Genomic DNA, 57,671 nt, shown 5'->3' with positions numbered 1-57,671 from the left:
ATTTATAATTATTTATTTTGTCTACTTGACTGGGAGCGGTTCAAGAATGGTTACACCCACAATGAGAATGATCGTGAACCATAGCTAAAAGCGGGTTGGGGGTTCCTTGTGTTTTTTTATTAATAAAATCGCTGTAAGCAACACTAAGTGATTCATAATTATCAAAAATATTTGTATCGCCGATGTTTTTATTGAGCTGTAGCAGTAAATCTCCCGCGAAGGAATGGGTGATGTATCCCGGCAGACTGAGGGGTGCATTGATATAGCATCTGATGGCAAGATACTGACCGTAGAATTGAGCAAGGTCATACATGTTTTCAGAGAGATCACCGGTTAGTATTTTTTCGTAGGCGGGTACTAACTTACTGATATAGGCAAAAACTAAAGCGTCTTTATCAGCATTTGTCAGGTGATAGAATAGTGTCGGACCCCTAAAACTGGCTCTAACTTCCGAAACAAATTGAAAACAATCATGATCAGGAAATGAATCCTTTCTCAGGTTGACGATATTATATTTGTTTTTGCACTCGAAATAATCGATTGCATGAGTATATTCGTAGGCGATTGTCTGAGAATAAACACCGCTTTCATTAAAATGATCCTGCCGGATCAACAACAAAAACATTGAATTTTGTTCATCCGGCAGCACTAACAGTTCATTGCTATTTTGAAGCTCCGGTTCAGATCCTTCCACATCCATTTGTTCACTCATTGTATTGCATAATTCGAACCTGTCTGAATAAATATTGTCAGTTACAATAACTTCAAACGGGCAATCTTTTTTACTTTTGAAAATATGATCATATCCTTGTATGATATCTTGGACGATAGACATTGTGAGACCTCCTCTTATTCACATGAATTTGTGAATGCTCGCTAATATTTAGTATATACTTTATGGTTTATGGTGTAAATAGTCGGGAAAAAATTAAATGTAAAGGTAAAAAAGCAACGGTCAATTAGGCCGTTGCTTTTTGTATGAATTATAGGTGTTTAAATTCATAATCAATGACACATATGGCCCTTACCAGCTGCCGCCGCCACCACCGCCGCCACCGCCGCCGGAGAAACCACCGCCGCCAGAGAAGCCGCCACCGCCGAAGCCGCCGGAGCCAGAGTTAGGCGGAACAATGATATTGGATGAAATTGAATTCATGCTGTGCATCAGCGCACTGGCAAATATTATCGACGTAAAGGGATCCCCATAGGTCTGTCCGTAATACCAACTAGGCTGTTCAATGGCAATTGATTCGAAATTTTTCGCCCATTTATCCGTGACCCCTAAAACATAAGCATAGGGCAGAATATTGTAAAAATACTGAGGGTTCTCATTGACTAAAGCTAAAATACGATCTTTTTCAGCTTTTTCAATGAAATTCTTAAAACCAAGAACTTCGCCTAACCACTGACGGCCAGTTTCCGTTCGTTTAGTTGAGATGATTTGGAATACTGAAATGCCATAGGTGGCAAGTAATGCTACCAGTGCCGGGATGATACTTTCATAACCCAATAGCATGCTGGCAACAAACACAATCAGAGCAAAGACGACAGTGAGTACAATGCCTAAAATCAACCGACCAGTTGTTTTTTTTGTTGACGTGCCCTGTCGGTTTCGAATTGCTGTGGTGATGATGTTAACGCTGAAGATTGTCGGCAACACAGTAAAGAGTGCGGAAAAACCGATAGCAAGCAGACCATCCCCAAAAGATGTCAGCATGCTTGAGCGATAAGCACCGTTGATCACCAGTGTCAGCAGCGGAAAGCACATGATCGCTGTGATGAATCCAAAGCCAGCCTTTGATGCCGCGGTAAACAGTCTATTTTCCGGAATATTAAAATAACTTTTGATCTGGAGCTTCGTCGCAACAAACGTATCGTAAAAGCTGGCCGGTACGCTTTCGGTTGAAAAACTATCTTTTTGATCAAAAAGATTAACGAAAAAAGTCTGTTCAAAATCTTCCGCTGTATCTGGCAGATTCTTAATCTTATGGAATATAAATTTCTTTTTATCCACCTGTTCGATGGTCATATAACCCTTATCTGCCCAATACATGAGCAGAGAAATGACTTCCGGTTTGTCTAGATCACCATCCACAATAAAACCAATCTGGGATGGGGTGAAATCATGTGGTGGGTAAAATTCGACTGGTTCCACCGGCTTTTCGTCTCGTCCTGTAAAAAACCAGATCAGAGCCGCACCCAGTAAGGACAAAGCGAACAGGATATACATCAAGGGATCAAATTCGTTACCGGTAAAGGCTCCCACAAAATAACCTTCAGGTAAATTTATTTTTAAGGTAACGCCTTCATTGTTGGATAATGGCCGATTCAGAGTTCCATTAATGGTATTTCCGTTAATGGTAAAATCAACGGCGGTGGTATCGGTACTGCCATAGCCACCTGTAATAAATTCTACCTTAGAAGAATCAAAAGCTTTTGGCATAACAATCGTGAAACTGGCGTTCTGAATGCTTGTATCCCAATTTTGTGGAATGATATTGTAATAAACATCATCCATAGAATTAATTTTATCATCACCTGGGTTCCAAACGTAAGAAATGGGGTAGGTTTGAGTTCCAGATACTGTTTGATTTTTATCGCCAATAGTGATGACAACATTATTATTTTCATTGGATGTTTCATATTTGAAATTAGAAACCGAAACATTAGAGACTCGGGCGGTATAAGGTGTATCGACGGGCTTTCCATCAATCTCGCGATAAAAATCTCCTTTATAAGGAATGTATCGAAAAATACCATGGCGTGCTGCGGAAAAAGCGACTGTTATGTTTTCTTGTATATCATAAGCATGATTTTCCTGAACGTCCATGGTCACATTATATTGTGTTATATCAAAAGCTTCTTGAGCAAACGTGCTTCCAGGAAAAACAGATCCAAAAAGAAGAAGGCCAAGAAGAAGAAGTGCGCATCGATTTTTCACTTCGTTTACCTCCAAAATGATATTTTTAATTAAATTTAACTTGGACGTTTTCTCGTTCTTCTGGAGCTCCCACTTCAAAGAATGGTTGTTTTTTGAAGCCGAACATATTGGCAACAATATTGCTTGGGAAGGACTCAACCTTCGTGTTCATTGTTCGAACGGTTGCATTGTAGTATTTTCTTGAATTGGCAATATCGTTTTCGATGGATTGCAGCTGTTGCTGCAAATCAAGAAAATTCGTGTTTGCCTGGAGTTGGGGATAAGCTTCTGCAACGGCGAAGAGACTTTTCAAGGTTCCGGACAAGGCATTTTCATTGGCAATCTTTTCGTCAATACTGGTTGCGCTCATGGCTGCTGTTCTGGCCGCGGTTACTTTTGCGAAGGTTTCTGATTCATGGGTCGCATAACCCTTTACCGTTTCCACAAGGTTGGGGATCAGATCATAACGTTTTTTCAAATAGACATCCATAGTTGAAAAAGCTTCTTCAACTTGGTTTTTAATCTTAACGAAGCTATTTCGAGAAACGATGAGCCAAAGCCCAATTATAACAACAAGACCGATAATAATTAGAAGTGCAATCATTTTTAAATCCTCCTTTTTAATTTTGTTTGTTATATTATAACACTTATTAATGAAGGCCACAACGAATCTTTGCGGATACGATGTCTGGATTGACAATAAAAAAATAGTACAAAAGAAAAGCTTTACATTGTTCAAGTGTGATATTTTGACTTGTTGAATGGGTATTTGTATATTACAATGAGGTTAAATTAGAAAGAATCCGAATTCCAATGATGAAATGGCAATGAATAATGAAACAGGATAGGATCTTTTTACTACAATACCGGAGGAAAGGAGATATTAATATATATGAAATATTCACACATTATATTTGATTTAGATGGAACGCTAATTGATTCCAGCGAAACCTTTCGTTTCTGCCTTGAATACGCTCTGGAAAAAATGAAGTATCCGAACCCAAAAGTTGTTGATGTTAATCCGCTGATTGGACCGCCGATTCTCAAAACCTTTCAGGACGTTTTTGGGTTTTCTCCAAGCGAGGCCCAACAAGGATATAAATTTTATCTTGAAGAGTATGTAGACAATGGCAGAATGTATAAAACCCCGATTTATGACGGAGTGAAAGCAACGATTCATACCCTATATAAAAACAAGTGTTTTCTGGGGGTAGCGACAACCAAAAATGAAACTAACGCCAGAAAAATCATCCAGAGCATGGCATTTGACATTGAGATTGATCGGGTTTATGGAACATATAACGACGGTACCCGCAGCAATAAAAAAGAAATCATTGCCGATCTTCTGAATGATCATCAGATCGTTGATCTATCGGATGTTTTAATGGTTGGAGATCGCTATTACGATATTATTGGGGCAAAAGAAGTTGGCATCGCTTCCGTGGGGGTGACCTATGGCTGCGGCAGCGAGGAAGAGCTCAGAGAAGCTGGGGCAATACAACTCATTGCAAGTTTTTCCGAGCTTCTGAATATTGTTTGTTAGGAGGACAGTATGCAAGAAGAAAATATTAATTTAGAACGTACAGCAATCATTAAAGGTGACTTGAAATACACAAATATTGGACAGATTATAAAATCTTCGTTTTTTAAAAAATTAATTAAAACCTTTATTAAAGAGCTGGAGGTTAAAAAATCTTATCTAATCAAAACACTGGAACCGTTTCAAAATGAAAACGGAGATTTTAACGAACGTGAATTTATTGATTTTATATATTTGCTCAATATCAATTCACTGGAAGAAATTATCCGTTCCGGCTATTTTGATATTCAAATGACTTATGAAGAATATTCCCAATTGTTTTTGGGCTTTCTTGAAGGCTTTTACAATTACTGGCGAGGAATCCAGCGTTTTATGATTAAAATGGATGGTTATAGCCCGGATGAAGGCACAAAACGATCGAAAGCTTTTTCTTTGATATCAAATAATGATGCGTTTAAGAAAATGGTTCTGGATCTTTATCGTAATATTCATTTTAATGTAACCGGAAAAGGTGTGCGTATTTATCGACAGCTTCCCAGTGGTGCCCAGGTGGCCTTTTTAGCTGATTATTTTGAATTCGACCGGGAAGCGAAGAGCAAAAACGATTCGCTATATCAGATTCCTTATATTTGGGAAGCAATTTTTGAGCCCCCTGTTATTTTTTACACCCAGTCGAACAAACGCGAAGGGGTATTTCCAGTTAAGGATAAACGTATTTTACAAAAATTTTATCTGGCGAGTGATGAATGGTTTGCAATTCCTTTGAAGGTCGGCCGCTTATTATCCATTGTTTATGTACAAAAAGAGTATATGGCATTAGGCGCTGGCTTGTTCAATTTATTTGAAATGGCTACGCCAGAAGAATTTACAAAACAAAAGCCGGATTCAGTGGTTTTCTTCGGTTTGGATGAAAGTATTTTTGACGAAGATGAGAAACTCGGCTTTGTGACAAAAGAAGATGATGTTTATTATGGGCTGATTCCAGATCTTGCGCAAATCGACTATTTTGGGTATATGAAGAAGATTTTGCTGACGCTTCACAATGTCATCCAGATTGAAATGAAAGCACTGCCGATTCATGGGGCCTTTGCAAAGATAAGAGTTGGCGGCAGAAAATCGGCGAACATCATGCTGATTGGCGACAGTGGAGCTGGAAAATCCGAGACACTGGAAGCCATTAACAAGCTTCCCAGAGAAATGGCGTGTGATTTTGACATCCTTATCGATGATATGGGATCACTTCATTTTAACAAGGAAGGTGAGCTCATGGCAGTCGGCACCGAAGTTGGCGCCTTTGTCCGGCTGGATGATCTTCAGCCGGGTTATGCCTACAGCACAATGGATCGCAGTATTTTTATGAACCCCAACATTGCGAATGCCCGAGTCATTGTGCCTCAAATGACCTATGAAGAAATTTCGAAATCGACCCGGGTGGATTTCATCTTTTACATCAACAACTACGAGAAAATCGACGATGAAGTCCCGGCCATCGAAATATTTGAAGATTTAAACGCGGCCTATGATGTTTTCTCTGAGGGAAAACGGATGGCCAAAGGAACCACTGGAGAAGTGGGTTTAACCAATACCTATTTTGCCAACCCGTTCGGTGCGGTTCAGATGAAAGAAGAGCATGAAAAAATTGCCAGGAAAACATTCAAAAAAATGAAAGAAATCGGAGTGCAGGTTGGCATGATTAGAACACAGCTGGGGATTCCTGGTTGCGAACAGGATGGACCCTACATCGCAGCTCAAGAGTTGATTCGATTTATTGATAAAACAAACTCAGAAAAGCTGTAAAATAGGTTTGATCTTTTGGAAATAGGGTATATAATATACTTATAGAAGATTATAATCATTATAAAGGAGAAAGATATGGGTAAACTGAACGGTACACAAACACTACAAAATTTAATGCAGTCTTTTGTCGGAGAATCCCAGGCTAGAATGCGTTATACATTTTTTGCATCGGTTGCCAAAAAGGAAGGATATGTTCAAATCAGCAATATCTTTACTGAAACAGCCGGAAATGAAAAAGAACATGGTGAATTGTTTTATAAATATATTGTAAGCAACGAATATGTTACTGGAGAAGCAGTTAATGTCAACGTCAATGCCGACTTTCCAGTGGCGCTAAGCGATACCAAAAACAACTTACTGCATGCAGCATCTGGGGAGAATGAAGAATGGAAAGAACTTTATCCTAAATTTGCTGAAATAGCAAAAAAAGAAGGTTTCCCGGAAATTGCAGAAACCTGGCTGGAAGTTGTTGTTGCTGAAAAAGCGCATGAAACACGTTATTTGAAGCTGGCTGCCAATATTGAATTGGGAAGAACCTTCAAACGTTTCAGTGATGTTAAATGGAAATGCTCAAATTGCGGTTACATTTATGAGGGCGCAGAAGTACCTGATACTTGCCCAGCCTGCAAGCATGCAAAAGATTATTTTGAACTGTTTGAGGAAACCTACTAAAATTTATTAAATTAAATAATATAATCAAAACAATCAGTATCATGTCTCAACGGCATGATGCTGATTGTTTTCTTTGTGAAGATGATACATGAATAGATAAACGTCTTTATCAGGTTGTCGAAGTCAATGAATCAGATTTCTATCGTACAAGTTTAAAAATAATGGTTGACAAAATAATACTTCGCGAGTAGAATTAAAAATAATTCACAAGTCGAAGCAATATTGCGAAATGAAAAAGGAAAGAAGACAATGATTAAAGAGTTTAATGGCAATTTTGAATCGATAATATTTGAGTATATTGACAAGATAAAATTTCTTTTATCACCAGAGACGTGGGGCAATGATCTTTTTAACTGCTCTAAGAATGAGCTGTTTATGATGCTCCTGCTGTACCGAAGAAGTGATGTGAATATGACTCAGATTGCTGATTATATCGGGGTTCCCCTTAATACTGCCACAGGAATTGTGGCGAGAATGGAAAAGCGGGGGCTTGTCAGTCGTGAAAGAAGCGTTGAGGACAAACGGGTTGTCACCATCCATATGACGGATGATGGTTTGGGTACGATTAAACGCATCATCAGCGAGATGAGTCGCTATGGGCAATTGGCCATGGACAGCTTTACGCAAGAAGAGATTCAGCTGGTCTTTAAATTAATCGACAAGGTGATGGACACCCTGAGTCGGGATCCTGAGAAAAAGAGCAATCATGATAAGACTGAAACAAAGGTAAGAAAAATTACCATTGAGTGACCCCGGAAGGTGGCACTCAACAAGATGTAATAAGTATTGGTATTACCATTTCTAGTCAACTTGCTGCCGGAAGGCAGCATCTTTTTAAACAATACTTCGGAAACCGAACAATTCGAAAAGAGAATAATATAAAAATATGGAGGAAATTATGAAACGGATACTTATATTTACCGGCAAAGGCGGCGTGGGAAAAACCAGTGTGGCAGCTGCACATGCTTTGAAATCATCAAAAGAGGGGAAGAAAACCTTGATCATCAGCACGGATATGGCCCACAACCTGGGAGATTTGTTTAATATGCCGATTGGCGGGAATGAAGTTCGAGTGGCTGATGATTTATATGCATTGGAAGTGGATGCGAATGAGATGATGGAAAATGATTATAAAAATATCATGAAGGCATTCTCCAATCTCATTGGTTCCTTTAATCAGGATAATTTAGAAATGGATGAATTTACCATGATGCCGGGAATGGATGAGTTGTTCTCGCTCCTTAAAATCCAGGATATTTATAATAACAGCGATTACGAACGGATTATTGTCGATTGCGCCCCAACCGGAGAAACATTGTCACTGCTTAAATTTCCAGAGCTTTTATGCTGGTATATGGATAAGTTTTTCCCGATGGGGAAAGTGGCCATGCGGATATTATCGCCGGTCTCAAAGTCGCTGTTCAAGATTCAATTGCCGGACAAGCATGCCATGAGCGATATCGAAAAGCTCTATGTAAAGCTGATTGAATTGCAGGAGCTGCTCAAAAATAAGGAAGTCACCTCAGTCAGACTGGTTACGATTCCTGAGAAAATGGTGGTGGAAGAGACAAAGCGGAATTATATGTACATGAAACTGTACAACTATCATGTGGACGGCGTTTTTATCAACCGGATTCTCCCGAAGGAAATAGACAACTCGTTTTTTGATGAATGGGTCACCATTCAGAAAACCTATATTGAAGAGATCAATAATTGTTTTGAGACGGTTCCTCAGTATAATATCCCCTGGTATGACACGGATCTCCTCGGGCTGGATTCCATCAACCGCATCTGCGAAGATGCTTTCAGCGGGAAAGATAGCTTGTTTGATATCATGGATGATATTGAAGGGGAAAGCTATGAAGCGAATGAAAATGGTTATGCCATGAAATTGTATTTGCCAAATATTACAAAGAATGAGGTGTCGGTCAATCTTTCCGGGTCGGACGTGATCATAAAAATTGGCAACTACAAACGGAATATCCCCATGCCGAATACGCTCCGGGGAATGGAAGTTGTTAGTGCCAAGTATGACGCGGATACCCTCGTCATTCAGTTTGGAAATCAATTGGAGGTCAGAAATGCGTAGTGAATTTATCGAGAAAATGATCCAGGCGAAAAAGATTGAAAAAGAAGCATTTTCATCACTGCTGCCAACATCCGTGGTTGGACATATGGATGTTATCGAAAAAGAAATGAAAATGATGATCTGGGAACTGGTAAAGGAATGTGTCGTTGACGCAGCCCACCCAGGAGGTGAGCCGAAAGAAGAAAAAAAAGTTAAGAAAGTTACAATCAGTTGAAAGATGAGAGGGCAAAAATGAGAATCATTTTATATACAGGAAAAGGCGGAGTTGGCAAAACCAGTGTGGCGGCGGCTACCGCAGTGAAGGCGGCTAAGGACGGAAAAAAAGTGTTGATCATGAGCACCGACCAGGCTCACAGTCTGACCGATTCTTTCGAAGTACAACTGGGAAACGAACCGGTGGCCATCACCGATAATCTCTGTGGACTTGAAATAGACGCCATCGTGGAAGGCGAACTGGCCTGGGGAAACATGAAAAACTACCTTAAGGAATTACTGACAGCAAAAGTAGCCGGCGGCATCGAAACTGAAGAGCTGCTTGTCTTCCCCGGGCTGGAGGAATTATTTTCGTTGTTTAAAATCATCGATATTTATGAAGAAAACCAATACGATCTTTTAATCGTGGATTGTGCGCCAACCGGAGAAACCATGGCGTTGCTGAAGTTCCCGGAAATGTTTGGCAATATGATTACGACTATGCTTCCCATGAAGAGAAAAGCGACAAAAGTGGCGGGCCCGATGGTTGAAAAGGTAATGAAAATACCGATGCCGAAAGACAATGTTTTCGATGATATCGAAAGGTTGAATCAGAAGCTTTATCAGCTCCAGACCATTATGACTGATCCGGAAATTTTGAGCATCCGCATTGTTACCACCCCGGAACGGATTGTCATCAAGGAAGCAAAAAGAAATTTCACCTATCTTCATTTGTATAACTATAATATTGATGCGGTGATTGTCAATAAGGTTTATCCCAGACAGGCATTGGACGGGTATTTCAGCAAGTGGATCAACCTTCAGGAAGAAGGGCTTAACGAAATCAGAGAGAGCTTTTGCAATGTGCCGATTTTTACTTTGATGCTTTTGAATAAGGAACTGAAATCGGAAGAGGTGCTTCTGGAAGCAGCGGAAACGATTTTTGGTGATACAGATCCCGCGGAGGTCCTGTTTGCCGATAAGATATTTGAAGTAAAAAAAGAAAGTGATGGGTATTACTATATTTTAAACCTTCCGTTTACAGAAAAAAGTGAAATGAATATGAGGCAGAAGGGAAATGAACTGATGCTTCAGATCAAAAATCAGAAACGATGCTTTACTCTGCCGGATATATTGAAGAACAAAAGCGTGGAAAGTGCCCAGTATAAAGAAGATCAACTTTATGTGAAATTTGTGTAGATAAAGTTAATGAAAATAGTAAAAAGCATGCACCTCACAATTAAGGAGGGCATGCTTTTAGTGATTGAAAATTCATGAAAAAAAGTGTGTTTCGTTATTGTGGTTTCATACCGCCGCCCTGACCGCCGCCTTTGCCACCGCCCATTCCAGTTGCCTGGCCGTTGCTGGTTACGACCGAGGTAAGCGCAATAGCTGCTGTCTGACTGCCACTGGTCAAGGTATAAGTTGCTCCATTTTGAAGCGCTGGGCTACTGATTACTACCGACTGATAAGATTTAACTGGCGTATAGGAAACGATTGTATTTCCAGATGCATCCGTTAAGGTTATCTCGGTTCCGGCAGCACAGGCGGTTGTGAAGTTATTTAGTAAGGAGTATTGAGTTGAAGTATCAGAAAAGCCTTGTGCCATTCCTGAACTTCCGGCGGCAACGGTTGTTCCGCCAGTGATTTCAGCTGTGCCATTATAATCAAGAGCACCATTGTCATTAGCTGTCGGTCCGCTGACATAAATAGTCCCTCCTGAGATATAGAGATTACCGTTGCTGTCAATCCCATCGCCGGTCGCATTGATGTTAATTGTTCCGCCCGAGATGGTGAGATAGCAGTTTGCATCAGCTTCCATTGCGCCACCGCCCGGACCATTTGAATTAGTTGTTGTTGTGATTCCATCGGCGGCGTTAAAACCATCATCCTGTGAAGTGATATCAATTGTTCCGCCTTCGACAATGATTGCGGTGCCTTCGATTCCTTCAACACTGTTTGCTATTTTAATCGTTCCACCGCAGATGTAAACATATCCTTTGGTGTTATCCTCGTCATTTTTCGAGGTAATTCCCTTTCCGGTTGCTGAGGTGATGTTAATCACACCGTCTTTGATTTTTATACAATTTTTACTGCTGAGGGCATCTTTTACAGAGGTAATATTATAGGTGCCGCCAGTGATAACCAAATCATCTTTTGATACAATGGCATGTTTATAATTTGCGGTAATATTTAAAGTACCTTCGCCATTGATGGTCAAATCAGCTTTACTGAAGATAACGCTGTCGACGGTATTTTCATCCGTCTGAACATAGGCGGAACCGTCGGTTAAGGTATTCACAGTATCTTTACCAAGGGTAATAAAGACCTTGTTGGCGCTTTTTATATAGATTGGGGCATTATCGGCACAATTGATGGTCACACCATTTAGGACAATCTGAACCTTGTCTGTATCAGCTGCCGCCACCATAATCTGTCCGTCTGACAGGCTCCCGGTGACGACATAAACACCTTCTTTGCTGATGGTGAGTACCCCGCCGCTTGCCGTGGCTCCGTCGCCTGAAACCTGAATAGTTGTGCCAGCCATCGTCACATGCACTGCCGTGCTGTCATCATAGGTTGTTTTCAAATCGCGGTCCGAAAATTCCGGGTCCACCGCAATTGTAGAAGTGGATGGAACAACGGCTGTTAAACCGGCTGCTGCTACTGCCACAGCAGTAGTATTTGTTGGGGCAGTATTGGCGGATGATTGACATCCGGTTAATAATAGCATAATTATTAAAAATGGTATAAGAATCTTTAATCTTTTCATAGTAAGTTTGTTTTCTCTCTTTCTTTTATAGTTCAGCATCATTGCTGTGATTAAATATACAATAGTTACGTGATAGAAATGTGAACAAACAATGTTTTTTCTGAAAAATCGAAATGGTGCAATATCATTCAAGAAATATTCTCGTTATGATGTTAGAATGATTAAGAAAACGAGAGAAAGAGAGAAAAGTCATGGCACAAGTGCAAGAACAGCGGCATGTTTATTATGACCGCGATTTAGAGATAGAAGCCTATAATTTGAGCGGAATCATTCAAAAATTCCCTAATCACTTTCATGAGTATTACGTCATTGGATTTGTGGAGGGGGGCAGTCGGCACTTGTGGTGCAAAAACCGCGAATACGATGTCGTCACTGGAGATTTGCTTCTGTTTAATCCCCGGGACAATCATTTCTGTGCGCCCATCAATGGAGAAATATTAGATTATCGGGCGATCAATATCAAGCCGGAAATTATGTCAAAAGCGGTCAAAGAAATCGCCGGTAAAGACTATACACCTTATTTTACCCAGAATGTAGTCTGCCAAAGCGACATCACACTATTTCTTCGGGATTTTTACAATGCGATTATCCGTCGTGCGCCAAAGCTGGAAAAGGAAGAGGCCTTGTTTTTCCTGCTGGAGCAAGTTCTGCAGGAATATGCAGCGCCCTTTGAAGGAATCGATATATCAAAACCAAATCAGCAAATCAAAACGCTTTGTACCTACATGGAAAATCATTTTGCGGAAAATATCACCTTGGACGATTTACTGGAAATGACCAATTTTGGCAAATCCTACCTGCTGAGATCATTCACAAAGCAAGTGGGGGTTTCGCCGTACCGCTATCTGCAGACGGTACGGCTGGACAGAGTGAAAAATCTTTTGGCACAAGGCATAGCACCGATTGATGCGGCGTACATGGCTGGCTTTTCCGACCAAAGCCATTTTACAAATTTCTTCAAGGAATTCATCGGGTTGACGCCGAAGCAGTATCAAAGAATCTTCATGGATACAGAACAACCGCCGGAGCCGGCAAAGGCGTGGCAGGATGACAAATAACAAAAATCCGGCGGGGCATCTGGCGGCATTTATCACCATTCTGATCTGGGGCACAACCTTTATTTCAACGAAGGTACTGCTCCAGACATTTGCTCCGATAGAGATCCTGCTCATCCGGTTTGTAATCGGGTACTTTGCTTTATGGTGTGTTTGTCCCCGCAGATTGTCTGTATTGCTGAAAAAACAGGAATGGACCTTTGCCGCTGCCGGTCTGTGTGGCGTGACGCTGTATTATCTGTTTGAAAATATCGCATTGACCTATACGCTGGCTTCCAATGTGGGGGTTATTATCTCAATCGCGCCATTCTTCACCGCCATTTTCGGATTTCTGTTTTTACATGATGAAGGGCCGAGCGCACGTTTCATGGGCGGTTTCTGCATCGCGATGGCGGGAATCTGCTTGCTTAGTTTCAATACTGAAACGGCCTTGGCACTTAATCCGTTAGGTGATATGCTGGCAATCGCGGCGGCGGTTATCTGGGCGGCCTACGCAACTTTAACAAAGAAAATCAGCACCTTCGGCTACAACACGATTCAAACGACACGGCGCATTTTTTTCTACGGTTTGATTTTCATGATGCCGGTCGTGTTCCTGACGGATTTCAATGTCACGCTTTCCCAGCTGGCCGAACCCCAAAACCTGCTGAATCTTCTGTTCTTAGGCTTGGGGGCATCTGCGTTTTGCTTCGTCACATGGAATTTCGCAGTCAAGCTTCTGGGTTCTGTCAAAACAAGTGTTTACATTTATATGGTGCCGGTAATTACAACGGTTACTTCGGCCTTCGTACTGCACGAACAAATCACAGCAACGGCGGTATGTGGTATTGTTCTGGTTTTGACCGGCTTGCTTTTATCGGAAAGCAAAAAATTGCAGCAAGTGCATAATTAAGTTTAAATTTATTAAACATGAAATTCTGATCAGTTGGAGACAAAGCCCTTCATTTAGTGATATAATTTTACCATCGATTCAAAAACAACAATAGTGAAAGGCGGTATCAAAGACAATCTATGGATATGATTTTAATTATTGAAGATAATAAGGATGTGAACCATATGCTGGCAGAAGCATTAACCGATGCAGGTTATGCGGCAAAATCTATATACACAGGAACAGATGGCATCCGAGAAATCAAAAATCATGCCTACGATTTGATTTTGCTGGATTTAATGCTTCCCTATAAAAGTGGTGATGAGATACTCAAAGAAGTCCGGTTATTTTCGGATGTGCCGGTGATCATTATTTCCGCAAAGGAACTGGTTGGCACAAAAATCGACCTTTTGAAAATCGGCGCTGATGATTATATAACTAAACCCTTTGACTTAGGAGAAGTGGTAGCCCGGGTGGAATCCAATCTAAGACGTTCCCATCGGCAGATCCAGGAAAACAAGGTTTTTCAGCATAAGGATCTAGCCCTGGACGACAGCACCAAACGAGTGAGTGTGGGGGAGAGGGAAGTCGAATTAACCGCCAAAGAATATTTAATACTGGAACTTCTCTTAGAACACCCGAGTAAGGTTTTTACCAAGTCGAATCTCTATGAAACCGTATGGGAGGAAGATTATTTTGGGGATGATAATGCGGTGAAAACCCATGTGAGCAATCTGCGCAGCAAACTGAAAAAGGCCAATCCTCATGAAGACTATATCGAAACCGTCTGGGGATTTGGCTATCGGCTGTACAAAGCTTAAGTGATCTGTCCCACGATACTGCAAAACCAGCCTTTGTGAGGTGTCATTGTACAAAAAAACGGATTTCGAATTTGAGTTATCCTTTACCTGACATATTTTTGTCTTACTTAACCTTTTCTAAACCTTTTGATTCTAAACTAAGGTCATCGGTAATTGCAAACTATATATAAGCCGACATCAAGGGATAGACATTTCGCAATTACCACAAAAGTCAGGAAAGGATTGGTAAATGAAATGAATGATGGTGTGCTGAAAATTAACAATCTCACAAAAACCTATAAAGGCACGGATGTACTGCATAATGTGTCGATCACCCTGGAGGCCGGGAAAATTTACGGACTCATCGGACAGAATGGCGCCGGAAAAACGACGCTCATGCGGTTGATCGCAGGACTGAGTTTCCCCAAAAGTGGGAGCATTGAGCTTTTCGGTCATACCGGTGAAAAAGCATTGGAAACCGAACGAAAACGGTTGGGAGCCATGATTGAATATCCCGGTTTAACCCCTAACATGTCTGCCGGCGATAATCTTAAACTTCACAGAATTATGAGAGGCATTCCTAATAAAGAAGTTGAAGCTGAACTCCTGACCCTGGTAGGACTTGGGGAAACCGGAAAAAAGAAAGCTAAAAACTTTTCTCTGGGCATGAAACAGCGTTTAGGCATTGCCATCGCTCTGCTTGGCAACCCGGAACTTCTGATTCTGGATGAACCCATTAATGGCCTTGATCCCATTGGGGTCGTCGAAATTCGTAATCTGCTAATAAAGTTATGTGAAGAACGACAAATGACTATTTTAATTTCCAGTCATAATTTACCGGAGCTCTATCAAACCGCAACCGATTATATCATCATCCATAAAGGAGAGATCAAACAGACATTGACCCTTGAACAGCTTGAAGAAAACTGCCGACACCATATTCTTATTAGCTGTGATCAGCCGGAAAAGCTCACCAGCATTTTAGAAATGGCTTTGAATACCACCAATTATAAGGTGATGCCTGATCAGTCGGTAAAACTTTATGATTATCTGGATGATAAAGCCCTGGTGGCACGATTGATTTTTGAAAACGGGATTATTGTGACGAATTTTTCAATTGAAGGGGATACTCTGGAAAATTACTTTATTTCTGTGGTAGGGGGTGAAAGTCATGCTTAATTTAATTCAGGCTGATTTATTTAAAATGCACAAATCAATGGCCATTAAAATATTGTTTTCTATTACCACCATCAGTGCCCTGGCCATGACCGTTCTTGCATATCTATTGGAACAGGGACAGATAGATGCCGGAATGATTGGCATTGGTTTTATGTTCTCGGATGTTAATATGGTCAGCATCCTCGGTGCTGTGTTAGCAGGGGTTTTCATCTGCGGTGATTTTGACAATAAGACAATCCATGATGCTATTTCATCCGGCAGCAGCCGAGGAACCGTTATTGTGAGTAAAGCCATTGTATTTTTCTGTGGGATCGGGTTTATTTTACTTCCCTATGCCATTGTTACCGGGATTGCTTTATGGACAGGTTTTGGATTTAATATGGGGGCTGTCTCCGTGGGATTTCTGAATAACCTGACCCAGGCTAGCACAGCTGCTTTTCAAGCATCTAATCTTTTGAAATTTCTGTTGATTGCTTTAATATTGATCATTGTTTATGCATCCCAATTGAGCGTTTGTGTGCCACTTGCTTTTATTCTCAAGAAACCGGTTCTGGTGGTACCTATTTATTATGTAATTTCACTTCTTGGTGGTCAGTTGTCATTATTGGCAGCCAGTTCTCCAGGGTTTAATCGTATTTTTTCATTAACACCCTTTGGAGGCAGTTATTCGTTTTTGGACTTGAATGCACAAGCAGCAGACATTTTCAAAGCAATTTTAGTCAGTGTGATCTTCATTATAATCATGCTTGCCATTACCTATGCCGCCTTTAGAAAAGCAGAAATCAAGTAGACGCGAACCCTGATTTAACAGCCAATGTTTGATGGTGCTGCGTGCTGGAATTTCCTATAAGCCAGAGATATTGGTCTTGAAACACAATTTAGGAGTATCATATTTCTGAAATGAATGTTCAAATTTTATAATTCTCAAACATTATTAACAGAAAGGTTGGTGAAAGGATTGACGATTACATTGAGTATTTTGATTTTTTTAGTGGGCCTCCTGGCCGTTTATATTGGAATTCTTCAGTATCAGCTTCACAGCATGAACAGCCAGCTTGATAAGCGTTTGAGAGAGAAAACCAGGCAGCCATTGTCTCTGGAACTCATTAATCCAGAACTCAACTGTCTTGCCGCCAATATGAATAAAAGTCTCAAAGCCGAAGAAACCCTTCGGCTTAGCGGCATTCGTGAAGAAAAACAGTTTAAGGAAATGATTGCCAATATATCCCATGATCTGCGAACCCCTCTGACTGCCATTAAAGGCTATCAGCAACTCATGGAAAAAGAGGAATTAACCAAGGATCAACAAGCAAAACTTCACATTGCCCAAAAACACGCCGATGAACTGGGCAACCTGATTCAGCACTTTTTTGAATACTCCTATTTGTTAAATGCGGAGTCTGAACCAACAATTGAAAGTTTTAATCTGACAAACCTTGTGGCCGAATGCCTTGCAGAGTCAGTTGCAGTTTTCGAAGAAAACAATCTGTCGGTATGCTTTAAAGAAGGGCCTTCGGTCTTTGCTTTTGGAGATCAAGAAATGACCACCCGAATTGTTCGAAATCTCATTCGGAACTGTATTGCTCATTCGGCAGGGGATGTTAGGGTAGCGATTTTGGCGGAAGAATATGCGCAGATCTCCTTTAAAAATCCGGTAGCAAATCCACAGGAAATTGATGTGAAGCGGCTCTTTGACCGATTTTATACTGCAGATAAAGCCCGGGGCAAAACCACCGGCCTGGGACTTTCCATTGTTAAATCTCTTGCCGAGAAAATGGATGGCCATACAAAAGCGGATTTAGATGAATGTGAGCTTGAAATTCGGGTTGAACTGCCACTATGGGAGATGCCCTGATAAAACCCCATGGCTTGTTCAATATATTTTTGTTTTTTTAATGCCATATGAATGATCCCTGAAAGATTGAACCAGAAAATAAAGACCACCAGTGTTTTTGAAAATGAGATTAGTATAAAACACAAGCAGCAATGAGACTGAATTATGTTATCGGTTTATTCACACTTTTATTGCCAAACTTAACCGTTTCTAAACCTTTTGAAATTAAACTAAAAGTATAAAACAATTGATGATCAAAACTAATGAGAAATCGAAAATATTTTATGTTTGGGAGGCCGTTATGGAAAACAAGAGAGAAATACTGTCGGTTAAGGATTTAAATAAAAGCTATGATGCATTTAAACTGAAAAATGTGTCGCTCACCCTTCAGGCTGGTTCTATTATGGGGTTTATTGGACGAAACGGAGCAGGGAAGACCACAACCCTGAAATCCATGGTGAACCTGGTTCACTCGGATACCGGATCGGTTGAATTCTTCGGGATGGATATAAAGACTCATGAATCTGAAATCAAGCAGCGGATCTCCTTTGCTTTTGGTGGGGTGGATTATTATCTGCAAAAAAAGCTGGGGACAATTACCAACGTATATAAACGATTTTATGATCAGTGGGATGAAAAGGCCTATGAGGATTACCTCAAACAGTTTGAACTGAATTCGGACAAGAACGTTAAAGAGCTGTCCCAGGGAATGCGTGTGAAATACGGCCTTGCTCTGGCGTTATCCCACCATGCGGAAATCCTGATTCTGGATGAGCCTACAAGTGGCCTGGATCCGGTGTCTCGGGATGAAATCCTAAATATCTTTACTGATGTTGTGGATTCGAAACAGGCAAGTATTTTATTTTCTACACATATCACATCCGATCTTGACAAATGCGCTGATGAAATCACCTATATTAAAAACGGAGAGATTCTTGTCAGTGAGGAAAAGGACTCTTTTGTTGATTCCTACCGACTGGTGGAAGGATCGATGGATCAGCTAACTGAGGCTTTGAAGTCCATCATTATCGGTTGTCATGAACGCAGGGGCGAATTCTCGGGATTGATCAAAAGCAAGGATTGTGAAAATGCACAAGACATCAAGTGCTCCCCAGCCGATTTGGAATCCATCATGATTCATATTGAAAGGAGAGCATAAAGTGAAAAATTTACTTTACAAAGAATTTAAACTTGCTTTGCATCCCACCTGTTATATATTCCTTTTGATGGCGTTCATGCTTCTGATCCCCAACTACCCATACTATGTTGCCTTCTTCTATCAGACACTGGGTATCTTTTTCATTTTTGTCGGAGGACAGGCGAACAACGATGTGTATTTTACAACCCTTCTGCCCGTTCCCAAAAGAGCTACAGTTAAGGCCAGATTTGGCGTGATCATCATCATGGAACTTGCTCAAATTGCCGTTTCGATACCTTTTGCCATTCTGAGAAACAGCCTCAATCCTTTAGAAAATCAGGCGGGAATGGAAGCCAATATTGCGTTGTTCGGTCTTGTCTTGATGATGTATGCCATTTTCAACATGGTCTTTCTACCCATGGTTTATAAGACGGCCTTCAAAATAGGGCTGCCCTATGTTTTCGCCTGCAGTGCCATGGCCATCTTTGTTGGTGTTGCCGAGCTTTCAATTCAGCTTATACCAGCTCTGAAAACCACACTTGATACTTTGGATCTCCGCTATTTGCCTCAGCAGCTGGCTGTTCTTATCTTTGGAATTTTGGTATTTTTACTGGTGACTACTCTTGCTTACCTGAAATCCGCAACGCGTTTTGAAAAAATAGATCTGTGAGCGATTCAATAAAACTTATTTGAGATCAAAGAGGAGAAATTCAGATGATTGACTATTTATCATATAGTTTAGAAGTAATGGGAATTATTCTAATCGTGTGGTCATTAATTTGCCTGATTCGGGTAAAAAAACAGGATTCCTATGGTGTTGAACTTGAGGCAATCGTGGTTGAGATTCACCAAAATAAAGTTCGAACCGGGAAAGAGGTCTTCGATGAGTTTACACCAATTTTAGAATATACAATTGCAGATGGTATCTATCATGCTGAAGGACCAACGGTACAGGTGGGTACACATTATAAGCTGGGTCAGACTGTGTTAATTAGGTGTAAACCAGAAAAACCGGAAACAATCGTGACTGTTGGGGATAGAAGTGGTTTATTTAACTCGGTGCTAATTGGAATCTGTGGTTTGATGATGGAAATTTTGAGTTTCCTTTTATGATGGCCTGGGGAGATTGAAAATCCCCAGGATCCCAAATAATTTATATTATTATGGGGAATGGATAATTTTGAACTGCGTAATTTCATCAATTTTATGGCAATAAGCAATATAATAATAAGGAACGGAAATGCTTATTATGGTACCTAGGTGAATCATGAATTCAAGGTTAGCAGATTTACAAATGACTTTCTTGAATTCAGAAAGATTCAGAATTATCAAAGAAAATAAATTTAAAAAAATAGAAGCCGTGTAACCTGATTTTCCAACACTAACGGTATGAAAGATACAAATTAGCAGTTGAACCAGGGTAACTAATCCGACAAATGGCAGATCGAATGGGAATGTTACCTGATAAATAGCGAGGGCTGAAAAAAAGAGGACATAGATGGCAAAGGTAATATAAGCATTAATAGTTGCAACTATATTTGTTTCGATATATTGATTTGATGATTGCATTTGCGTATTTGATAGTATCATAAACATTAGTCCTTGTCTGAAGCATATTTTGTTATAAGTTAGTTTACAACAAAAATTTGGATGTCATATGTTAGCTTTATGTTTTATTTGTGAAGATTAAAGTATATTAATCTTCACATTGAACGATCATATATATTTTATGCATTAGACGTAAAAACGATGAGAGATCATGTTTCAAAATTATTGGCTTAATTTATAAAATGAAGTATTGATTTAGATAAATGTGAATAATACAGTAAATCAGGGGTATAATTATCATGACAACAAAAGCAAATAAATGAAGGGAGAATAGAAATGATCGATTTGGATTTAAGAAAACTGACATTTAGCGATGATCTCTATTTGTCGAAAACAACTGGGGAAGTATTGAAGGGGGATTACCAGAATGGAATTCTCGAAGTGATGGGTGACCGAGGCGAAATCTCGACGTTCGGCTCGGTTTATGAGGTGGTGCAGCCAAAATTGGATCGGTTGACCTGGCATGCAAAATATCGACCCATCAAATCGGAAATGGACGAAGTCCTCGGGTATGAGGAAATCGGAAAAGATAGCTAAAAAGAATCGAATTGGTATCAATGCGTTGAAATCCCCTTCAGGGGATTTTTTTGGTGCACCCGGTTTGATGTAATCAATTTAGGAATCATTGATGTTGTAGCAGAGCTTTTTGTAAAAAAGCAAAAGTATACAAACCTATGATTATTGGTTTGAGCGGATCGAGTTATTACCAATGCAACTGAAGTAGTGAAAATTTGTCAAAAAGGGATATAATACGAAAAATTGCATAAAATTTGAAAAAGATTATAGAGTCTTTAAATATGAGTTTTTTAAAAATACAATTTAAAAGATAAAAGGGCGAGAAGAACATCTTTTCCTTTTATCTTTTTTTTATTTATTATCTTAGAAAAAATCAGTTTTCTTCATTATAAATTAAAAAAATTCTCAAACCTCTGGTATATCTGCATTTACAGCAATCATGATTGAAAAAATCATTTAGGGCTGTAAAGAATCTGATTTTATGATAAAAGAGCTAAATTGTGAAAGAAGGAGATAGTCGCAATAAAACCAATGTTCGTAAATTGAACAAAATAACTAAAAAAAGCGCCGCTTATATGCAATAAAACGAGCATAATTTTATATAAATCAAAGAAATGTATAAAATAAGGTATACAATCGGATATTTACATGGTATGATCCGTCAAACGATTACAAAAGAATCGTTAATCCAATTGTAAGGTGGTGTAGCAAAAAGATGACATGAATTTTCAGGTGAAAACTTGTCAGTCATGTTACGTGAAAAAAACAAAAATTATAGGAGGAATATTTTATTATGGCTATAGCAGATCAAGTGTTTGGATATTTCATGCCAGTAGTGAATTTAATGGGGCCAGGTTCTGTAAAAGAAGTTGGTGAACAGGCAAAGGGTTTAGGACTAAAAAAAGCATTGATTGTAACAGATGCTGGCTTGAAAAAAATGGGTGTTGCTGATCAGGTGAAAGAAATCATTGAAGCTTCAGGGCTAAAGGTAGTTATCTTTTCAGGAGCACAGCCAAATCCAACAGATATAAATGTTCATGATGGCTTTAAGGTATTCCAAAAAGAAAAATGTGATTTAATCGTGTCATTAGGTGGCGGATCTTCCCATGACTGTGCAAAGGGGATTGGTCTTGTTGCTGGAAATGGTGGACATATAAGAGATTTTGAAGGGGTTAATAAAAGTACAAAAGCAATGACACCTCTCATTGCAATTAATACGACAGCTGGTACAGCCAGTGAAATGACACGTTTTTGTATCATCACAAACTCTGATACCCATGTTAAAATGGCAATTGTTGATTGGCGATGTACGCCAACCGTATCCATCAACGATCCAGTTTTAATGATGGGAATGCCCTCCGGGTTAACTGCTGCAACAGGGATGGATGCTTTAACACACTCAGTGGAAGCGTATATGTCAACTATTGCTACTCCGGTAACGGATTCCGCGGCACTCATGTCTATGAAGCTTATTGGCGAAAACTTGCGTCAGGCAGTTGCTAACGGTGAAAATTTTGAGGCGCGAAATAATATGGCTTATGCTCAATTTTTAGGTGGGATGGCATTTAACAACGCAAGTCTGGGTTACGTTCATGGAATGGCTCATCAACTGGGTGGTTTTTATGATCTGCCTCATGGGGTCTGTAATGCTATATTACTTCCACATGTGCAACGCTTTAATCTAAACAGTAATCCAAAACGGTTAAGTGAAATTGCCGTTGCATTAGGTGAGAATATTGATGGCCTTTCAGTGCGAATGGCGGCTGAAAAAGGATTGGATGCGATTACCCAACTTTCGCAGGACGTAGGAATTCCTTCCGGATTAACTGAGCTTGGGGTAAAGGAAAAAGATTTTGAACTCATGGCAGAAAATGCAATGAAAGATGCCTGTAGTGGTACGAATCCAAGAAAAGCAAAATTAGAAGAAGTGATTCAAATCTTCAAAAATGCAATGTAACAATTTTGAGAAAATTACTTTATCAGGTTATAAGAATCATAGCGAAAAGTTATGACTATTGAAGAAGCACAGTATCGGATAATCTAAAATTTACCGATTGGTTTGGAAGATAAAAGGAAGATAAAACATCTTTTCCTTTTATCTTCCTTTTATCTATTCCACTAAATCAATCTTACTAAAAACCGTATCCAACGACCGTCTGAAGTGGGAAGGATATCCCAACTTTTATAATTGTTATCTGTTAGTAAACAGTGTAAACTTTGGAACCGCCGTATACCGAACGCGTACGTACAGTAGTGGTGTAGGGAGGACGACTGATCATAGCTCCTACCGATTGCAAATGAAAATATAATCTATTTAGGCTAAATATTGCACTCGATTTCTCCCACCAGTTTTTGCATGATACAGTGCTTTGTCTGCAGTTTTGACTAAATTTTCATGGGTAGAACCAACATTTGGAATCATACATGAAACTCCGATGCTCACAGTAACACAATTCTTCACTAAAGAGCCTTCATGGGGAATGGCAAGGTTATCGATTCTTTTTAGCAGCCAATGCGCGATATTTATGGCTTCTTCTTTCTGGGTCTCAGATAAAAGCACAATAAATTCCTCGCCGCCGTAACGAACCACCATATCGGTTGGACGGGACAGAGAAGTTCTAAGTGTTTCCCCGATTTTCATCAAACATTCATCACCGGCTATGTGACCATACTGATCATTATAATTTTTAAAATAATCGACATCAATAAATAACAACGCTATTGGATTTTGCTGTTTCAAGCACCGAAGCCATTCCAATTGGATTGCTTCATCATATTTACGTCGGTTCCATAGCTCGGTCAGCGGATCTCGCAGCGAAAGTTTTTGAAGTTCGTGATTGATTAGTTCCAATTCAAAATTCTGCTGTTCGACTTTTTCGTTTGAGGCGGTCAGCTCTCTTGTCCGTTGAGAAACTAGGTCATCCAGATGATCATTCATTGCGGTCAATTTTTCACCCATTTCGGTTTTGTATTCTAAAGAGTCAGAGAAGCTCTTTGCCAGCAGCAAAGAATTGGCAATTGCGAAGATCAATTGACCGGATGAACTGTAATCATCATCTTGAAAGATCATTTTAAATAAGGGCGGCCAACTATCGTTGATCCATCCGCTAAGGGTGACAATATCGATGAGACTGGTTGATGCCAGAATCAGACCACCCAAGAGAAAAAGCCAACTGTCTTTTTCTTTATGTAGGACTACTTTTATGAGCCTGGTTAATAGATAAATAATTATGAAAATACTCCATATCTGATAAAAGGGATTGATGATGGTAAAAACGTTTGTCGGGGTAAGAAGAACTACCACGGCATAAACCATTGCTAGGAATTGAACCATCTTGACGATTAAGGAATGTAAATAGTGAGGAAAAACTGACCTGAAAAACAGAATAATCACTGGTAACGCCAAATAGTAGGCCAGGGTCTGGATCTTACGGGCGATTTCAAAGCTCAAGTCTGGGAAAAGAAAGAATAGATAGGATTCACCAACCATTAAAGTTCGAATTGCCACCAGAATACAAAACAATCCAAAATACAGCGGGGCAGGGTCTTTTTTACTAAAGAAAAATAATGCCAGATGATAAATACCAATTATTATTAAAGCGCCAAAAATGAAAAGTTCATAAGCAATACCATTATAGCGTAATCCAAGGATCTGGGTTTCTCCGCCAAGTTGGATGCTGTTGAGCAGCCCCCCGCTGGGCATAAAAAAATTAGAAATCTGAATGACAATTTCATTTTCTCCCGGCTGGGCTTCAAAGGAAGCAATCTGCGGCAAATATTGAGGAGTCATTGTATCTCTGGTTTTCCCTATTTCCCCAGCATTTGCGATCAAATTTCCATTGACCCAAAGTTTATAGGCCGTGCGGACTTTAGGAATCTTTAGTGCCAGAATTTCTTTTTCAGAGGATATAAACTTCAATCGATAGGTTGCATAGCCGCCGCCGGAAATTTGCTCATTATTTAGTTCATATTTATTCCAAGAGGAAGGGAAATTTACATAACCACTCATGGCGCTCTGTTCCAATTCGCCAGGTTCCAGAAGCTGATTCCAGTAAAATTCCCATTCGCCGTCTAAAGGAATTACTTTATTTTCCAAACTAACTTGACTGAAATCAAGAAGACCTTTTTCAGCTTCTTGATGGGGTGCTGAAATTTGATTGGAACATCCTCCCAAAAAGGGAATCATTAGGATGATGATCAGCAGTAATATTTTATGTTGGCGCATGGGATGCCTTCTTTCTGGTAAAATTATAAAATCAATGCGAAGTAGAAAATCACACTGGTTCAAACAAAAAAAAGTCGTAATGCTTTGCAACTCTATTATATTGCTTTATTATACAGCTAGAAGCTCAGTATAGTCAATCGGGATAGCGCTTTTGATTCACAGTTTTAAATAAATCTTCGGCAAATCAGCCGATTTTTTCAGACGCGCCAATTATAAATAATTAATGGCGTTTTATCAGCTTTCGATTATAGGCAGAATTATGGTATAATATAAAGGTAAAAGGTATCGGATTGAATCGCGTATTACTCCTTAGTAAATGCTTTTAACAGCCGATCTTATCGGATCTGTTGTACAGAAATCAGGTTGATCGTTTACAAAAGAGAAATCAATTAATAATTGTGAATTAAGAAATGGAGAATGAATGAGTATTTTAAATGTCGAAAATCTTTCTCATGGTTTTGGCGATCGAGCGATTTATAATCAAGTCTCGTTTCGATTGTTAAAAGGAGAACATATCGGTTTAATCGGTCCAAATGGCGAGGGTAAGTCCACGTTTATGAATATTGTAACCGGAAAGCTGATGCCGGATGAGGGCAAGGTGGAATGGGCCAAGAATGTGCGGGTTGGTTATCTGGATCAGCATGCCATTTTACAAAAGGGAATGACAGTCCGGGATGTACTGACTTCAGCCTTTGAATTTTTGCTGGATATTGAAAGTCGGATTGGTTTTCTCTATGAAAAAATGGGTGAAGACAGTCCCGAAGAGCTGGAAAAGAGTTTGGAAGAAGTGGGAGACCTCCAGGAACTGCTGGAGTTTCATGACTTCTATCTGATCGATTCAAAAGTGGAAGAAGTCGCGAAGTCTCTGGGTCTGAATGAAATTGGCTTGGAAAAAGATATTACCGAGTTAAGCGGCGGCCAGCGGACAAAAGTGCTGCTTGGAAAACTACTGCTTGAAAAACCGGATATCCTGCTATTGGATGAACCGACAAACTATCTGGATGAACAGCATATTGAGTGGTTAAAGCGCTATCTGAATGACTATGAGAATGCATTTATTCTGATTTCCCATGATCTGCCTTTTGTCAATCAGGTAATTAATATCATTTATCATATGGATAACCAGAAACTGACGCGTTATGTCGGGGACTATGGTAAATTTCAAGAAGTGCTGGCAGCAAAAAAAGACCAGGAACAGGCGGCTTACAACCGACAGCAAAATGAAATTTCGGAGTTAAAAGACTTTGTTGCCAGAAACAAGGCCAGGGTGTCGACCCGGAATATGGCCATGTCCCGACAGAAAAAGCTGGATAAAATGGAAATCATTGAGCTTTCAGCTGAAAAGCCGAAACCCAGATTTCATTTTAAAGAAGCCGGTTCAACAGGACGGCGCGTTTTTGAGACCCATGATTTAGTCATCGGTTATGATGAACCACTGTCGAAACCGCTTAATTTAACTATGGAGCGAAAACAGAAAATTGTATTAACTGGAACAAATGGAATTGGTAAAACAACCCTTTTAAAAAGCATTCTGGGATTGCTTTCGCCGATCGGGGGCACCGTAGAGCAGGGCGAAAAACTGGCAACCGGCTATTATGAACAGGAAATGGATCAGAATATCAGCACCAGCTGCATTGAAGAAGTATGGAATGAATTTCCCGGATTGAATCAGAATGAAGTGCGTTCTGCGCTGGCGCAATGCGGACTGACAAGAAAGCACATTGAAAGTATGGTCAGGGTGCTGAGCGGTGGTGAGCAGGCGAAGGTACGGCTGTGCAAACTGATCAACCGGCTGACAAATGTACTGGTTCTTGATGAGCCGACCAATCATCTCGATGCCGATGCAAAAGCCGAACTGAAGCGTGCGTTGACAGAATATAACGGCGCTATTCTCATGGTTTGCCATGAACCCGAATTTTATGAGGACTTTGTCAGTCAGGTATGGGATTGTTCGCAGTGGACCACCAAAGTTTTTTAAATTAAAAGAAAGACCTTATTTGACAGACTGCCAAATAAGGTTTTTCATATTAATTATATTAAAAAAGTCGAGAAGATAGCTAATGAATGCGCTAGTTAGATGAGCTGTTCTTTACTCCAACACAGGGAATCTTTGATTTCATAAACAAATTCCATGAAACTAGGGATATAAGAGAGAAAATGGTGATCAGCAAGCCCAGACCGAAGACAATATTTCCTGATGGAATTGATGCCAGGGCCATGCCGATGCTTCCTAAAACGGTGAATAGCGTGCCCATGACGGAGGAGACGGAGCCAATATCACTTTCTTGTTGATCCAGCAGCAGGTTAGAACTGAAGGGACGCATTACGGCACCCGATAAAGACATGAAAAGGAATGAAATCCAGAATAATATCGGCGTTAAGGTGCCCAGGGTCATGACTAAAACGCCGCTTAATGTTGCGAGGGCTAAAATCATTGAAGCAAAGAGCTTTTTATTCATATTGCTGAGAAATTTGACATAGATAAAAGGTCCGGCGATGGACAGTAATGCATTAGCAGCAAAGAAATAGCTGTAAAACTGAGCACTGAGGCCAAAGTAATCTACGTAGACATAGGATGAAACAGCAATATAACCCATAAATGGAAGCGTACTTAAAGCAAATATGAGGGCCGGGATAATAAAGCTCTTGTTTTTGCTGACAACGACCAGGCGCCCGAGGGAACCAAACAATGTTCCCGTATATCGTTCTTCATCTTTTAAGGTTTCCTGGAATAAAATGGAAAAGCCCAGGTTAACGAGACTGATGATTGCAAGGGCCCAGAAGGAGCCTCTCCAATCAGAAAAGCTTAGAATTAAGCCACCAGCAATGGGTGCAACCATGGGTGCAAGCCCGGAAATGGACTGACAAATGGCTAAAATCGATTCTCGTCTTTTTCCGGAGTACGAGTCCTTTACAACCGCCATGGAAACCGATGTAATTGCTCCAGAACCGATCCCCTGAAGGATTCTGGCGGCAATCAGAAAGTAAATGTTTATCGACATCGCACAGGCGATGCTGCTTGCCGCATACAGGAGGCTTCCCACTAAAAGAATGGGTTTGCGGCCGTATTTGTCACTGAGCGGACCCCAAAATAAAATGCCAACGGCATAAAATAAGAAAAATGCGCTTAAGGTTAGATTTGTAATGGCGGAACTGCTTCCGAAATATGAATTCATACTCGGCAGTGCCGGCAGATACATATCTGTTGAAAGAGGAATAAACATGTTCATGAGCGCCATAAAAACGATGAGTCCTTTATGTCCCAGATATTTCTGTTTATTTCCAACTTCCAGGTTGAGCTGGTTTGGTGATTGAGTCATTAATATTTCTCCTTTAAATTTCCTGAATATTTTTATAGACGGTTTTTAATGATGTGTGCAACTCTCTGATTTGATCGTTTGTCAAGTCCTGTATCATTTTTTGTTCAATTGTTTTTCGGAAATGTTCCATCGAACAAAAGAGATTGATACCTTTATCGGTTAGAAAAATATTCTTCACCCGTTTATCCTTTGAATTTGTTTCACTTCTAATAAAGCATTTTCCCTCTAATCGGTTTAAGATACCAATAATTGTAGGATGGGTTACTTCAAAAAAGTCTTCAAGATCTTTCTGAGAGGTTGTTGCCTCATTATGATCATGTAGATAAAAAAGAATACGAGCCTGAGATAAAGTCAAATCGAACTGTTTAAGGGTTTGATTGGCTTTTTTTTCAATACATTCATTAATAAGTTTTATAATAAATCCGATATCATCATGTTGTTGCATCGTTGTCCTCACTAAATATGTAGCATGCTACAATTATATAAAGAAACAGTAAAAAGGTCAATAATTAATAATGACTTTTTTAAACCTGAAAACCATATCATAAACTAGAAGCTCGCTCCTCTGGCAAAGGCTGGTGGTTTTGCGCTGAGGTAGACGGATGAAAATTAAAGGTCATGCTTTTACAGCCCATCGCAGTTTAGCAGAACGTGCGCGACCATTGGTACTGCATTCTTCTGCCGAGGGCCGAATAGGACCGGGAGCTATTTCACGATAGACGCCTTCACGAAAAAAGCGCTGAAAAGATTTTTTAACAAGACGATCTTCTCCTGAATGAAATGAAAGGATTGCGATGCGTCCGCCCTCAGCAAGGGCAGCAGGAAGCTTTTCCAAAAATTCGTACAACACTTCAAATTCATCATTGACATCAATTCGTAACGCCTGAAAGCATCGTTGACAGGATTTTTTTATCGCATCTTTACTATTGCATCCTGGAATTGATTGAAGTGTATCGTTGATAATTTTCTGAAGCTGCGTTGTTGTGGATATACTGATTCCTTTATTACGTTGGGAAATAATTGCGTCAGCGATTGCGGCGGCGTTAGGCTCATCCGCGTTTTCGACCAACATCCCTTCTAATTCATCCTGGGAAATAGTTTTTAAACGATCCGCGGCAGATATCCCTTTTTCAGGATTCAGGCGTAAGTCTAATGGCCCTTCACTTTTAAATGAAAATCCTCTTTCGGGATTGTCGATCTGCATTGAAGAGACTCCCAAATCTGCCAATACAAAATTCAATGGCCCTGATTCTAAAGCAATTTGATCAATAGCGGAAAAGTTCATCTGCTTGATGGTTAAAATATCAGAGCCATAGCCTAAGCTCGCTAAGCGCTTTTGGGTGCGGGGCAACTCAATCGAATCGACATCTGTTGCGTACAAGTGTCCCTTTGAATCTAAACATTTAAGCATCTCCAAAGTATGGCCGCCAAAACCAAGGGTGGCATCCAATCCTGTCTGCCCAGGTGTGATTTGCAGGAATTCCAATATTTCTTTAACACAAATTGAACGATGCATACCGGCAGGGGTACTGCCCTTTTGAATAACTTTTTCCACCGTCTCAGCATATTTTTCTGGTTGTAGTTCCTTATACTTATCTTTATAAGCTTTTGGGTGAGTGCCTTTATATCGCGGACGTCGCTGATGTTTTTGCTCTTGATTATCCATTGCGTGACACTAGAAATTTAGCGTGTGCAAATTCGAAATTTGAAATGAATTTCATATAATATGTTGTGCGCATTCTTTTTTCCACCTTTTTAATAGTTTTTTAATGTTGTTGAAATATTATAATACCAAATACAACTCATAAAATCAAATTCACAGCAAAAAAGACATGCTTTTTTAGCCGTCGATTATTTCTTTAAGGACAATGTGGCGATTATAATGTTACAATATTTGCTGAATAATAATGGAGTGGGGGAGTATTGAATCAGCGATTGAATCAGTAATGAGCAGTGAAAAAATAACAATATCGGTGTAATGAAAGCACTGACAATTAATGGAGGCAAATATGAATAAATTATTATCGATGCAGGATATCACCAAAAAATATAACACAAGTGAGGAAAACCTTGAAATGCTTAAACACATCGAATTTTTAGTGAACGAGACGGAGTTTGATTCAATTCTCGGTTCAGCTAAAACAGGAAAACAGCCGATGATGACGATCATCGGCTGTTTAGACGTATCGGCTTTTGAACAGTGCGAGCATCAGCAAGTACCAGTTGCTTCAAGCTTATTGGTGCATTGCGAAGTATCTAGAAAGGTGTCAGCATGAAATATATATCCTTTGTAGTTCCCTGTTATAACTCAGAAGACTATATGAATCGCTGTATTGATTCATTATTATGTGCCGGAAATGATGTGGAAATCATCATCATCAATGATGGTTCAACAGACAAAACACGTGAAATAGCTGAGGATTACAGCATCAAGTATCCAGACATGATCAAGGTTATCAACAAAGAAAATGGCGGTCATGGTTCAGGCGTAAATGTGGGGTTGGAAAATGCAACCGGGATTTATTTCAAGGTTGTGGATTCCGATGATTGGTTGGATCGGCAGGCATTGGACCGATTGATGTTCAGAATTAGAGATTTTTGTCTAAAAAAACAGAGTAATCCCGGAACTATCATTCCAGATTTGTTCATTTGTAATTATGTTTATGACCATCTGTATGAAGAAACGCATCATGATATCTCTTACAAGAATGTTTTGGATGACGAAAAATTATGCAGATGGAAGGATATTGGCAATTTTAGAGCATCTCAGTATTTGCTTATGCATTCGCAAATTTTCAAAACAGCAATTTTAAGAAAAAGTGGGGTAAAACTGCCAGAGCACACGTTCTATGTTGACAATATTTTTGCCTACCAGCCGTTACCCTATGTTGAGCACCTATACTATATGAATGTTGATCTTTATCACTATTTCATAGGCAGAGAGGATCAATCCGTGAATGAAGATGTCATGCTCAGCCGGATTGATCAGCAAATCCGGGTAACGGAACGGATGCTGACCTGTGTCGATTTACATGCCGTGAAAAAGAATGAACCGAGACTTGCGGCGTATATGTATCGCTATCTGTCAATTATTATGTCCATCACCAATATTTTGTTGCTGATGATTAATTCTGAAGAATCGATGCTGCAAAAAAACAAATTGTGGAACGAGATCAAGTCACGCGATAAAAATCTTTATCGTAAACTGAAATATACATCAATGAGTGGCTTAACTAATATGCCCGGTTCCGTCGGCAGAAAACTGTCGATTTCCGGTTATCGCGTTGCTCAAAAAATTTATAAATTCAATTGATGCTACCGGCATCGGAAAGGAGGGGCGGATGGCTGTAAAAGTAAACAAAAAGTTGATTTATTTGCTCTTTTTCCTGTTCGTCATGGGTCTGACGATTTATACAATGCTACAGGGCAATGACATTGGGGAGATCCTGATTGCTATTTCCAGTATGAATGTCGGCTATCTGTTCCTTGCTATTTTGGCGGCTCTGATTTTTGTTGTCCTCGAGGCCGTCATCATTTGGTATTTAATGCATGGTCTTGGTGAAACAAACAGCATGCTTCGATGCATTGCTTATTCTTTTATCGGCTATTTTTATTCATCCATCACGCCTTCCGCCCTAGGTGGACAGCCAATGCAGCTCTATTATATGAGAAAAGATGGAAACTCTTTATCGAATAGTTCGGTGATATTAATGATATTGGCACTGTTTAGCAAGCTGGTACTCGCTCTCATCGGCGTTGTGCTGTTGGTGTTTTGGTATGCTCCGTTGACTTACTATCTCAAGAGCTTCATGGCTTTATATTATCTGGGCTTGGCACTCAATATCATATCCGTTGTCGTTCTGCTTGCCGCCATGTTTGTACCTGGGATTGTGCGTCAAATCACTCAATCTGTTGACGGATTTTTGATTAGAATCCATATCCTTAAATTATCAAAGGAACGCCAGCTGAAAATTGAAAGCTTTATTGAAGGTTACCATGGCGCCGTCAATTTTTTAATGCTGAACAAAACGAAAATTCTGGTTGTCTTCATCTTGACGTTTCTGCAGCGTAACTGTCTGTATATTCTTACTTATTTTGTATATAAGGGATTTTCCCTGAGTGGGACTTCTATGGTCACGGTGGTGCTGCTTCAGGCGGCGATTTATGTGGCCGTGGAAATGATGCCCCTGCCGGGGGCTCAAGGCATTACCGAATTGATGTACTACACCGTATTCCAGGGAGTATTTACCAGTGCCTTGTTAACACCATCACTTTTGGTTACCCGAGGGTTGGACTTCTATTTTCTGGTGATCATCAGTTTGATTGTTGTCGTTGCCAAGTCGTTTCTGTTGAAAAAAGATGTAAAATCAATAAAAATAGAAAAAAAAACGAATAATCTAGAAGAACCGATCATTTAAGTCTAAAAGCAAAGATCAAAGCTAAGAAAAGGACGTCAGATTGCAAGGCTGCCGCTTCATGTTATATATTACTTCCTTGCAAAACTTAATATATGAGGAAATTATATGAAATTCAACTATCTCATCGTCGGAGCGGGTTTGGCGGGACTGACCTTTGCCAATCTGTTGGCTCAAAATGAAAACAACAAAATTCTGATCATCGAAAAAAGGCAACATATCGGCGGAAATGCCTATGATAGCTACAATGCCAACCATATCCTGATTCACAACTATGGCCCCCACATCTTTCATACCAATAATCAGCAAGTTTGGAAATATCTGAGCCAATTCACCGAATGGCAGGATTATCAGCATCGCGTTTTAAGCTTTGTGGACGGACAGTTTATTCCCATGCCGATTACGCTGGAGACCATTAATCAGTTGTATAACACCAACCTTTCCCAGTTTGAAATGGCGGATTTTATCGAAAGCCAAAAGGAAAAGGTGGAGCTGATAAAAAGCAGCGAGGATGTGGCCTTAAGCAATGCCGGCAGAGATATCTATGAAAAATTCTTTATGAACTACACCACTAAACAATGGGGCGTGTCGCCGAGCGAACTGGACCCGTCAGTAATATCCCGGATCCCTTTCCGGTTCAACCGGGATACCCGGTATTTCACAGATCGTTATCAGGGGATTCCCAAAGCGGGTTATACTAAAATGTGTGAGCAGATGATCGATCGCCTGAATATCAAGGTGATGCTCAATACTGATTACAAGGAAGTGACCGACGCGATTGACTATGACAAGATGATCTACACTGGACCAGTTGATTATTTTTATGATAATCAATTTGGTAAACTGAAATATAGGAGCGTCCGTTTTGAAATGGAAGACCATGATTGCGAATCTTTTCAAGATGCAGCGGTAGTTAATTATCCCAACGATTATGATTTCACGCGGATTACGGAATATAAAAAAATAACAGGACAGCAACACCAGAAAACAACAGTCATGAAAGAATTCCCCGGCGACGGAGAAGAACCTTTTTATCCATTTCCAACAAAAGAATGGCAGGAACTCTATTTAAAGTATAAAGCCAAAGCTGATGTTGAAGAAAATGTCGTTTTTGCCGGCCGGCTCGCCGAATATCGCTATTACAATATGGATGTCGTCGTTGCTCGAGCGATGGAGGTTGTTAGTGAATTGAAAATTTTGGAATCAGAAAAATAGTGTTCTGAAAAATAGACTTGATCCTATTGCATCTAATCAATTGGGGCATCCTAAATAAGACTATTTCTCCGATGAAATTATTACAGTATTATGGCAAGACTTTTTTATCGTATCTTTACTATTATTGCCAGGAATTGATTGAAGCGTATCTTTGATATTCTTTGGAGCTACGTTGTTGTTGATATACTGATTCCCTTTTTCCCTTAGTAAATAATAGCCCTCGCAATTTCTGGCGTGTTAGGTTCATCGGCGTTGATGAATCAGATAAGATCGCATTTGGTTATCTGGCAGTCTTTGCCCAATTTATGTGACCGGTGTTTCGGCCGAGATGGTAGCAGTAACGTTGGAAATCGGTTAGATGGTAATCGAGGTGTCATGTTATTTAAAAACAGTTTTTTTTGTGAGTATAATTATTATGGGGATCACAGTGGTGCTCAATGATTTAGGATTGCATGCACTTGAAAAGAAACGTGTATACTGGAAGGGATATCAATATTTCATTCAAAACGATCTAGATACTTATTGACGATAAGTATCTAGATCGTTTTGAATGAGATTTTTGAGCTAATCAATGTTTGAGAATAACTGCAACGATTGATACAATTGAAGAAGTTGGGTTAGAAGACAAGCGATATTCGAAAAAATAATATACTGTTATACTATAAAAAAAGCGGTAAAGAATCTCCCAATATTAGATAAATATATCTGATATTTAAAGGTCAACTTTGCCACTTTATTTTTTTAAAAAGAAGCGCCTATGAGCAGACCAAGAATGGCTCCGTAAATAGCAGTTCGATGTGCCTTTGAAGTGATAGGGCAGCTCCCGTTTGGACAGCCAACCAATTTGTAATAAAGCAACCCCAAAACTCCGCCTAAAATTGTACCAATAATCATGTGTATTGTCATTTTCTTCTCCTAATTCGTAATTAATTCGATGCCTTTATTCAAAGTGTCTTCATCAATGGCACCATGATAACTTTTAACAATATCGCCTGCTGCATTTATAAATAAGGTGGTAGGTATGGATGATACGCTATAAGCTACAGCGCCTTCCTGCTTTGTATCAAAGTAAACAGGAAAATCAAAACCCTGTTCGGTTACATATTGAAGTCCTTTATTTTTTGTCTCCCGTTCTCCATCCACAAGATCCACCATTAAAAATACGACCTCATCTTTTTTATCGGAGTAGACGGCATTAAAGTGAGGCATTTCGCTTTTGCATGGTGGACACCAGGAAGCCCAGAAGTTAAGAACAATAGGGTGTCCTGAAAAATCAGAAAGCTTAGCAGGGTTCCCATCTTTATCAAAAAAGGTAAAGTCTGGCGCTGATTCTTTAGTGGTGTTTTGTGAGGTGTTTTCTTTATTTTGGGAGAGGTCTTCAGAAGCAAATCGTGATGTCAGAAAAGTGTATCCCCAATATGCAATACCCAGGAAAGCAGTGAAAGCGACGATACTGATAATCAGTGTTATTTTTTTATTTTTCATTGGTTTCTCCTTAATAAGATAAAATCGAAAGAAAATATCCCATTGTGCTGGTAGCCATTAAAATACCAACGATCACAAGAAGTCCTCCAGAAATCAGATTGATAATTCGATAATTACGTTTAATAAAATCAAAAGTTGATTTTAGGCGGTCAATTAAGATCGCACTGAGCATAAATGGAATTCCAAGTCCCAAAGAAAATGAAAAGAGCATTAATATACCCTTTAAAGTACTCCCGCTGGAAGTGGCTAACATCAAGGCTGAGCCTAAAAAAGTACTCACACATGGTGTCCATCCAATGGAAAAAACGATTCCGAATAGAACAGAAGATAAAAATCCAACTTTGAAAATTTCAAAGTTGATTTTTCGGTTGCCATTAAGAAATGGGAGGTGCAATACGTCCATAAAATTTAAACCAAAAATAATGATAATGATTCCACCAATCAAATTTACAATGGTACTATACTCAATCAAAAATCTTCCGATACCCCCGGCAAACGCCCCAAGCAAAATAAATACGAAAGTAAACCCAAGTACGAAGCCAAATGCGTTGATGATAACAGTGAACTTACTATCTGCTTGGGTTTGTCCAGTGAAATATGAAATATAGATGGGCAGCATTGGTAAAAGACAAGGTGAAATGAAAGTAATGATACCTTCCAAAAATGATACAAAATAATTCATGCAGGCTCCTTGTAAATTTATTTGCAGATTGAAATATTACAAAATCAGTTTAATTTAAGTACCTTTATTTTAACAAAATTATATTTTATTATCTGTGATTAAATCACATTACGCACATAATGAAGATTATTGTTCATCTGAAATGACGGTAAACTGTTTCTGATATCATGAAAAGCAAAGAAAATAAAAAAAAGCTACTCAATCAAATTCTAATTGAGTAGCTTTTTTGTTGGATAAATAATTAGAATAGCATTTTTTTAACAACCACAGAATCACATGTATGTAATTCTTTTTCTAAAACGGCTATTTCTTCTTCTTTATCAGGAAGAAATTCCAAAATGATCAGGCCAGTGATACTGCATGATGATTCAGATGATTCATGTAAACCAAGACGTGTTTTTATGATACAGCCGTTTTTGGTCAATAATTGCTGAACCTTTGATGCATCACTTTCGCGATTTCCAACTTGAATCCCCATAATTTGTCTCATAAATAAACCCTCCTTAATAAAGATCTTATTTTTATTATTATATGCTATAAAATGAGATTTAAACAAAAAATAAAATTAAAAATGCAAAAAAACAATTGAAATTTTACGATGAAAATACAAAAAGTTTCGGCACCGTTTTTTTTTATATTTCTTTATGCCAAATGTTCATTGACTCAATTGAACCGGATATCTGTGTGTTGTTAAAAAGGGTGCCGCCAAAGCTGTAACCAGCCTTTGCAAAGGTACTGTTCATGCCATAGGATAAGGATCTGGCAATGGTATACAATAGCCGGTAGCCTTGTTGTTTCATCTGTTGTTCAAGTTCCAGTAGTAAATGCAGGGCAAGTTGATAGCCTCGATATTCAGAAAGAACTGCGAAATCGGTCATTTCAGAATTCAGATGGGCGGGATCGGTTTCGCTTGAAGCCACGGCCACCAGACCATCCGAAGTAAAAACACCATAATACTGAATATTGTCGGCCATGGTTTCGAGGAGATATTGTTCATCAAAAATGGGAAAAGGATAGCTTTGGAAAACCGTCTGATAGATCTGTGCCAAAGCTGGTACATCATTTTCTGTCAGGCGTCGGAGGCGCCATAAGCCGGGTAATGCTGAAGGAGGCTCTCCCGCTTTTTTCTGAACACTTTGAATAATTTTTTCTAATTTAGACGCGTTTTGTATTTTTGCTCTGTCTTCTGTTAAGTATTTGCTCATCATGACACAATCCTGATGTCTTTGGTAATAGGATGGCATGACCGCTTCCTGTTCGTAGCCATAGTCTTTAAAGCTGTTCTTATGGCTAAAAGGTAATTTAGCCACTATTTTCGTATAATTTTCTTTATTGGCAAGAGTATCCAAGTATTTCAAAAGCACTTTTTCATCTCGTTTATCAAATTTCATTAAATAAATTCGATTGCCCTCTTTGCCATGCTGTAAAAGGCTATGACCAAAGGTTTCTATTGTATCACTCACTTAAACCACCAATTCCTCGATATCTTTATTTCGTTGGTCCCGTTCAAGATCTTCAGGTACAAGAGTAATATCATCATCGTAGTCACATAATAATCTGGAAATTCCGATGGGTTTAAGATCGGCTTCGTCGTTATCAAGTTTTAATTGCAAATTACATCCTTCACAGTCTAAATTACAAACAGTGTGTTCATAGTTTTCCGGCATTTTATAAGTGGTAATCACACCTTCATAATTTCTTAAAACAACCTTGTCCGTGGACCAGGAAATAAGGTAATTAGGCATAATCGGTATTTTACCGCCACCGCCGGGAGCATCAATGACATAGGTTGGAACTGCAAAACCACTGGTATGACCTCTCAAGCTTTCCATAATTTCAATGCCTTTTCCAACGTTGGTCCTAAAATGTTCAAGACCTTCAGATAAATCACATTGATAAAGGTAGTAAGGACGAACGCGATTAGCTACTAATTTTTGGACGAGCTTTTTCATGATGCGAGGACAGTCATTGATATCTCTCAGCAATACCGATTGATTTCCTAAAGGAATCCCGGCATTGGCTAATTTTTTAAGGGCGTGTATTGAGGTTTTTGTGAGTTCACGCGGGTGATTATAATGGGTGTTGATCCAGAGATTGTCATATTTTTTCAAAATTCTTGCTAAATTGTCGGTGATCCGATAGGGTAAAACAACAGGAGTTCGGGTTCCGATACGAACGACCTCAACATGGGGGATTTGGGTGATTTGTTCTAAAATCCAATCGATCTGTTCGTCAGGAAGTAAAAATGGATCGCCTCCGGAAAGAAGAACGTCCCGAACGGAGGGAGTATTTTTGATATACTCAATACCTTCGAGGATCATGTCCTTGGAGGGAATGGAATCAACATCACCTACTTTTCTTTTTCGGGTACAGAAGCGGCAGTACATGGAACAGATGTTGCTGATATGAAATAAAACTCGGTCAGGATAACGATGGGTAATACCAGGGACAGGACTGTCTTTGTCTTCACTTAGAGGATCGGCCATGTCAAAAGGCGAAATTGTTAATTCTTTGATGCTGGGAAAACATTGCTTGAAAACAGGATCGTTCTCATAATCATCCGAATCAATGAGTGATAGGTAGTAAGGGGTAATGGCCATTGGAAATTTTTCAATGGTCTTGTTAATTTCATTTCTCTTTTCATCTGAAAATTTTATTCCTAGGATTTTTTCAACGGTTTCTACTTTTCGAATGGTGTTCTTAATTTGCCAGTGCCAATCGGACCATTTTTCCATTAAATATTTTGATGCAGTTTCACTGTTAAGATGTTCTTTGGTTATTTTAATTGCTTCTACTGTTGCTTGCATATTGTCTCCTTTCAAGGGACGATTATTTATAAAAAAGGCACTCTAACTCTGTGTTAACAGAGTTAGAGTGCCTAAGTTTCGCTATAAGATAACTCACTTTATACCATCAAAGGTGCTACGTTGATAGTGTAGTATAAGACCATTGGGATCCTATACAAGCCCCAGTTCTATAGGGGTTGATGTTTTTCTATGTAAATTTCATTGGGCCTTTTCAATAAGTTGATTTATTTATTTCCACTTTCAAAAGGAATACATTAACAAACTCATCAACAGAATTACTCAATACATATACTTCACATTAATTTGTAATATATAGCCATTATACTAGAAAAGACAGTTGCTGTCAAAATCAGCTTAAGAAATCGGTATACAAAAGTGTAAAGGCAGTGGTAAAACTGGAAGGCTTCTAGTATTGGTCTTATACGAATCTGGTCAGTGAAAAAGACTCTAGTGTTTTGATCAGTCGATGGCAAATAAAAACAAAATCTTCGCTACTTTTACGTCTGGTGTATGAAAAAGCAGGTGCGTTTTAATGATTTAGTAGATGACAAATGGCCTTCGAGAAACGTTCCGGTCACCGGGTAGATACAAAATTAGTTCGCAGGATTAGTTTATCAATTGATTTTTCGAATCTTTTGTAGTTTAATATAAAAAGAATATTTAATAGACGAGGAGAAAAAAATGGCAAAACAGTGGTATCCAGTTATTGATTATGGAACTTGTATTAGTTGTGGCAGTTGCACAGAGAAATGTACCCATGGTGTATATGATAAGGAGAAGGCCCCTTCAGCCCTTGTCGTTTATCCGGATGGTTGTGTTGATCATTGCCATGGATGCGGAAATTTATGTCCAAGTGGATCAATTACCTATAGCGGTGATGATACGGATTGGGTGCCTCCTAACCGGTAATGATAGAGATTATCAGAGATCGAAGGAACGGTTTGGGACCAACGAAAAAGTTGCAGTTTGAGTTCAGCATTTTTACCTTTAATGCTGGCTCTTTTTTTATATAAGCTAAGAAAATTTTGTTTTTTGAATTGTGTCAGTTTCATCATTGATAAAATGATAGAATGATAGAATGATAGCCTGGAGTTTGCATTTCATTTGTTATATGACAAGTCGATTGGGGGGGATGTAAGTCAAAATGCCTCCGTGTTATTTTTGCGTCATCTCTGATGATGCGTCAAAATCAAAGAAGTGAGTAGGGAGATTAAAATATGATATCAAGAACATGGCATGGGATCGTGCCCATTGAAATGAGTGATTCTTTTAAAAAATATGAATACGAGACAGGTGTAAAGGATACATTGGCAATAAATGGAAATAGAGGTGCATTTTTAAAAATTGTTGATCAAGGGGAGTATGTTCATTTTTTCTTGTGTACGAAATGGAATTCAATGGAAAGTATGATCGCGTATGCAGGTAATAATCCTACGATTGCAGTAACCTACCCTGAAGATGAGAAATATGGTCTTATTTCTGATCCCATCGTGATAATTCAGGAAGTTGGAGATGACAGCGATCCTTTTGTTGCGTTTGAAAATTTTCATATTTCTAGAGTCAATCTCATTTAACATAAGAAATATTTGTTTCCTGATGCCCATTATATTCCAGCGGTATCATTAGTGTGAAATATTTGTTGCTTACTGGCAATAAGAACAGAAAAAGGAGGAAAAATCAATGAATAATATTCTTCTGGTAGAAGATGATTTGAGTCTCATCGACGGACTTGAGTTTTCCCTGAATAAAAACGGATTTCAGGTTGATGTTGCCAGAACCGTACAGGAAGCGCTTTCTCGATTGCAAAAACAAAGTTATGACCTCTTACTGCTGGATCTTACGCTGCCGGATGGAACGGGGTTTGATATATGTAAGAAGGCAAGACAGCATTCAACGGTTCCCATTATCTTTTTGACGGCATCAGATGAGGAGGTCAATATTGTGATGGCCCTGGATATGGGCGGTGATGACTATATCACCAAGCCCTTCAAGCTCAATGAACTCATTTCCAGAATTAATGCGTTATTACGACGAGCTGGAATCTCGCATGATTCACACAATGAACTTAAATCCAATGGCATTATTATTAAGATGGATGAAAATCGGGTGACTAAAGAAAATAGCGTTGTTGAACTCACTGGAGCTGAATATCGGCTTTTATGTTTATTGATGCAGAACCCGAATATGACGTTAACAAGATCCCTTATATTGGACAGACTTTGGGACGAAAATGGTAATTTCGTTGATGATAATACATTGTCAGTCTATGTACGCAGATTACGGAGCAAAATCGAAGATGATCCGCAAAAACCATTGAATATTGTAACGGTCAGAGGCGTGGGTTATAAATGGAACAACCAAAAGTGAGGATAGACAATGTTGATACTAAGTGATAAAAATGTGAGATTTCAAGCGGCAGTAATGGTGTTAATCCTTTTACTGCTTATTATTGTCAGCCAGATTTCTGTGATGCGGATGGCAGATGATTATAAAAGAAATATGATTGCACATGATGCTGAAATAGCGGGGTACCTGCTTGGAAACGGATTGGATGAACAGCTGATAAAGATGGCCTTCACCACTCAAAAAATAGCAGTTGATCAGAAGATGGGAACAGCCGTGTTAAAGGATTCGGGTTATGATGAAAATACAAGTAATTTCTTATTGCCTGAGATCACGGGATTCCAACAAAAATATGCGGCCATCGCATTGGCACTTTCGCTCAGTGTTTCCTTGCTCTTGTTGGCGACATTTTCTTTTTTTCTATGGAAACAGGATAAACAGCTTAATGATGCCGGCAAAAAAATTCAAGGTTTTATGGATGGGGACGTATCCATCCGTTTAGAGGACAGTTATGAAGACCATCTCTCTCGTTTGTTTGCAAAAATCAATACTATGGCAACAGCCCTAACTGCTCATATGGAAAAGGAAAAAAACAATCGGCTTTTTTTGAAAGAAACGATTTCCGATATATCTCATCAGTTGAAAACGCCTCTGGCGGCATTGCAAATGTACAATGAAATTATTCTGGATGAAAAAACAGGCAATGAGGTGGTGGACGATTTTTCGCAAAAAAGTCAGCGGGAGCTGTTACGGATGGAAAATCTGATCCAGAATCTATTGAAGCTTGCCAAGCTTGACGCAGGAACTATTGAGTTGGAAAAGAACCTGCATAGCCTGAGTGAATTTCTTGAAAAATGCCGTTCTACGTTTATGACCCGTGCGGAGCTTGAAAACAAAAAAATCAGTTTGGTCTGTGATCAGGCCATCAGGCTGTGTTTTGATGAAACATGGCTCAGTGAGGCCCTGGAGAATATCATTAAGAATGCCATTGACCACACAAAAGCAACGGATTCAATTGAAATATACGGTGAGGAAAATAGATTAGCAATTGAAATTACGGTCAAAGACAACGGATCTGGCATCCATCCGGATGATATCTATCATATTTTTGAACGCTTTTATCGAAGTCGATACTCGAAAGATCAACAGGGAATTGGTATTGGTCTAGCACTTTCAAAATCTATTATTGAAAAGCATGGCGGTACGATCACAGTTCAAAGTGAATGGGGGGAAGGAACCCTGTTTCATTTGATTTTTCCAAAGCTTACAAATTTGTAAGAAAAGATTCACTTGTCAGTCATGTGAGCATGCTATCATTTCAATAAAGAAAGGTGAGGTGTGAACATTGAATATTTTATCAACGCTTAATTTATACAAAACATATGGAACAGGCGAAACAAAAGTAGAAGCATTGAAACAGGTGTCTATTTCCGTATCAAAAGGTGAGTTTGTATCGGTTATCGGGCCATCAGGCTCAGGGAAAAGTACTCTGCTTAATATGGTTGGTGCTCTGGATCAGCCCACATCAGGAATGGTAACGATCGATGGCAGGGAGGTCCATAAAATGAAAGAAGAGGAACTTTCAGTATTTCGTCGTCGCAATATTGGTTTTATTTTTCAGTCCTTTAATCTGATTCCCGAATTAAATGTTGAAGAAAATATTGTGCTTCCCATATTGCTGGACTATCAAAAGCCCGATCAACATTACATTAAGGAATTACTGGGGCTCTTGGGTCTGACGGAACGAAAACATCATCTGCCCAGCCAGCTTTCAGGAGGACAGCAACAGCGTGTGGCTATTGGCAGAGCATTGGCTACAAAACCAGCCATTATTCTTGCCGATGAGCCAACGGGGAACCTTGACAGCAAAAATAGTCAGGATGTCATGAATTTATTAAAACTGTCGGTAGCTCAGTATCACCAGACTGTTATTATGATTACCCATAATCACAGTTATGCATCCTTTGCGGATCGCGTCTTTCAGGTAAACGATGGCATGGTCAGAGAACTTGGAGCGAGCAGGAGATGAAAACCTATCTTGATTTAGCACCGAAATATTTGTCCGGGCATAAAAATAAAACCAGGCTGACAGTGCTCAGTGTGGTAATGGCGGTGGCCTTGGTAGTGGGAATATTTTCCATGTTGGATGCCCTGGTGACATTCGAGAAAGCCCAGGTACTTAAGAGTGAAGGCAATTATCATATTCTCATTCGAAATCCAACGCAGACTGAAATTGATATCATTGCAAGCCGGATCGACGTTGAGAATTCAGGTATGCTGAAAGATTTGGGTGAGGGTAAAATAAATGACGAGATGTGTGCCATGGGATATATGGATGGAAATTTTGCCGGCAATTTGAATATTGTGCTGGCAGAAGGTGAGGCGCCCAAAAATGATAATGAAATCATGCTTGAAAAATGGTATTTAGACCAACTCGCCTTGCATATTGGCGACACGGTAAATATCGCCTTGTCTAACGGGATCGCCGATGATTATGTGATTAGCGGTGTCATTAACGATTGGGGTGCTACCAAGGCCGCTTCCATCCCCTTTGTATTTGTGTCAAAGGGAACGTCAGAGGGGCTGTCAGCAGTGACCAGTCAGTATTTTGTATTGTTTAAAGTGGGCGTTAATATTCAGAATACGGAAAGAGAAATTGCCGCCGGCTTGAATATTTCAGCGGACCGGGTTGGCTACAATGAAGGCCTTCTGGCCCTGATGCTTCAAACCAAAAATAATCGTGTATTAACGTTTTATCTCATTGGAATGGTACTTTTCGGCCTAGTACTGGTTACCGGGATTGTGATGATCTATAATACTTTCAATATATCGGTGATGGACCGGGTTCGACAATTTGGATTATTACGGTGCATTGGTGCTTCCAAAAAACAAATCAGACGAATTGTAAGAAGAGAAAGCCTGATCATTTCACTGAAGGCCATTCCGATTGGTGTGTTGGGCGGAATGTTCATAACTTTTATCTGTTCCGGGATACTAAAAATTTACAATCCTTATCTGTTTGGCGATATTTCAATTTTTAGTTTCAGTGGAATTGGTATTGGAGCGGGGGTACTGACTGGGCTTTTGACGGTTTTGATTGCTTCTATGCTGCCGGCCAAGAAGGCCGCAAAGGTGTCTCCAGTCAATGCAGTTACCGGAAGTGAGAGCGTAAAAATCTCAGGAAGGCAGAAACAAGGGGTTCTCACCAGGCTGTTTCCAGTTGAAATTGCCATGGGAGTAAATAACGCCATTAATAAAAAGCGGACGCTGATCCTCATGACCAGCTCGATCGCCATCAGTATTATCCTGCTTTTGGGATTCAGCGTTCTGGTCAATCCCGCTTTTATGGGGATGAAAACCGATGAACCATACACCCCTGATCTGACATTGACTTCAGATCAGGGGATAACTTCTGAATTATCGGAAAAATTATCACAGATTGAAGGTGGTGAGGTTCTGGGGAAACCAACTGAACATCAGATTGATCTTCAATTGAGTGGCAAAAATGACGAACAGACAGTCAATGAAGTCGCGGCAGTGATTGATGAGACCATTACGCTGCACGATAAACGGCAATTGAATGCTGAGGCTGATAACGCTTTTATGACCATCGCCGTTTTCATATATGGGTTTGTGGCAGTCATTGCCTTAATCAGTATATTAAATATGATCAATACCATGAATACCAGTATTGTATCCCGATCCAAATATTTGGCAATGCTGCGGGCCGTGGGAATGTCGGACAAACAGCTTAATAAAATGGTTTTAGCTCAGTCGATTACTTATAGTCTGACCGGGTGTATCACTGGGTGCGTTTTAGGAGTGGTGCTTCAAAAGGAACTGCTCGATTTTCTTGCAACGGACTGGTCTTTCCCTTTATATCAGATAGTAGGGATTACAGTAATTTGTATCATGACGGGAACTTTATCAGTAATAAGTCCACTGAAAAAAATCAAAGAAACGGTTATTTCAGAAACGATTACCTCGTTGTAAGAGCAAAAGCTCATTGAAGCCAATGGTACCAAGTTCATTTAAATTATTTTACTTGTCTTGAAGCGAATGAACTTGAAGCATTAAATCAGAAGTTGATGTATTATCGAGAACTATTAAGAAGCTTTCTCTATTATAAAGAAATGAAAGAGGCTTTTCAGCAGGTTCGTTTGGATTGGATGATAATTTTATAGCGAAATACGGTCCGTTGAGTCCCCTTCTGAGGTTTTTTTATGTAATCGAAAGAATTTTCTTGCAAACACAGCTAACATGCAATACAATATAGCAAGTAACATGCATTACATGGTAGTGAAAGGAGGATCAGATGATTCCATCACAAATGCTTAAAGGAACACTGGAAGGCAGTATTTTGGCCATCATCAGTGTACAGGACAGTTATGGATACGAGATTTCTCGTCAATTAGAAAAATTTGGCTTTGGTAATATTTCTGAAGGTACAATTTATCCTTTACTGCTTAGACTTGAAAAGAATGGATTGATTTTAGCGACTTATCGAGAATCAGGCAAGGGTCCGAAACGTAAGTATTATCAACTTTCTGATTCTGGAAAGAACGAACTGAAACAATTTTTCGATAGCTTTGAAGAATTGTATAAGGCCGTACATCAACTATTGAAATATTTGGGGGAGGACAATCAATGAACAGTAAAACGAAAAAATTGTTGCACGAGAATAATGAATTTGAAAAAAATCTAAACGATATGAATAAAAAGAGTCTCACGGATATCGTCGTTTATCTCCGGGGGTGCAACATTTCGGAATATCATCAGGAGGAAGTCCGAAAGGATATTATGCAGATGGTTGCCGATGGCGAAGCGAGAAACGAAAACATGAAGTCAGTAATTGGTGACGATTTCAAACAATTCTGTGATGAAATTGTCAATGCTTTTCCGCCTCGGTCAAAGAAAGAAAAAATATTGGTGGCGTTCAGTGAGGCTTTCTCATTATCAAGTCTGATGTTGGGCATTTGGCTGGCGGGCGGGATACTTGAGGCTGTTCTGAAAAAAACGACGTTTTCGGCATTATTCCTGACGCTGGGTGATGTGATCAATGGATTGTTGATTGTGACCATTGCGATCGGGATTGTAAATTTTGTCTGCAAGACATCATTTAAACCGGTAAAGAAATCCAATCGGATCAAGTCTTTTTTAGTCACCTGGGTGGTACTGTTTCTGATATTTGCATCGATCTTTCTGATTAGCCATTTTTTGACATTCAATCTTGTCAGTATCCCAACCATAGGGGTCGTTCTGTTAATAGTTGGATTGTTAGCTGTCAGCCGTTTTATTGACAATGTAATGATTTGATAAATCAAGAGCATGCCGACGTTCTGATTGATCAAAATGCACCCGATACACCAACATATCGGTGCTTGCTTTTTTTGAATCGTCCGACGTATGATGAATACAGTTGGCTAGGCATCTATGCCAATCTGCATCAGGACACCATACTGTTACTAAAAAAGCAGAAGAAGGTGGAAGGATGTATTGTGCAATTATTGGTGATCTCATAAAGTCCAAAGAGATTATACCGTCTGAGCGGAAAGAACTTCAGGAGAAACTGTAAAAACAGTCTGGAGTTTTACGACAAAGCACTGGCTATCAGATTGATGGAAATGGTTAAATCAAATATTTGTAAAAATCATGTCACATCGCATGCCACACATTGAGCAGGCTACTTTTCTGTGTTAAAATGAAGTGAATTAAACATCGGAACAACAAATCTTATTAACCGTTTAGAAGGGATTTGCATGGATACGAATAGAAGCAACACAGAATTTATTGAACATTATGGTACTAAAAAAATGGATCTTGACGAAAAGAAGTATATGCCTTGGATAAAAATCGGCATATGTCTTCTTTTTTATGGTATAACGATGTTAATACAATTTCAATTTCAATTTTTATTTGGTATAAATATAGGTGGCATAGCTGCACAATTCCAGGTGATGATTTCTACCTATCTGGTTATCTCGGTAAAAAAGCAAGGGTATCTGATCGCCATTTCAATGAATATGGTGGTATCTGTCATGGTGGCATTTGTGGTTTTTGGAAACGGTAACACGAATGCAATACCGGGTGTGATCGTCCCAATCTGTACCATCATTACCATTAGCATTATTTCATTTTATGAGAAAGGTCTCGATGCTAAACTGGAAGAAGTTTCACAACAAAAGAAAGAACTTGCTGACCTGTATGAGGAACTTACAACTTCGGAAAAAGAAATTATTAAACAGAATATCCTGATGACAAAATACGATAATGAAATAAAGAAAAGAGAAATCAGAGAAAATTATTTTGCCTATATCGATATTTTAACAGAACTTCCCAATCGTAAAATGATTATTGAAAAGCTGGATCAATTTGTGGAGATTGCACGCAATGAAAAAATAAATTTTGCGGTTGTTTTTATGGATTTGGATGATTTCAAAAGAATCAATACTTCTGAGGGTTATCGTATTGGCGATTTATTACTCAAAGAGATTGTTGCAAGAATAAAAAGTGAGATCCATGAAGATGATATCATGGGTCGCTTGGTTAGTGATGAATTCGCGTTAATCATCCGTCGTAATTTGGAAGAAGAAGAAATCTACGAATATGTGGAAAGAATAAGATTAGTTTTGTCGGAGTGTTTTATTGTCGAAAAGATGGAATTTAATATTAGTGCAAGTTTTGGAATTTCAATTTTCCCCCGAGATGGTATTAACTCGGAAGAATTGCTAAATTATTCTAATATAGCAATGTATAAAGCAAATGCAGTAAAATAGCACCTAAACTGCAAAACAGGGTATATGCTCTATATGAAGGAGGATTTATTTATAACCGCTGCAAAAGGTAAAATTGAGAAACTCAAAGATTAGACCACAGAAATAGGGCCGGTTTTGAAACATATGATTGACAGGATCATCATGAATGATGATCATATTGAGGCGACCTTTTTGGTCGCCTCTCTTTTTCTTTTGCTGGCAGGGCATGACTCAAATAAACTTATAAAGTTTGAATAATAGGATGATATGGTTTACAATAGATAAGAGAAAATATGATGAACAAGATGCGATTTCGGTGGTGCTGGGGGATACGCTACTCGACAGGGGACTCCGAAATTTATGGAGTCATCCGGATTGACGGCGATTATGTGAAATTGATGGTCTGTTCGATGTTTTATAAGTCAACTTGAATTTTGACACAATTGATCACTGCCTGTGCAAAGACGCTACAGGCTGCATCGCAGTCTGACGAGGTGCCGGTAAAGATTGCTCCACTTCGGTTTGAAGTCGTTGGTGTATCCCAAAATTCAACAATCTTCACCTCGGTGGTTCTAAGCACTTCATCAACTCCAATAATCCCCTCTAATGGAGGTGCTGACACATAGGCAATGGATGTTCCTTTTGGAAGATTAAGCCTTTTCGAAAAATAACTTCCGATACTTGCAATGGTCTGTGCAAAATACGTGATACTGGCCTCATCATTTGCACTGTATAAGCCGGCCTTGCTGTTCACAAAATCAATGATGTAACTAAGTCCAGCTTTCACATCATCAATGGAAGTACCTGAAATAACCCCAAGCATTTGACCGCCGTTTTCACAACCAAGCCCACCATAGCTTGATCTGGCATAAGCCGCACATATATTGGCTTCTTTAGTGGACTCATCAATTGCTACATAGCCGGCCTCATCGGTTTCAGTGGTAAAAATACCGATATTGGAATGGTTTTCTGGAAGCTCGAATTTTTTGATCATGATAGCTTCCACGGCGGTTAACAATTTTGCTGAGATTACCTTGGCTTTAATTAAATCACCTGTCATTTTTTCCCTCCTGGTTTTAATTATTTTGTTCAGTTAGGTAATAATACCCAAATTTAGGAAACCAAATCATTAGGGCGTTGCAAGCATCCTTTAGGTGTAAGTTTTCCCACAATAGTAGCTATTATGTTAATTCCTGAATTAGCCGTTTTACTGACAATGCACAGATCAGAACATCCTACGATCCAATCTGACGATCAAAAAATCTCCAAGCCATTAAAATGAGTTGAAAAGAACCAAGTAAAAGGTTAAAATAAAAAAATATAATGGATATCAAAGAAAGCAAACCCATAAATATTCTATGACACGTAAAAATTACAGTGTCATAAAAAAAATGTCGAACAGATACCGGATTTTACAATGAAAAACCGGATTTTTTAGCGTAAAGGAGCATGAAAATGTATATAATTTTATTGAAGTATATCAAATCGTTAGAAGCCGTTGATGCGGCAATCCCCGCCCATATTGAGTATCTGGATAAATACTACAACCAGGGAAATTTCATCTTATCTGGAAGAAGGAACCCTAGAAACGGCGGTGTCATTTTATGCAATGCCGAAGATCAAAGGGTTGTTGAAGCCATCATAGCTGAAGATCCATTCCATATCGGAAACATTGCTGAATATGAAATCATTGAATTTCAACCCACGAAGGGCACACCGGAACTGGCAGCTTTGATCAGTTGATGAATTAAACGGCAGAAGTATACGATAACATTTGAGTTGTGTATTTGGCGAAAAAGTGTCATAATTGACACTGTCATATAAATAAGTGGAGGTAAAAAATGAGAATAGCAGCTTTAACAAACAATTCCTCAAACATGATCAGTAATACTCAAAAGAGTTTAAATAAGAAAGAGGATAGCATTTCACAAGGAATCAGAAAACAAATAGATAGCATAAAAGAACAAATGGCAAATCTTTCAAAAAATGAAGAAATGTCGACCGAGACTAAAATGAGTAAAAAGAAAGAACTACAGGCAATGGTTGACGATTTAAATAAACAGCTGACGCAACGGCAAATTGAAATCCAAAGTGAAGCCACTAAAAAGGAGGTTGAGGGAGTGGAACTCAAGGCTTCAGATAATCAAACACCAGGCAATGCGCAAACAGTTGCCGGAAATTTAGATGTTGTCTCAATGAAGGGACTTATCAGTGCCGGGATTACCATGTCACAGGTTAACAAATCCGAAGCGGTAAAAACGAATATGGAAGGTCAGGCGGGGGTTTTAACCGAGGAAATAAAAATTGATAGAAGCAGAAGCAAAGATACAAGTTTGAAACAAAATCGACTTTCCGAAATCAAGGGAAATATCTCCAGTGTTTCAACCAATACAGCCGCAAAGCTTTCAGACGTTAATGAGAAAATAAAAGATACGAAGAGTGCAGTGTCAGAAAAAGATCCAGAGAAAACTGGCGAAACTGATTCCATAACCCAGGAAGACAATAAGGAAAATAATCAGATAAAAACTGACGTGGGTGTAAAAATTGCTGAAGATAAAAAGAATATAACTAACGACATTATCAACAATGAATTTATTTCTTACGATCCTGTCGATGTTCGCTTCTGATTTTTTTGCTGCCAAAACAGTAAATGATATCAGCGTGGCAGTTTTTTAAGCGCTCTTTCAGTTTATAGGGACATCAACCTTTCAGTTTATTTTCTGTTTTGGACCGGGTAAAAGGTTAAAATATCATAACATAAAATAAAGCAAGCCCATAAATTTTTCGGGATTAGCGAGGTGATGCAGATGCTTAAAAAAATAGGGAAACCAATGATACTGTTATTTGTTATCCTCCTGATTGTCGGAGTTTTTGGCTTTCTGTTTGGAAAGAATAATGTGACCATTGGCATCAGCACCGTGCTGGCGGTGCTGATGTATCTGTCACGGGATCTGACCGCCAATCCAGTCAAAAACACGATCAAACTGATTTTGTTCAATGTCATCATGGGGCTGGTTGCCTATGTGTCGTCCCTCAATCTTTTTCTGGCTATCCCCATTAATTTCATCAGCCTATTCACGATTGCTGCCGCACTGAGCTATACCATCAGCTCGCCCATCTCAACACCCTTCAGTATGCAGTATATCTTTCTGATTGTGTATCCCGTTAGCCTTGAGGCCTTACCGCTTCGGCTGATGGCTTTGGTCACCGGGGCGGTTTTCATCATGGTCATTCAATTGCGGGTTAACCGGAATCGGGTTGGGGAGCAGAGTAAAAAGATATTTCCGGAAATCTGTCGAAACCTCGCTCTTAAAACAGCCGGCATCAAAAATAGGGAAGACGTGGAACCCCTTGATCAGGCAATCCGGGCAGCGATCAACCAACTCAAGCGGATCCTTTACGACGCCCGGATCGATCATTATTATTTCACCAGAGAAGGCGAAATTAACCTGGATCTTGCCATCATCATTGAGCAGATCAATGATCTTCTGACGCAGCTTTCGGATGTTCGGGAAAGGGATGATCTGCTGGATGACTTGGGCCTGTTAATGGACCGGATCAGGGAAGCTTTTGAAGAAAAAAATCTGGCGGAACCTTCGAAGATCGGATTTGATGCATTTTTTGAGAAATATGTGGACGAGTCAACCGCTGACCTGGCGATTCTGAAAGTGGTCAGCCAGCTGGAATTATTGAAGGACGGACTGGAAGCATTCAGTCATCCCGATGCTAGTGCGAATGACCGTTTCGAAAAGTTCCAGTCCCGTGCCAGTCAATCCCGGACAATGAACCGGTATCGGGTCAAGCTTTCAATCGACGCCTTGAGCCTGTCCTATGCCTTTCGGCTGGCTGTTGCCATCGCAATCTGCGCATTTCTAGTCGGTTGGTTTCACCTGGAACACGGCAGCTGGTTGTTGTTTACCATCTCGTCGGTGACCTATCCGTTTTATGAAATGTCCCGGCAGAAAACCGGATTGAGGATCGTCGGCACCATGATCGGCGGCGCAGTTGTGATCCTGATCTTTTCGATCCTGCATCTCCAGAATGCCGGCATGCTCGTGATGATCGTCTCGCTGTTTCTGACGATCATCTTTATGAACCAGTACGTTTATTCAATGATCTTCGCGACCATCATGGCGATCAGTTCACTGGTGCTGATCCAGAATGCCGCCAGCCTGAGCCTTGATCGCATCGTTTATGTGATCATCGGGGGCATCGTGGTGGTGGTGCTGAGCAAATTTGTTTTGCCCTATACCGAAAACGATGCCAAAAAAGATCTGCTGAACATGTATGATGAGATCATCGTTCATTTCTTTAAAGACATCAAAAGCTCTGCCAATTATACCGCTGACTTCAAACTTAAGATCATGAATCTGATGCTGACCACTACCTTGATCGAAGACAAATTGGCGGCTTCTGTCGAACCTGAAAGCGACGATGGCATGCAAGCTTTTATTGACACACGGCACGGGCTGATCATCGATATTGATCAGGTTTACCGGTGGCTGCTGAGAAACAAAGACTGTCTCGATGAGTTTAAAGCCGTCTCCCTCTTTCTTTATGAAAATGAAGACGCTGTCCTAAAGGAAAAGGACAGCGTCTTGATCGCTGATATCAAAAGGGACCACTCCCGGATCAGTCGGGTGGTGATTGGGGAAGGCATAGCCATTTTCAGAGCCATGCATCAATTGAAACTTTGACTGGTGAGGATGCCCATACTGCGGTTAGCGTTGGAAGAGCCTGTGCTTGCTTATGGTATGCTACTTGTCTTTAATAAGAAATCGTTCCGGTTTGATCGGAATTTAAATACATAAAATTGATGCCGTTTTCGGCAGATTGATCAGTACCGACGCCGCTAAAGACAATTTTAGTGCCGTCATTTAAATCAATGCCGCTAGAGAATCCCATGGCTTTCAGGGAGGCAACATATGTTTCGGCGTCTGCCTTGCTCATATCTGAAAAATTAACAATGGTCAGCTTGCCAGACATAGAATTTTCGTCATAGCGCGTAACATCGGTGATTTTACAGACTGGGGTGGGGAGTTTGCCGTTGAACTCGTCTGGCCACTTGGCAAGTTGGGACGAATCCGAACTCTGTGTCGAACCTTGGGTGGTTGCCGATGCATCCGTGTTCGCTGGGGCATCACCGGCGGTTGACTTTTGTGGGGCGCAAGCGCAAAATAAAATCAGTGTAATGGCCAAAATGATAAAAAGGGTGATTTTTTTCATGTTAACTCCTTTATTTGCATTTATTGTGTGGTCTCACAGGCTATATTTTTCGGGTTCACCAACATAAGCGATAGTGTTGATTATACAGATGGTTTTCACCGCTTATTCAATACTTTAATTGTAACATATTTGCTGCTTTTTCTCAATGCTAAAACGATAAATGAGCGTGAAATAGGCATATAATTTTATTGGAATTTATCAAACCATTAAAAGTTGTAGATGTGACAATCCCACCCATGTTGAGTATCTGGACAAATATTACACGTAAAGAAAATACTTTTATCGGGAAGAAAAAAACCAAGAAATAGTGGCGTTATATTATATATGCCGAAGATCGAAGAAAAGTGTCCTCGAAGCATTTTTGAAAATTGGTTTATAGGTATGTCATGAAAGTCAGGAGGTCTTTTGCATGAATGAAAATGATTACGTCGGCTTGTGGATGGATCTTTCGAAAAGAACTGGAATATCTCTTAATGAGGAAAGTATTGTTTTATTACAGAATGTTTTTAAACCTAAGTTAATAAAAAAAGATCAATTTTTTTTGCAGGAAGGTGAGAAATCTACAGAAATTGGGTTTGTTACAAAAGGTCTTTTCCGCTCTTGTTACATCACTAAAATGGGTAATGATATCACAAAGTATTTCTATGCAGAAGGGGGAACACTCTTTTCTTATGTGGCATATCTGTCTAAAAATGAATCGACCTATTGCATACAGGCTTTGGAAGACAGTGAGCTTCTGATTGCAAGTATTTTTGATTTTGAGAGGCACGTGGATGGTCACTATGAACTGCTTCTATTCTATAAAAAAATGATAGATGGCGTCCTTGTTGCAAAAGAGGAACACGCAATCAGTTTTAAATTATTAAATAGTGCAGAGCGATATATACAATTCCTTGCAGAATATCCAGGCCTGGAAAAGCGTCTGAAACAGTGTCATCTTGCCTCCTATTTAGGAATAACCCCGGTGTCACTCAGTCGAATAAGAAAAAAATCAAATCTTATCAAATGATAATGCAGATAACCTTCAGATGACTTATGATTATGCCCAGGTTTATTAAGGGAGGTTGACTGCTATGAAAAATAATAGTGTTGTTTTGATCACCGGGTGTTCCACCGGTATTGGTCGTGAATTGTGTAAGGTCTTTTTTGATAAGGGAAATACAGTGGTTGCCACAGCTAGAAATGCTGACAGTTTAAAGAACTTGGCCGCATCTCTGAAGCTATCCATAGATGTGACAAAAGAAGCGTCGATTCATGCTGCAATAAATGAAATAATTTCGCGATTTCATAAAATTGATATTCTTGTCAATAATGCGGGCTACTCGATGAGAGGCGCTCTGGAAGAGATTGACATAAAGAGTGCCAGGGATATGTTTGATGTGAATGTCTTTGGAATCATCAGAATGGTTCAGGCCGTGGTGCCGGAAATGCGTAAGCAAAAATCGGGTAAGATTATAAACATCGGCTCGATTTCTGGAAAATTTGCTCAACCAATCAACGGGGCATACTGTGCATCGAAATTTGCAGTAGAAGCACTAAGTGATGCATTGCGTTTAGAATTGCACAGTAGTCATATTCAGGTTACCGTCATTGAACCAGGACCCATGAAGACTTGTTTTTTTAAAACCCTGGATAACAATTCGAATGATCTGACATTAAATCCCAATTCTTATTATTCTCATTTTTATGAATCAGATGCACAAAACAGGAAGAAGCAAAATTTGACTGAGTCGAAAGAAGCGGCAGAAATCATTAATGATATTATTGTGAAAAGTAAGCTTAATGCCCGTTATAAGGTTGCAGTGCCATTCTCATATAACATGATTACACATTTTCCTGATTTCCTAAAAGAATACATTATAAAAAAGCGGTAAGTTAAGGGGCGGGCCCACCGTATGCCCCTTAACTTATAGTATATTGACATTTAGGGACGTTTCTCGAATTATGCATATCTGACTTCAACTCAAAGGAATGATCCCCACGCGTTATACTTAATTTTAGATTTGATTAGATTAAATTGTAATTATCGAACAAAAAAGTTTGCATAATCGAGGTTAAACGATGAATAAAGATAAAATAGAAAGCATGTTTTTGAATAAACAGTTCACTGATTTTAAATGGGTTACTGGAGAAAAAATAAAAGTTGCTCAATGGGTTCGAGTAAAATGCATGTACGGATGCGATAGTTATGGTAAAAAAAGTACTTGCCCACCAAATACACCAACAGTATCGGAATGTCGAGAGTTTTTATCGGAATATGAAAGTGCAGTAATTTTTCATTTTCAGGAAAAGCTTGATACCGATGAGGCTTTACATCAATGGTGTAAACATATTAATAAAGAATTACTGAAAATAGAAAAGGAAATTTTTCTGCTGGGATTCCATAAAGCGTTCGCTTTGCTGGTGGATGAATGTAAATTATGTTCGGATTGCGTTTCGGACAGAGTCATGTGTAAAAATAAAAAAATGGCGAGACCCTGTACCGAAGCAATGGCTATTGACGTTTATGGAACCGTTCGGGATCTTGATTATCCCATTCACGTGCTTGCCGATAAGAATGTGAAAATGAATCGCTATGGAATATTGCTCATTGATTAACTGAAGAAACGGTAGATCAGGTGCTAGCTTTTTGAATCGTCCAGTGTATGAAAAATACGATTGGCTAGGCCTCTATGTCAACCCACAAAGTGCTGGCGTTTTTGATTCGCTGATGTATTAAACGGCAGTTAAGCTAACACATGTTTTTATTTTATATCAAGGAGGTTAATTAGATGAAAGTTATCGCAATTATGGGGAGCCCGCATAAGGGAAAAGGATATGAGATTGTCCAGAAGATTGAAGTAGAATTGAAGCGCAGCGGCGACATTGATTTTCAGTATATCTTTCTAAGCGATGTCAATTTGCAGCCCTGTATCGGTTGTTTTTCCTGTATCGCAAAAGGGGAGAGCTTCTGTCCGTTACAGGACGACAGGAAAATCATCGAGAAGAAAATATTGGAAGCGGATGGAGTCATCCTTAGCACGCCGGGGTATACCCAGAATGTAAGCGGCTTAATGAAGAGCTTCATGGACCGTTTTGCCTATAGTTTGCATCGTCCGAAATTTTTCAATCAGTCCCTGATGCTAGTTGCCAATGGCGGTTCTGGTTTGAGAAAGGTAAATAAGGCACTTGCGATGACCCTTGGCGGTAGCAGCAAAGTCTGTGAATTGAAAATAACCACCACCCCTTGGGAGCCTACAAAAAAGTATGCGGATCAGACGGATCGAGCCATTGAAAAAAGTGTAAAATGTTTTTATGCATCGATGGTTAATAAAAACGAAGCCCCTCCGGAATTGGGAAACCTGATCTGGTTTCGGATCTTCAAAAAAATGGCCAGTTTGTCAGAGCAGAATTTACCGGCAGACTACCAGTTCTATAGGGATAAACAGAATTATTTCTACCCTGTTCAGGTGAATCCCATAAAAAGCGGACTGGCCGAAATCGTCGCAATTTTTGCGGTCTGGAGTATGAAAAAGCAAGTGGCTTTTAAATAGGTTGAGGGCGTATAATGAAAATAAAAAGGAAGTGTGATGAAAAAAGTGTGGCATGAATTATATCCGGGAAATTTGGAACCTTCTTTTGAGAAAATTGAAGCCTATATTGATAATGCTTTATGGACAGAGATGAATGATTTTTTAGCAGATACCTATTCGGTTACGCCGCAACTGGTATTTAGCAGGTGCTCGGCTCAGCCGGGATGGAATATTAAATATAAGAAAAACGGAAAATCCCTTTGCACCCTTTATCCCATGGATGGTTATTTTATCGCATTGGTAGTGATCGGTACCAAAGAAATGACAGAAACGGAAATCCTGCTGCCGCTTTTAAGCGAATACACCCGGGATCTTTTTAACAGTGTTTCTTTTTCAGCTGGCGGAAGATGGCTGATGATAAACATCACTTCAGAAAGGGTATTAAATGATGTAAAAGAACTAATAAAAATTCGGGTCAGACCCAAGGGAAAAAAACAAGAAAATAAAGTCCTAAAGTAAAACTGCCCAAAGGGCCAATATAGCTTGGCCCTTTGGCAAGTCTATTTTTGTTAAATGGTTTGAGCACGAATGTGGTTGCGAAATTCATTGGGGTAGCTTATTTGACTAGCGTGAATATTTTGCTATTTTTTAATAACAGGTATCCAAACCTCATATTGTGCGTTTTGCGGATCGGCGTTTATG

The 57,671-nt window shown here is 39.5% G+C and carries 57 protein-coding genes (1 of these 57 cut by a window edge); 40 read left to right on the top strand and 17 right to left on the bottom strand.

Annotation, left to right across the window (positions count from 1 at the left end; translation table 11 throughout):
• Positions 1-40: 40 nt before the first annotated feature.
• The 3 genes from FZC41_RS03220 to FZC41_RS03210 all read right to left on the bottom strand — a co-directional run bounded on the left by FZC41_RS03220 (position 41) and on the right by FZC41_RS03210 (position 3,524).
• A complete protein-coding gene (locus tag FZC41_RS03220; RefSeq protein WP_148565941.1) occupies positions 41-835 on the bottom strand; it encodes a hypothetical protein in 795 nt (264 codons plus the stop codon).
• Between the two features lie 189 nt (positions 836-1,024).
• Positions 1,025-2,941, bottom strand: a complete 1,917-nt coding sequence (locus tag FZC41_RS03215) for a DUF2207 domain-containing protein (RefSeq protein WP_148565940.1) — start codon at positions 2,939-2,941, stop codon at positions 1,025-1,027.
• 25 nt (positions 2,942-2,966) lie between these two features.
• The gene (locus FZC41_RS03210) at positions 2,967-3,524 is read right to left on the bottom strand and encodes a LemA family protein (RefSeq protein WP_148565939.1); all 558 of its coding nucleotides are present in this window, start codon (positions 3,522-3,524) and stop codon (positions 2,967-2,969) included.
• 288 nt (positions 3,525-3,812) lie between these two features.
• On the opposite strand from FZC41_RS03210, the gene FZC41_RS03205 reads away from it, so the two are divergent.
• The 7 genes from FZC41_RS03205 (at position 3,813) to FZC41_RS03175 (ending at position 10,410) form a co-directional block, all read left to right on the top strand.
• Positions 3,813-4,463, top strand: coding sequence for an HAD hydrolase-like protein (locus FZC41_RS03205; protein WP_148565938.1), 651 nt, complete (start codon positions 3,813-3,815; stop codon positions 4,461-4,463).
• Between the two features lie 9 nt (positions 4,464-4,472).
• Complete coding sequence (locus FZC41_RS03200) at positions 4,473-6,257, top strand: phosphoenolpyruvate carboxykinase (ATP) (protein WP_148565937.1); 1,785 nt, start codon at positions 4,473-4,475, stop codon at positions 6,255-6,257.
• A gap of 75 nt (positions 6,258-6,332) precedes the next feature.
• On the top strand, positions 6,333-6,929 hold the full coding sequence (rbr, locus tag FZC41_RS03195; RefSeq protein WP_148565936.1) for a rubrerythrin: 597 nt from the start codon (positions 6,333-6,335) through the stop codon (positions 6,927-6,929).
• Between the two features lie 249 nt (positions 6,930-7,178).
• Positions 7,179-7,679 carry a MarR family winged helix-turn-helix transcriptional regulator gene (locus FZC41_RS03190; RefSeq protein ID WP_148565935.1) on the top strand — a complete coding sequence of 167 codons (501 nt, stop codon included), beginning with the start codon at positions 7,179-7,181 and terminating at the stop codon, positions 7,677-7,679.
• 148 nt (positions 7,680-7,827) lie between these two features.
• Complete coding sequence (locus FZC41_RS03185) at positions 7,828-9,018, top strand: ArsA family ATPase (RefSeq protein WP_148565934.1); 1,191 nt, start codon at positions 7,828-7,830, stop codon at positions 9,016-9,018.
• Positions 9,011-9,232 (top strand): hypothetical protein, encoded by a 222-nt coding sequence (locus FZC41_RS03180; RefSeq protein WP_148565933.1) that lies wholly within the window; start codon positions 9,011-9,013, stop codon positions 9,230-9,232. Before FZC41_RS03185 ends, FZC41_RS03180 begins: the two co-directional genes overlap by 8 nt.
• Before the next feature lie 17 nt (positions 9,233-9,249).
• Positions 9,250-10,410, top strand: a complete 1,161-nt coding sequence (locus tag FZC41_RS03175; protein ID WP_148565932.1) for an ArsA family ATPase — start codon at positions 9,250-9,252, stop codon at positions 10,408-10,410.
• 94 nt (positions 10,411-10,504) lie between these two features.
• Here FZC41_RS03175 and FZC41_RS03170 read toward each other — a convergent pair whose 3' ends face one another.
• The gene (locus FZC41_RS03170) at positions 10,505-11,983 is read right to left on the bottom strand and encodes a carbohydrate-binding domain-containing protein (protein WP_170253830.1); all 1,479 of its coding nucleotides are present in this window, start codon (positions 11,981-11,983) and stop codon (positions 10,505-10,507) included.
• Between the two features lie 191 nt (positions 11,984-12,174).
• Between FZC41_RS03170 and FZC41_RS03165 the strand changes: the two genes are divergently transcribed.
• The 11 genes from FZC41_RS03165 to FZC41_RS03115 all read left to right on the top strand — a co-directional run bounded on the left by FZC41_RS03165 (position 12,175) and on the right by FZC41_RS03115 (position 22,941).
• Positions 12,175-13,041: an AraC family transcriptional regulator gene (locus FZC41_RS03165; RefSeq protein ID WP_148565930.1), complete on the top strand. Its 867-nt coding sequence runs from the start codon at positions 12,175-12,177 to the stop codon at positions 13,039-13,041.
• Positions 13,031-13,930, top strand: a complete 900-nt coding sequence (locus tag FZC41_RS03160; RefSeq protein WP_148565929.1) for a DMT family transporter — start codon at positions 13,031-13,033, stop codon at positions 13,928-13,930. The genes FZC41_RS03165 and FZC41_RS03160 overlap by 11 nt, the downstream gene beginning before the upstream one ends.
• Before the next feature lie 119 nt (positions 13,931-14,049).
• Positions 14,050-14,730 (top strand): response regulator transcription factor, encoded by a 681-nt coding sequence (locus FZC41_RS03155; RefSeq protein ID WP_148565928.1) that lies wholly within the window; start codon positions 14,050-14,052, stop codon positions 14,728-14,730.
• Positions 14,731-14,964: 234 nt separating this feature from the next.
• Entirely contained in the window at positions 14,965-15,888 is a 924-nt protein-coding gene (locus tag FZC41_RS03150) for an ABC transporter ATP-binding protein (protein ID WP_148566036.1), read from the top strand.
• Positions 15,881-16,678: an ABC transporter permease gene (locus FZC41_RS03145; RefSeq protein ID WP_148565927.1), complete on the top strand. Its 798-nt coding sequence runs from the start codon at positions 15,881-15,883 to the stop codon at positions 16,676-16,678. Before FZC41_RS03150 ends, FZC41_RS03145 begins: the two co-directional genes overlap by 8 nt.
• A gap of 159 nt (positions 16,679-16,837) precedes the next feature.
• Positions 16,838-17,743: a sensor histidine kinase gene (locus tag FZC41_RS03140; protein ID WP_311135820.1), complete on the top strand. Its 906-nt coding sequence runs from the start codon at positions 16,838-16,840 to the stop codon at positions 17,741-17,743.
• 280 nt (positions 17,744-18,023) lie between these two features.
• Complete coding sequence (locus tag FZC41_RS03135; RefSeq protein ID WP_148565925.1) at positions 18,024-18,881, top strand: ABC transporter ATP-binding protein; 858 nt, start codon at positions 18,024-18,026, stop codon at positions 18,879-18,881.
• A gap of 1 nt (position 18,882) precedes the next feature.
• The gene (locus FZC41_RS03130) at positions 18,883-19,530 is read left to right on the top strand and encodes an ABC-2 transporter permease (RefSeq protein WP_170253829.1); all 648 of its coding nucleotides are present in this window, start codon (positions 18,883-18,885) and stop codon (positions 19,528-19,530) included.
• A 44-nt stretch (positions 19,531-19,574) separates the two neighbouring features.
• Positions 19,575-19,973 (top strand): DUF3592 domain-containing protein, encoded by a 399-nt coding sequence (locus FZC41_RS03125; protein WP_148565923.1) that lies wholly within the window; start codon positions 19,575-19,577, stop codon positions 19,971-19,973.
• 771 nt (positions 19,974-20,744) lie between these two features.
• A complete protein-coding gene (locus FZC41_RS03120; protein ID WP_148565922.1) occupies positions 20,745-21,005 on the top strand; it encodes a hypothetical protein in 261 nt (86 codons plus the stop codon).
• A 772-nt stretch (positions 21,006-21,777) separates the two neighbouring features.
• A complete protein-coding gene (locus tag FZC41_RS03115; protein WP_148565921.1) occupies positions 21,778-22,941 on the top strand; it encodes an iron-containing alcohol dehydrogenase in 1,164 nt (387 codons plus the stop codon).
• Positions 22,942-23,298: 357 nt separating this feature from the next.
• Here the strand turns inward: FZC41_RS03115 and FZC41_RS03110 are convergent, their stop codons facing one another.
• Positions 23,299-25,209, bottom strand: a complete 1,911-nt coding sequence (locus FZC41_RS03110) for a sensor domain-containing diguanylate cyclase (RefSeq protein ID WP_148565920.1) — start codon at positions 25,207-25,209, stop codon at positions 23,299-23,301.
• A 421-nt stretch (positions 25,210-25,630) separates the two neighbouring features.
• On the opposite strand from FZC41_RS03110, the gene FZC41_RS03105 reads away from it, so the two are divergent.
• Positions 25,631-27,187 (top strand): ABC-F family ATP-binding cassette domain-containing protein, encoded by a 1,557-nt coding sequence (locus FZC41_RS03105; protein ID WP_148565919.1) that lies wholly within the window; start codon positions 25,631-25,633, stop codon positions 27,185-27,187.
• Positions 27,188-27,278: 91 nt separating this feature from the next.
• On the opposite strand, the gene FZC41_RS03100 is transcribed toward FZC41_RS03105, so the two are convergent.
• From FZC41_RS03100 to rsmH, 3 genes are all read right to left on the bottom strand, one after another.
• Positions 27,279-28,529: a multidrug effflux MFS transporter gene (locus tag FZC41_RS03100; RefSeq protein WP_148565918.1), complete on the bottom strand. Its 1,251-nt coding sequence runs from the start codon at positions 28,527-28,529 to the stop codon at positions 27,279-27,281.
• 13 nt (positions 28,530-28,542) lie between these two features.
• On the bottom strand, positions 28,543-28,974 hold the full coding sequence (locus FZC41_RS03095; RefSeq protein ID WP_148565917.1) for a MarR family winged helix-turn-helix transcriptional regulator: 432 nt from the start codon (positions 28,972-28,974) through the stop codon (positions 28,543-28,545).
• A gap of 171 nt (positions 28,975-29,145) precedes the next feature.
• Positions 29,146-30,195 (bottom strand): 16S rRNA (cytosine(1402)-N(4))-methyltransferase RsmH, encoded by a 1,050-nt coding sequence (gene rsmH, locus FZC41_RS03090; protein ID WP_148565916.1) that lies wholly within the window; start codon positions 30,193-30,195, stop codon positions 29,146-29,148.
• Between the two features lie 343 nt (positions 30,196-30,538).
• On the opposite strand from rsmH, the gene FZC41_RS03085 reads away from it, so the two are divergent.
• From FZC41_RS03085 to glf, 4 genes are all read left to right on the top strand, one after another.
• The gene (locus FZC41_RS03085) at positions 30,539-30,805 is read left to right on the top strand and encodes a hypothetical protein (protein ID WP_148565915.1); all 267 of its coding nucleotides are present in this window, start codon (positions 30,539-30,541) and stop codon (positions 30,803-30,805) included.
• Positions 30,802-31,842 (top strand): glycosyltransferase family 2 protein, encoded by a 1,041-nt coding sequence (locus FZC41_RS03080; protein ID WP_148565914.1) that lies wholly within the window; start codon positions 30,802-30,804, stop codon positions 31,840-31,842. Before FZC41_RS03085 ends, FZC41_RS03080 begins: the two co-directional genes overlap by 4 nt.
• A 28-nt stretch (positions 31,843-31,870) precedes the next feature.
• Positions 31,871-32,947 (top strand): lysylphosphatidylglycerol synthase transmembrane domain-containing protein, encoded by a 1,077-nt coding sequence (locus FZC41_RS03075; protein ID WP_148565913.1) that lies wholly within the window; start codon positions 31,871-31,873, stop codon positions 32,945-32,947.
• Positions 32,948-33,052: 105 nt separating this feature from the next.
• Entirely contained in the window at positions 33,053-34,159 is a 1,107-nt protein-coding gene (gene glf, locus FZC41_RS03070) for a UDP-galactopyranose mutase (RefSeq protein WP_148565912.1), read from the top strand.
• A gap of 741 nt (positions 34,160-34,900) precedes the next feature.
• On the opposite strand, the gene FZC41_RS03065 is transcribed toward glf, so the two are convergent.
• The 6 genes from FZC41_RS03065 to kamA form a co-directional block, all read right to left on the bottom strand.
• Complete coding sequence (locus tag FZC41_RS03065; protein WP_148565911.1) at positions 34,901-35,065, bottom strand: DUF6132 family protein; 165 nt, start codon at positions 35,063-35,065, stop codon at positions 34,901-34,903.
• A 9-nt stretch (positions 35,066-35,074) separates the two neighbouring features.
• Positions 35,075-35,644 carry a TlpA family protein disulfide reductase gene (locus tag FZC41_RS03060; RefSeq protein WP_148565910.1) on the bottom strand — a complete coding sequence of 190 codons (570 nt, stop codon included), beginning with the start codon at positions 35,642-35,644 and terminating at the stop codon, positions 35,075-35,077.
• A gap of 10 nt (positions 35,645-35,654) precedes the next feature.
• Entirely contained in the window at positions 35,655-36,326 is a 672-nt protein-coding gene (locus FZC41_RS03055) for a cytochrome c biogenesis CcdA family protein (RefSeq protein ID WP_148565909.1), read from the bottom strand.
• A gap of 241 nt (positions 36,327-36,567) precedes the next feature.
• Positions 36,568-36,816 (bottom strand): CPF_0552 family protein, encoded by a 249-nt coding sequence (locus FZC41_RS03050; RefSeq protein ID WP_148565908.1) that lies wholly within the window; start codon positions 36,814-36,816, stop codon positions 36,568-36,570.
• Positions 36,817-36,958: 142 nt separating this feature from the next.
• The gene (gene ablB / locus FZC41_RS03045; RefSeq protein WP_148565907.1) at positions 36,959-37,789 is read right to left on the bottom strand and encodes a putative beta-lysine N-acetyltransferase; all 831 of its coding nucleotides are present in this window, start codon (positions 37,787-37,789) and stop codon (positions 36,959-36,961) included.
• The gene (kamA, locus tag FZC41_RS03040) at positions 37,790-39,133 is read right to left on the bottom strand and encodes a lysine 2,3-aminomutase (protein WP_148565906.1); all 1,344 of its coding nucleotides are present in this window, start codon (positions 39,131-39,133) and stop codon (positions 37,790-37,792) included.
• A 681-nt stretch (positions 39,134-39,814) separates the two neighbouring features.
• Here kamA and FZC41_RS03035 point away from each other — a divergent pair.
• The 9 genes from FZC41_RS03035 to FZC41_RS02995 all read left to right on the top strand — a co-directional run bounded on the left by FZC41_RS03035 (position 39,815) and on the right by FZC41_RS02995 (position 48,252).
• Positions 39,815-40,042: a 4Fe-4S dicluster domain-containing protein gene (locus FZC41_RS03035; protein ID WP_148565905.1), complete on the top strand. Its 228-nt coding sequence runs from the start codon at positions 39,815-39,817 to the stop codon at positions 40,040-40,042.
• Positions 40,043-40,350: 308 nt separating this feature from the next.
• Positions 40,351-40,707 carry a hypothetical protein gene (locus FZC41_RS03030; protein WP_148565904.1) on the top strand — a complete coding sequence of 119 codons (357 nt, stop codon included), beginning with the start codon at positions 40,351-40,353 and terminating at the stop codon, positions 40,705-40,707.
• Positions 40,708-40,813: 106 nt separating this feature from the next.
• Complete coding sequence (locus FZC41_RS03025; protein ID WP_148565903.1) at positions 40,814-41,500, top strand: response regulator transcription factor; 687 nt, start codon at positions 40,814-40,816, stop codon at positions 41,498-41,500.
• Positions 41,501-41,509: 9 nt separating this feature from the next.
• A complete protein-coding gene (locus FZC41_RS03020; RefSeq protein WP_148565902.1) occupies positions 41,510-42,754 on the top strand; it encodes a sensor histidine kinase in 1,245 nt (414 codons plus the stop codon).
• A 67-nt stretch (positions 42,755-42,821) separates the two neighbouring features.
• The gene (locus FZC41_RS03015; protein ID WP_148565901.1) at positions 42,822-43,505 is read left to right on the top strand and encodes an ABC transporter ATP-binding protein; all 684 of its coding nucleotides are present in this window, start codon (positions 42,822-42,824) and stop codon (positions 43,503-43,505) included.
• Positions 43,502-45,469: an ABC transporter permease gene (locus tag FZC41_RS03010; RefSeq protein WP_148565900.1), complete on the top strand. Its 1,968-nt coding sequence runs from the start codon at positions 43,502-43,504 to the stop codon at positions 45,467-45,469. Before FZC41_RS03015 ends, FZC41_RS03010 begins: the two co-directional genes overlap by 4 nt.
• A gap of 322 nt (positions 45,470-45,791) precedes the next feature.
• Positions 45,792-46,127: a PadR family transcriptional regulator gene (locus tag FZC41_RS03005; RefSeq protein ID WP_148565899.1), complete on the top strand. Its 336-nt coding sequence runs from the start codon at positions 45,792-45,794 to the stop codon at positions 46,125-46,127.
• Positions 46,124-46,792: a DUF5336 domain-containing protein gene (locus tag FZC41_RS03000; RefSeq protein ID WP_148565898.1), complete on the top strand. Its 669-nt coding sequence runs from the start codon at positions 46,124-46,126 to the stop codon at positions 46,790-46,792. The genes FZC41_RS03005 and FZC41_RS03000 overlap by 4 nt, the downstream gene beginning before the upstream one ends.
• Positions 46,793-47,235: 443 nt before the next feature.
• Complete coding sequence (locus FZC41_RS02995; RefSeq protein ID WP_148565897.1) at positions 47,236-48,252, top strand: GGDEF domain-containing protein; 1,017 nt, start codon at positions 47,236-47,238, stop codon at positions 48,250-48,252.
• Positions 48,253-48,646: 394 nt separating this feature from the next.
• Here FZC41_RS02995 and FZC41_RS02990 read toward each other — a convergent pair whose 3' ends face one another.
• A complete protein-coding gene (locus FZC41_RS02990) occupies positions 48,647-49,291 on the bottom strand; it encodes a BMC domain-containing protein (RefSeq protein WP_148565896.1) in 645 nt (214 codons plus the stop codon).
• 395 nt (positions 49,292-49,686) lie between these two features.
• Here FZC41_RS02990 and FZC41_RS02985 point away from each other — a divergent pair, with 395 nt between their 5' ends.
• The 3 genes from FZC41_RS02985 (at position 49,687) to FZC41_RS02975 (ending at position 52,928) form a co-directional block, all read left to right on the top strand.
• Complete coding sequence (locus FZC41_RS02985; RefSeq protein ID WP_148565895.1) at positions 49,687-49,974, top strand: YciI family protein; 288 nt, start codon at positions 49,687-49,689, stop codon at positions 49,972-49,974.
• Between the two features lie 98 nt (positions 49,975-50,072).
• Positions 50,073-50,858 (top strand): FlxA-like family protein, encoded by a 786-nt coding sequence (locus FZC41_RS02980; RefSeq protein WP_148565894.1) that lies wholly within the window; start codon positions 50,073-50,075, stop codon positions 50,856-50,858.
• Between the two features lie 180 nt (positions 50,859-51,038).
• Positions 51,039-52,928, top strand: a complete 1,890-nt coding sequence (locus tag FZC41_RS02975; RefSeq protein ID WP_170253828.1) for an FUSC family protein — start codon at positions 51,039-51,041, stop codon at positions 52,926-52,928.
• Between the two features lie 70 nt (positions 52,929-52,998).
• Here FZC41_RS02975 and FZC41_RS02970 read toward each other — a convergent pair whose 3' ends face one another.
• Positions 52,999-53,457 carry a hypothetical protein gene (locus tag FZC41_RS02970; RefSeq protein ID WP_148565892.1) on the bottom strand — a complete coding sequence of 153 codons (459 nt, stop codon included), beginning with the start codon at positions 53,455-53,457 and terminating at the stop codon, positions 52,999-53,001.
• A gap of 409 nt (positions 53,458-53,866) precedes the next feature.
• Between FZC41_RS02970 and FZC41_RS02965 the strand changes: the two genes are divergently transcribed.
• The 5 genes from FZC41_RS02965 (at position 53,867) to FZC41_RS02945 (ending at position 57,488) form a co-directional block, all read left to right on the top strand.
• On the top strand, positions 53,867-54,466 hold the full coding sequence (locus FZC41_RS02965) for a Crp/Fnr family transcriptional regulator (RefSeq protein WP_148565891.1): 600 nt from the start codon (positions 53,867-53,869) through the stop codon (positions 54,464-54,466).
• A gap of 64 nt (positions 54,467-54,530) precedes the next feature.
• Positions 54,531-55,331, top strand: a complete 801-nt coding sequence (locus FZC41_RS02960; protein ID WP_148565890.1) for an SDR family oxidoreductase — start codon at positions 54,531-54,533, stop codon at positions 55,329-55,331.
• A 187-nt stretch (positions 55,332-55,518) separates the two neighbouring features.
• On the top strand, positions 55,519-56,055 hold the full coding sequence (locus FZC41_RS02955) for a DUF2284 domain-containing protein (protein WP_148565889.1): 537 nt from the start codon (positions 55,519-55,521) through the stop codon (positions 56,053-56,055).
• Between the two features lie 173 nt (positions 56,056-56,228).
• Complete coding sequence (locus FZC41_RS02950; protein ID WP_148565888.1) at positions 56,229-56,990, top strand: flavodoxin family protein; 762 nt, start codon at positions 56,229-56,231, stop codon at positions 56,988-56,990.
• A gap of 36 nt (positions 56,991-57,026) precedes the next feature.
• Entirely contained in the window at positions 57,027-57,488 is a 462-nt protein-coding gene (locus FZC41_RS02945; RefSeq protein ID WP_148565887.1) for a DUF3788 domain-containing protein, read from the top strand.
• Between the two features lie 122 nt (positions 57,489-57,610).
• Here the strand turns inward: FZC41_RS02945 and FZC41_RS17835 are convergent, their stop codons facing one another.
• Positions 57,611-57,671 carry the 3' portion of a GyrI-like domain-containing protein gene (locus tag FZC41_RS17835; protein ID WP_420797210.1) on the bottom strand. It continues 155 nt past the right edge of the window, so 61 of the gene's 216 nt are visible here — the last part of the coding sequence; the start codon falls outside the window, past its right edge; its stop codon occupies positions 57,611-57,613.

This window comes from Acetobacterium paludosum (assembly GCF_008086595.1).
Lineage (GTDB): Bacteria > Bacillota > Clostridia > Eubacteriales > Eubacteriaceae > Acetobacterium > Acetobacterium paludosum.
This window is presented reverse-complemented; position numbering and strand designations above follow the sequence as displayed.

What these genes read in the sequence shown, in the direction of transcription:
- FZC41_RS03220 (WP_148565941.1), bottom strand. Translation starts at nt 835, where the DNA reads ATGTCTATCGTCCAAGATATCATACAAGGATATGATCATATTTTCAAA.
- FZC41_RS03210 (WP_148565939.1), bottom strand. Translation starts at nt 3,524, where the DNA reads ATGATTGCACTTCTAATTATTATCGGTCTTGTTGTTATAATTGGGCTT.
- FZC41_RS03205 (WP_148565938.1), top strand. Translation starts at nt 3,813, where the DNA reads ATGAAATATTCACACATTATATTTGATTTAGATGGAACGCTAATTGAT.
- FZC41_RS03200 (WP_148565937.1), top strand. Translation starts at nt 4,473, where the DNA reads ATGCAAGAAGAAAATATTAATTTAGAACGTACAGCAATCATTAAAGGT.
- rbr (WP_148565936.1), top strand. Translation starts at nt 6,333, where the DNA reads ATGGGTAAACTGAACGGTACACAAACACTACAAAATTTAATGCAGTCT.
- FZC41_RS03190 (WP_148565935.1), top strand. Translation starts at nt 7,179, where the DNA reads ATGATTAAAGAGTTTAATGGCAATTTTGAATCGATAATATTTGAGTAT.
- FZC41_RS03185 (WP_148565934.1), top strand. Translation starts at nt 7,828, where the DNA reads ATGAAACGGATACTTATATTTACCGGCAAAGGCGGCGTGGGAAAAACC.
- FZC41_RS03180 (WP_148565933.1), top strand. Translation starts at nt 9,011, where the DNA reads ATGCGTAGTGAATTTATCGAGAAAATGATCCAGGCGAAAAAGATTGAA.
- FZC41_RS03175 (WP_148565932.1), top strand. Translation starts at nt 9,250, where the DNA reads ATGAGAATCATTTTATATACAGGAAAAGGCGGAGTTGGCAAAACCAGT.
- FZC41_RS03170 (WP_170253830.1), bottom strand. Translation starts at nt 11,983, where the DNA reads ATGAAAAGATTAAAGATTCTTATACCATTTTTAATAATTATGCTATTA.
- FZC41_RS03165 (WP_148565930.1), top strand. Translation starts at nt 12,175, where the DNA reads ATGGCACAAGTGCAAGAACAGCGGCATGTTTATTATGACCGCGATTTA.
- FZC41_RS03160 (WP_148565929.1), top strand. Translation starts at nt 13,031, where the DNA reads ATGACAAATAACAAAAATCCGGCGGGGCATCTGGCGGCATTTATCACC.
- FZC41_RS03155 (WP_148565928.1), top strand. Translation starts at nt 14,050, where the DNA reads ATGGATATGATTTTAATTATTGAAGATAATAAGGATGTGAACCATATG.
- FZC41_RS03150 (WP_148566036.1), top strand. Translation starts at nt 14,965, where the DNA reads ATGAATGATGGTGTGCTGAAAATTAACAATCTCACAAAAACCTATAAA.
- FZC41_RS03145 (WP_148565927.1), top strand. Translation starts at nt 15,881, where the DNA reads ATGCTTAATTTAATTCAGGCTGATTTATTTAAAATGCACAAATCAATG.
- FZC41_RS03135 (WP_148565925.1), top strand. Translation starts at nt 18,024, where the DNA reads ATGGAAAACAAGAGAGAAATACTGTCGGTTAAGGATTTAAATAAAAGC.
- FZC41_RS03125 (WP_148565923.1), top strand. Translation starts at nt 19,575, where the DNA reads ATGATTGACTATTTATCATATAGTTTAGAAGTAATGGGAATTATTCTA.
- FZC41_RS03120 (WP_148565922.1), top strand. Translation starts at nt 20,745, where the DNA reads ATGATCGATTTGGATTTAAGAAAACTGACATTTAGCGATGATCTCTAT.
- FZC41_RS03115 (WP_148565921.1), top strand. Translation starts at nt 21,778, where the DNA reads ATGGCTATAGCAGATCAAGTGTTTGGATATTTCATGCCAGTAGTGAAT.
- FZC41_RS03110 (WP_148565920.1), bottom strand. Translation starts at nt 25,209, where the DNA reads ATGCGCCAACATAAAATATTACTGCTGATCATCATCCTAATGATTCCC.
- FZC41_RS03105 (WP_148565919.1), top strand. Translation starts at nt 25,631, where the DNA reads ATGAGTATTTTAAATGTCGAAAATCTTTCTCATGGTTTTGGCGATCGA.
- FZC41_RS03100 (WP_148565918.1), bottom strand. Translation starts at nt 28,529, where the DNA reads ATGACTCAATCACCAAACCAGCTCAACCTGGAAGTTGGAAATAAACAG.
- FZC41_RS03095 (WP_148565917.1), bottom strand. Translation starts at nt 28,974, where the DNA reads ATGCAACAACATGATGATATCGGATTTATTATAAAACTTATTAATGAA.
- rsmH (WP_148565916.1), bottom strand. Translation starts at nt 30,195, where the DNA reads ATGGATAATCAAGAGCAAAAACATCAGCGACGTCCGCGATATAAAGGC.
- FZC41_RS03085 (WP_148565915.1), top strand. Translation starts at nt 30,539, where the DNA reads ATGAATAAATTATTATCGATGCAGGATATCACCAAAAAATATAACACA.
- FZC41_RS03080 (WP_148565914.1), top strand. Translation starts at nt 30,802, where the DNA reads ATGAAATATATATCCTTTGTAGTTCCCTGTTATAACTCAGAAGACTAT.
- FZC41_RS03075 (WP_148565913.1), top strand. Translation starts at nt 31,871, where the DNA reads ATGGCTGTAAAAGTAAACAAAAAGTTGATTTATTTGCTCTTTTTCCTG.
- glf (WP_148565912.1), top strand. Translation starts at nt 33,053, where the DNA reads ATGAAATTCAACTATCTCATCGTCGGAGCGGGTTTGGCGGGACTGACC.
- FZC41_RS03065 (WP_148565911.1), bottom strand. Translation starts at nt 35,065, where the DNA reads ATGACAATACACATGATTATTGGTACAATTTTAGGCGGAGTTTTGGGG.
- FZC41_RS03060 (WP_148565910.1), bottom strand. Translation starts at nt 35,644, where the DNA reads ATGAAAAATAAAAAAATAACACTGATTATCAGTATCGTCGCTTTCACT.
- FZC41_RS03055 (WP_148565909.1), bottom strand. Translation starts at nt 36,326, where the DNA reads ATGAATTATTTTGTATCATTTTTGGAAGGTATCATTACTTTCATTTCA.
- FZC41_RS03050 (WP_148565908.1), bottom strand. Translation starts at nt 36,816, where the DNA reads ATGAGACAAATTATGGGGATTCAAGTTGGAAATCGCGAAAGTGATGCA.
- kamA (WP_148565906.1), bottom strand. Translation starts at nt 39,133, where the DNA reads ATGCAAGCAACAGTAGAAGCAATTAAAATAACCAAAGAACATCTTAAC.
- FZC41_RS03035 (WP_148565905.1), top strand. Translation starts at nt 39,815, where the DNA reads ATGGCAAAACAGTGGTATCCAGTTATTGATTATGGAACTTGTATTAGT.
- FZC41_RS03030 (WP_148565904.1), top strand. Translation starts at nt 40,351, where the DNA reads ATGATATCAAGAACATGGCATGGGATCGTGCCCATTGAAATGAGTGAT.
- FZC41_RS03025 (WP_148565903.1), top strand. Translation starts at nt 40,814, where the DNA reads ATGAATAATATTCTTCTGGTAGAAGATGATTTGAGTCTCATCGACGGA.
- FZC41_RS03020 (WP_148565902.1), top strand. Translation starts at nt 41,510, where the DNA reads ATGTTGATACTAAGTGATAAAAATGTGAGATTTCAAGCGGCAGTAATG.
- FZC41_RS03010 (WP_148565900.1), top strand. Translation starts at nt 43,502, where the DNA reads ATGAAAACCTATCTTGATTTAGCACCGAAATATTTGTCCGGGCATAAA.
- FZC41_RS03005 (WP_148565899.1), top strand. Translation starts at nt 45,792, where the DNA reads ATGATTCCATCACAAATGCTTAAAGGAACACTGGAAGGCAGTATTTTG.
- FZC41_RS03000 (WP_148565898.1), top strand. Translation starts at nt 46,124, where the DNA reads ATGAACAGTAAAACGAAAAAATTGTTGCACGAGAATAATGAATTTGAA.
- FZC41_RS02995 (WP_148565897.1), top strand. Translation starts at nt 47,236, where the DNA reads ATGGATACGAATAGAAGCAACACAGAATTTATTGAACATTATGGTACT.
- FZC41_RS02990 (WP_148565896.1), bottom strand. Translation starts at nt 49,291, where the DNA reads ATGACAGGTGATTTAATTAAAGCCAAGGTAATCTCAGCAAAATTGTTA.
- FZC41_RS02985 (WP_148565895.1), top strand. Translation starts at nt 49,687, where the DNA reads ATGTATATAATTTTATTGAAGTATATCAAATCGTTAGAAGCCGTTGAT.
- FZC41_RS02980 (WP_148565894.1), top strand. Translation starts at nt 50,073, where the DNA reads ATGAGAATAGCAGCTTTAACAAACAATTCCTCAAACATGATCAGTAAT.
- FZC41_RS02975 (WP_170253828.1), top strand. Translation starts at nt 51,039, where the DNA reads ATGCTTAAAAAAATAGGGAAACCAATGATACTGTTATTTGTTATCCTC.
- FZC41_RS02970 (WP_148565892.1), bottom strand. Translation starts at nt 53,457, where the DNA reads ATGAAAAAAATCACCCTTTTTATCATTTTGGCCATTACACTGATTTTA.
- FZC41_RS02965 (WP_148565891.1), top strand. Translation starts at nt 53,867, where the DNA reads ATGAATGAAAATGATTACGTCGGCTTGTGGATGGATCTTTCGAAAAGA.
- FZC41_RS02960 (WP_148565890.1), top strand. Translation starts at nt 54,531, where the DNA reads ATGAAAAATAATAGTGTTGTTTTGATCACCGGGTGTTCCACCGGTATT.
- FZC41_RS02955 (WP_148565889.1), top strand. Translation starts at nt 55,519, where the DNA reads ATGAATAAAGATAAAATAGAAAGCATGTTTTTGAATAAACAGTTCACT.
- FZC41_RS02950 (WP_148565888.1), top strand. Translation starts at nt 56,229, where the DNA reads ATGAAAGTTATCGCAATTATGGGGAGCCCGCATAAGGGAAAAGGATAT.
- FZC41_RS02945 (WP_148565887.1), top strand. Translation starts at nt 57,027, where the DNA reads ATGAAAAAAGTGTGGCATGAATTATATCCGGGAAATTTGGAACCTTCT.